Annotated in this window: 55 protein-coding genes, 1 pseudogene and 2 riboswitches (1 of these 58 running past the window's edge); of the genes and pseudogenes, 30 read left to right on the top strand and 26 right to left on the bottom strand. The window is 67.2% G+C overall.

The window, feature by feature from the left end:
- On the bottom strand, positions 1-267 hold a 267-nt coding region (locus G341_RS0103145), incomplete at its 3' end, for an IS5 family transposase (RefSeq protein WP_018177652.1).
- 59 nt (positions 268-326) lie between these two features.
- Between G341_RS0103145 and G341_RS20815 the strand changes: the two are divergent.
- The 6 genes and pseudogenes from G341_RS20815 to G341_RS0103175 form a co-directional block, all read left to right on the top strand.
- Positions 327-2,096, top strand: a pseudogene (locus tag G341_RS20815) (carboxyl transferase domain-containing protein); the annotation flags it as partial.
- A gap of 9 nt (positions 2,097-2,105) precedes the next feature.
- A complete protein-coding gene (locus tag G341_RS0103155) occupies positions 2,106-2,564 on the top strand; it encodes an SRPBCC family protein (protein ID WP_018177654.1) in 459 nt (152 codons plus the stop codon).
- 23 nt (positions 2,565-2,587) lie between these two features.
- Positions 2,588-3,946: a M20/M25/M40 family metallo-hydrolase gene (locus G341_RS0103160; protein WP_018177655.1), complete on the top strand. Its 1,359-nt coding sequence runs from the start codon at positions 2,588-2,590 to the stop codon at positions 3,944-3,946.
- An 18-nt stretch (positions 3,947-3,964) separates the two neighbouring features.
- On the top strand, positions 3,965-5,179 hold the full coding sequence (moeA, locus tag G341_RS0103165) for a molybdopterin molybdotransferase MoeA (RefSeq protein WP_018177656.1): 1,215 nt from the start codon (positions 3,965-3,967) through the stop codon (positions 5,177-5,179).
- Positions 5,180-5,275: 96 nt separating this feature from the next.
- Positions 5,276-5,977: a phosphatidylserine decarboxylase gene (locus tag G341_RS0103170; RefSeq protein WP_026303192.1), complete on the top strand. Its 702-nt coding sequence runs from the start codon at positions 5,276-5,278 to the stop codon at positions 5,975-5,977.
- Complete coding sequence (locus G341_RS0103175; protein ID WP_018177658.1) at positions 5,974-6,981, top strand: CDP-alcohol phosphatidyltransferase family protein; 1,008 nt, start codon at positions 5,974-5,976, stop codon at positions 6,979-6,981. Before G341_RS0103170 ends, G341_RS0103175 begins: the two co-directional genes overlap by 4 nt.
- Positions 6,982-7,043: 62 nt before the next feature.
- Here the strand turns inward: G341_RS0103175 and G341_RS22870 are convergent, their stop codons facing one another.
- Positions 7,044-7,595, bottom strand: coding sequence for a RodZ family helix-turn-helix domain-containing protein (locus tag G341_RS22870; protein ID WP_018177659.1), 552 nt, complete (start codon positions 7,593-7,595; stop codon positions 7,044-7,046).
- A 128-nt stretch (positions 7,596-7,723) separates the two neighbouring features.
- Positions 7,724-8,149, bottom strand: a complete 426-nt coding sequence (locus G341_RS20825) for a hypothetical protein (RefSeq protein WP_018177660.1) — start codon at positions 8,147-8,149, stop codon at positions 7,724-7,726.
- A 135-nt stretch (positions 8,150-8,284) separates the two neighbouring features.
- Between G341_RS20825 and G341_RS0103190 the strand changes: the two genes are divergently transcribed.
- The 6 genes from G341_RS0103190 to mnhG all read left to right on the top strand — a co-directional run bounded on the left by G341_RS0103190 (position 8,285) and on the right by mnhG (position 14,890).
- A complete protein-coding gene (locus G341_RS0103190; protein WP_043450458.1) occupies positions 8,285-11,197 on the top strand; it encodes a Na+/H+ antiporter subunit A in 2,913 nt (970 codons plus the stop codon).
- Entirely contained in the window at positions 11,194-11,790 is a 597-nt protein-coding gene (locus G341_RS0103195) for a Na(+)/H(+) antiporter subunit C (protein ID WP_018177662.1), read from the top strand. Before G341_RS0103190 ends, G341_RS0103195 begins: the two co-directional genes overlap by 4 nt.
- A complete protein-coding gene (locus G341_RS0103200; RefSeq protein WP_018177663.1) occupies positions 11,787-13,397 on the top strand; it encodes a Na+/H+ antiporter subunit D in 1,611 nt (536 codons plus the stop codon). Before G341_RS0103195 ends, G341_RS0103200 begins: the two co-directional genes overlap by 4 nt.
- Positions 13,394-14,161 (top strand): Na+/H+ antiporter subunit E, encoded by a 768-nt coding sequence (locus G341_RS0103205; RefSeq protein WP_018177664.1) that lies wholly within the window; start codon positions 13,394-13,396, stop codon positions 14,159-14,161. Before G341_RS0103200 ends, G341_RS0103205 begins: the two co-directional genes overlap by 4 nt.
- 79 nt (positions 14,162-14,240) lie before the next feature.
- Positions 14,241-14,558 (top strand): monovalent cation/H+ antiporter complex subunit F, encoded by a 318-nt coding sequence (locus G341_RS20830; RefSeq protein WP_018177665.1) that lies wholly within the window; start codon positions 14,241-14,243, stop codon positions 14,556-14,558.
- Complete coding sequence (gene mnhG / locus G341_RS0103215) at positions 14,558-14,890, top strand: monovalent cation/H(+) antiporter subunit G (protein ID WP_018177666.1); 333 nt, start codon at positions 14,558-14,560, stop codon at positions 14,888-14,890. The genes G341_RS20830 and mnhG overlap by 1 nt, the downstream gene beginning before the upstream one ends.
- A gap of 20 nt (positions 14,891-14,910) precedes the next feature.
- On the opposite strand, the gene G341_RS24110 is transcribed toward mnhG, so the two are convergent.
- Together G341_RS24110 and G341_RS24115 are read right to left on the bottom strand one after the other, a co-directional pair.
- Positions 14,911-15,771, bottom strand: a complete 861-nt coding sequence (locus tag G341_RS24110; protein ID WP_342664824.1) for an alkyl sulfatase dimerization domain-containing protein — start codon at positions 15,769-15,771, stop codon at positions 14,911-14,913.
- Between the two features lies 1 nt (position 15,772).
- Positions 15,773-16,819: an MBL fold metallo-hydrolase gene (locus tag G341_RS24115; protein WP_245556899.1), complete on the bottom strand. Its 1,047-nt coding sequence runs from the start codon at positions 16,817-16,819 to the stop codon at positions 15,773-15,775.
- Between the two features lie 255 nt (positions 16,820-17,074).
- Here G341_RS24115 and G341_RS0103225 point away from each other — a divergent pair, with 255 nt between their 5' ends.
- A complete protein-coding gene (locus tag G341_RS0103225; RefSeq protein ID WP_018177668.1) occupies positions 17,075-17,995 on the top strand; it encodes a carboxymuconolactone decarboxylase family protein in 921 nt (306 codons plus the stop codon).
- Positions 17,996-18,025: 30 nt separating this feature from the next.
- Here G341_RS0103225 and G341_RS0103230 read toward each other — a convergent pair whose 3' ends face one another.
- From G341_RS0103230 to napA, 4 genes are all read right to left on the bottom strand, one after another.
- Complete coding sequence (locus tag G341_RS0103230; RefSeq protein WP_018177669.1) at positions 18,026-19,180, bottom strand: glutamate--cysteine ligase; 1,155 nt, start codon at positions 19,178-19,180, stop codon at positions 18,026-18,028.
- Positions 19,181-19,215: 35 nt separating this feature from the next.
- A complete protein-coding gene (locus G341_RS20840) occupies positions 19,216-19,818 on the bottom strand; it encodes a superoxide dismutase family protein (RefSeq protein ID WP_081622401.1) in 603 nt (200 codons plus the stop codon).
- A gap of 76 nt (positions 19,819-19,894) precedes the next feature.
- Positions 19,895-20,440 carry a LytR C-terminal domain-containing protein gene (locus tag G341_RS0103240; protein ID WP_155826751.1) on the bottom strand — a complete coding sequence of 182 codons (546 nt, stop codon included), beginning with the start codon at positions 20,438-20,440 and terminating at the stop codon, positions 19,895-19,897.
- Positions 20,441-20,493: 53 nt separating this feature from the next.
- Positions 20,494-20,841 (bottom strand): nucleoid-associated protein NapA, encoded by a 348-nt coding sequence (gene napA / locus G341_RS0103245; protein WP_018177672.1) that lies wholly within the window; start codon positions 20,839-20,841, stop codon positions 20,494-20,496.
- A gap of 140 nt (positions 20,842-20,981) precedes the next feature.
- Between napA and G341_RS0103250 the strand changes: the two genes are divergently transcribed.
- From G341_RS0103250 to G341_RS0103265, 4 genes are read left to right on the top strand one after another with little or no spacing between them, the layout of a single operon-like run.
- Positions 20,982-21,587: a peptide deformylase gene (locus G341_RS0103250; protein WP_018177673.1), complete on the top strand. Its 606-nt coding sequence runs from the start codon at positions 20,982-20,984 to the stop codon at positions 21,585-21,587.
- A gap of 3 nt (positions 21,588-21,590) precedes the next feature.
- Entirely contained in the window at positions 21,591-22,535 is a 945-nt protein-coding gene (locus G341_RS0103255; protein WP_018177674.1) for a GNAT family N-acetyltransferase, read from the top strand.
- A gap of 58 nt (positions 22,536-22,593) precedes the next feature.
- Positions 22,594-24,360 carry an ArnT family glycosyltransferase gene (locus G341_RS22875; protein WP_155826752.1) on the top strand — a complete coding sequence of 589 codons (1,767 nt, stop codon included), beginning with the start codon at positions 22,594-22,596 and terminating at the stop codon, positions 24,358-24,360.
- A 54-nt stretch (positions 24,361-24,414) separates the two neighbouring features.
- Positions 24,415-25,200, top strand: coding sequence for an exodeoxyribonuclease III (locus tag G341_RS0103265; RefSeq protein WP_026303195.1), 786 nt, complete (start codon positions 24,415-24,417; stop codon positions 25,198-25,200).
- A 98-nt stretch (positions 25,201-25,298) separates the two neighbouring features.
- On the opposite strand, the gene G341_RS0103270 is transcribed toward G341_RS0103265, so the two are convergent.
- The 3 genes from G341_RS0103270 to G341_RS0103280 all read right to left on the bottom strand — a co-directional run bounded on the left by G341_RS0103270 (position 25,299) and on the right by G341_RS0103280 (position 27,988).
- A complete protein-coding gene (locus G341_RS0103270; RefSeq protein ID WP_018177677.1) occupies positions 25,299-25,745 on the bottom strand; it encodes a MarR family winged helix-turn-helix transcriptional regulator in 447 nt (148 codons plus the stop codon).
- Complete coding sequence (locus G341_RS0103275) at positions 25,742-27,541, bottom strand: MFS transporter (RefSeq protein ID WP_018177678.1); 1,800 nt, start codon at positions 27,539-27,541, stop codon at positions 25,742-25,744. The genes G341_RS0103270 and G341_RS0103275 overlap by 4 nt, the downstream gene beginning before the upstream one ends.
- Positions 27,542-27,640: 99 nt before the next feature.
- Positions 27,641-27,988, bottom strand: coding sequence for a GNAT family N-acetyltransferase (locus G341_RS0103280; RefSeq protein ID WP_018177679.1), 348 nt, complete (start codon positions 27,986-27,988; stop codon positions 27,641-27,643).
- A gap of 151 nt (positions 27,989-28,139) precedes the next feature.
- Positions 28,140-28,252, top strand: a riboswitch (TPP riboswitch).
- Here G341_RS0103280 and thiC point away from each other — a divergent pair.
- The 4 genes from thiC (at position 28,244) to G341_RS0103300 (ending at position 32,872) form a co-directional block, all read left to right on the top strand.
- A complete protein-coding gene (thiC, locus tag G341_RS0103285; RefSeq protein WP_018177680.1) occupies positions 28,244-29,905 on the top strand; it encodes a phosphomethylpyrimidine synthase ThiC in 1,662 nt (553 codons plus the stop codon). Its footprint overlaps the riboswitch before it by 9 nt.
- Positions 29,902-30,750 (top strand): bifunctional hydroxymethylpyrimidine kinase/phosphomethylpyrimidine kinase, encoded by an 849-nt coding sequence (gene thiD / locus G341_RS0103290; RefSeq protein ID WP_018177681.1) that lies wholly within the window; start codon positions 29,902-29,904, stop codon positions 30,748-30,750. Before thiC ends, thiD begins: the two co-directional genes overlap by 4 nt.
- Positions 30,751-30,815: 65 nt before the next feature.
- Entirely contained in the window at positions 30,816-31,703 is an 888-nt protein-coding gene (locus G341_RS0103295; protein WP_018177682.1) for an ABC transporter ATP-binding protein, read from the top strand.
- Entirely contained in the window at positions 31,700-32,872 is a 1,173-nt protein-coding gene (locus tag G341_RS0103300; RefSeq protein WP_018177683.1) for an ABC transporter permease, read from the top strand. The genes G341_RS0103295 and G341_RS0103300 overlap by 4 nt, the downstream gene beginning before the upstream one ends.
- Positions 32,873-32,896: 24 nt before the next feature.
- On the opposite strand, the gene G341_RS0103305 is transcribed toward G341_RS0103300, so the two are convergent.
- The 10 genes from G341_RS0103305 to G341_RS0103350 form a co-directional block, all read right to left on the bottom strand.
- Positions 32,897-33,649, bottom strand: a complete 753-nt coding sequence (locus tag G341_RS0103305) for an ABC transporter permease (RefSeq protein WP_018177684.1) — start codon at positions 33,647-33,649, stop codon at positions 32,897-32,899.
- Positions 33,649-34,593 carry an ABC transporter ATP-binding protein gene (locus G341_RS0103310; protein ID WP_018177685.1) on the bottom strand — a complete coding sequence of 315 codons (945 nt, stop codon included), beginning with the start codon at positions 34,591-34,593 and terminating at the stop codon, positions 33,649-33,651. The genes G341_RS0103305 and G341_RS0103310 overlap by 1 nt, the downstream gene beginning before the upstream one ends.
- 76 nt (positions 34,594-34,669) lie before the next feature.
- The gene (thiG, locus tag G341_RS0103315) at positions 34,670-35,440 is read right to left on the bottom strand and encodes a thiazole synthase (RefSeq protein ID WP_018177686.1); all 771 of its coding nucleotides are present in this window, start codon (positions 35,438-35,440) and stop codon (positions 34,670-34,672) included.
- Positions 35,433-35,636 carry a sulfur carrier protein ThiS gene (thiS, locus tag G341_RS0103320; protein ID WP_018177687.1) on the bottom strand — a complete coding sequence of 68 codons (204 nt, stop codon included), beginning with the start codon at positions 35,634-35,636 and terminating at the stop codon, positions 35,433-35,435. Before thiS ends, thiG begins: the two co-directional genes overlap by 8 nt.
- On the bottom strand, positions 35,633-36,718 hold the full coding sequence (locus G341_RS0103325; RefSeq protein WP_043450437.1) for an FAD-dependent oxidoreductase: 1,086 nt from the start codon (positions 36,716-36,718) through the stop codon (positions 35,633-35,635). The genes thiS and G341_RS0103325 overlap by 4 nt, the downstream gene beginning before the upstream one ends.
- A riboswitch (TPP riboswitch) is annotated at positions 36,686-36,836 on the bottom strand. Its footprint overlaps the gene before it by 33 nt.
- 5 nt (positions 36,837-36,841) lie before the next feature.
- Entirely contained in the window at positions 36,842-38,653 is a 1,812-nt protein-coding gene (locus G341_RS0103330) for an MFS transporter (protein ID WP_018177689.1), read from the bottom strand.
- A 235-nt stretch (positions 38,654-38,888) separates the two neighbouring features.
- Positions 38,889-40,085 (bottom strand): alkane 1-monooxygenase, encoded by a 1,197-nt coding sequence (locus G341_RS20850; protein WP_081622403.1) that lies wholly within the window; start codon positions 40,083-40,085, stop codon positions 38,889-38,891.
- A 268-nt stretch (positions 40,086-40,353) separates the two neighbouring features.
- Positions 40,354-41,694 (bottom strand): lipase family protein, encoded by a 1,341-nt coding sequence (locus G341_RS0103340; protein ID WP_026303198.1) that lies wholly within the window; start codon positions 41,692-41,694, stop codon positions 40,354-40,356.
- A gap of 10 nt (positions 41,695-41,704) precedes the next feature.
- Positions 41,705-43,501 (bottom strand): AMP-binding protein, encoded by a 1,797-nt coding sequence (locus tag G341_RS20855; protein ID WP_018177692.1) that lies wholly within the window; start codon positions 43,499-43,501, stop codon positions 41,705-41,707.
- Complete coding sequence (locus tag G341_RS0103350) at positions 43,408-44,745, bottom strand: lipase family protein (RefSeq protein WP_043450440.1); 1,338 nt, start codon at positions 44,743-44,745, stop codon at positions 43,408-43,410. Before G341_RS0103350 ends, G341_RS20855 begins: the two co-directional genes overlap by 94 nt.
- Before the next feature lie 97 nt (positions 44,746-44,842).
- Between G341_RS0103350 and G341_RS0103355 the strand changes: the two genes are divergently transcribed.
- Positions 44,843-45,505, top strand: a complete 663-nt coding sequence (locus tag G341_RS0103355; protein WP_026303200.1) for a TetR/AcrR family transcriptional regulator — start codon at positions 44,843-44,845, stop codon at positions 45,503-45,505.
- 18 nt (positions 45,506-45,523) lie between these two features.
- Here the strand turns inward: G341_RS0103355 and G341_RS0103360 are convergent, their stop codons facing one another.
- Together G341_RS0103360 and G341_RS0103365 are read right to left on the bottom strand one after the other, a co-directional pair.
- Positions 45,524-46,078 (bottom strand): peroxiredoxin-like family protein, encoded by a 555-nt coding sequence (locus G341_RS0103360; RefSeq protein WP_018177695.1) that lies wholly within the window; start codon positions 46,076-46,078, stop codon positions 45,524-45,526.
- Complete coding sequence (locus G341_RS0103365; protein WP_018177696.1) at positions 46,075-47,211, bottom strand: oxygenase MpaB family protein; 1,137 nt, start codon at positions 47,209-47,211, stop codon at positions 46,075-46,077. The genes G341_RS0103360 and G341_RS0103365 overlap by 4 nt, the downstream gene beginning before the upstream one ends.
- A 67-nt stretch (positions 47,212-47,278) precedes the next feature.
- Here G341_RS0103365 and G341_RS0103370 point away from each other — a divergent pair, with 67 nt between their 5' ends.
- From G341_RS0103370 to G341_RS0103380, 3 genes are all read left to right on the top strand, one after another.
- On the top strand, positions 47,279-47,920 hold the full coding sequence (locus G341_RS0103370; RefSeq protein WP_018177697.1) for a TetR/AcrR family transcriptional regulator: 642 nt from the start codon (positions 47,279-47,281) through the stop codon (positions 47,918-47,920).
- Positions 47,921-47,930: 10 nt separating this feature from the next.
- Positions 47,931-48,611, top strand: coding sequence for a thiamine phosphate synthase (gene thiE, locus G341_RS0103375; protein ID WP_018177698.1), 681 nt, complete (start codon positions 47,931-47,933; stop codon positions 48,609-48,611).
- Positions 48,612-48,757: 146 nt separating this feature from the next.
- Complete coding sequence (locus tag G341_RS0103380) at positions 48,758-49,231, top strand: hypothetical protein (RefSeq protein WP_018177699.1); 474 nt, start codon at positions 48,758-48,760, stop codon at positions 49,229-49,231.
- A 109-nt stretch (positions 49,232-49,340) separates the two neighbouring features.
- Here G341_RS0103380 and G341_RS0103385 read toward each other — a convergent pair whose 3' ends face one another.
- The gene (locus G341_RS0103385; protein ID WP_026303201.1) at positions 49,341-49,811 is read right to left on the bottom strand and encodes an NUDIX hydrolase; all 471 of its coding nucleotides are present in this window, start codon (positions 49,809-49,811) and stop codon (positions 49,341-49,343) included.
- Between the two features lie 188 nt (positions 49,812-49,999).
- Between G341_RS0103385 and G341_RS0103390 the strand changes: the two genes are divergently transcribed.
- From G341_RS0103390 to G341_RS0103410, 5 genes are all read left to right on the top strand, one after another.
- Positions 50,000-51,466: a hypothetical protein gene (locus G341_RS0103390; protein ID WP_043450443.1), complete on the top strand. Its 1,467-nt coding sequence runs from the start codon at positions 50,000-50,002 to the stop codon at positions 51,464-51,466.
- Positions 51,463-52,470 (top strand): glutamate ABC transporter substrate-binding protein, encoded by a 1,008-nt coding sequence (locus G341_RS0103395; protein WP_026303202.1) that lies wholly within the window; start codon positions 51,463-51,465, stop codon positions 52,468-52,470. The genes G341_RS0103390 and G341_RS0103395 overlap by 4 nt, the downstream gene beginning before the upstream one ends.
- Positions 52,471-52,484: 14 nt before the next feature.
- The gene (locus G341_RS0103400; protein ID WP_155826754.1) at positions 52,485-55,019 is read left to right on the top strand and encodes a tetratricopeptide repeat protein; all 2,535 of its coding nucleotides are present in this window, start codon (positions 52,485-52,487) and stop codon (positions 55,017-55,019) included.
- Between the two features lie 103 nt (positions 55,020-55,122).
- Positions 55,123-56,541 (top strand): lipase family protein, encoded by a 1,419-nt coding sequence (locus tag G341_RS0103405; protein WP_018177704.1) that lies wholly within the window; start codon positions 55,123-55,125, stop codon positions 56,539-56,541.
- Positions 56,542-56,564: 23 nt separating this feature from the next.
- Positions 56,565-57,200, top strand: a complete 636-nt coding sequence (locus G341_RS0103410; protein WP_018177705.1) for a TetR/AcrR family transcriptional regulator — start codon at positions 56,565-56,567, stop codon at positions 57,198-57,200.
- A gap of 37 nt (positions 57,201-57,237) precedes the next feature.
- Here G341_RS0103410 and G341_RS0103415 read toward each other — a convergent pair whose 3' ends face one another.
- Positions 57,238-57,671 carry the end of an acetate kinase gene (locus G341_RS0103415; protein ID WP_018177706.1) on the bottom strand. 706 nt of this gene lie beyond the right edge of the window, so only the last 434 of its 1,140 coding nucleotides appear in the window; its start codon lies off the right edge, out of view; the stop codon is at positions 57,238-57,240.

The following is a 57,671-nucleotide window of genomic DNA, read 5'->3' on the forward strand; positions in this document are numbered from 1 at the left end:
AGCATCGGCCAGTACCTCGGCAAGAACGATGTCCCAGGTGCCGTCCTCGGCGTAACGGCGGTGCCGTTTCCACACCGTCTGCCATGGCCCGAACACCTCCGACGGCAGGTCACGCCACGGAATCCCGGTCCGGTATCGATAGATGATCGCTTCGACAACCTGCCGGTTGTTGCAGAACGGACGCCCTTGCCGCCCAACGTTTGACGGCAACAACGGCTCGATCCGCTCCCACTGCGCATCACTGAGCGACTCACACCTAGAACTCATCCACCGATCATCAGCGACCGATCACCCAATCATTAGGAGACACGCCCTAGCCGACACACGTGAATCCGTCGGAAGCGGCCACGACCAGCCCGCTGCGCGGCACCGTCGTCGCGATCCCGGTACAGGTGGGTGACACGGTCAGCACCACCACGGGGGTCGCGGTCGTCGAGTCGATGAAGATGGAGCACATCGTCCGGGCCGAGTCCGCCGGTCACGTCACCGCGATCGCCGTGAATATCGGTGACACCGTCGATGTTTCGCAACCGCTGGTATACATCGACCCGCGCGCCGACACCGGACCGGCCACGGCCGCCGACGCCGGACCTGACCTGGACCGCATCCGGCCGGAGCTGGCCGAGGCCCTCGCCCGCATCGCCGGCACCCTGGACGCCGGTCGTCCCGACGCGGTCGCCAAGCGCCATGCGCAGGGCCGCCTGACCATCCGCGAATCGCTCGATCGGCTGCTCGACGACGGCAGCTTCGTCGAATACGGCGGGCTCACCATCGCGGCCCAGCGACTGCGGCGCCAGGTGGACGATCTGATCGCCAAGACACCGGCCGACGGGTTGCTCACCGGGACCGGAACGGTCGACGGCCTGCCGGTGGCGGTCCTGGCCTATGACTACACGGTGCTCGCCGGCACCCAGGGCCTGCACAACCATCAGAAGACCGATCGCCTGCTGGAACTGGCTGCCCGGCAACGACTCCCCCTCGTTCTGTTCGCCGAGGGCGGCGGCGGACGACCCGGCGACACCGACACCTCGGCCGTCGCACTGCTCACCGTGACGTCCTTCCGGATGATGGCGAAGCTGTCCGGCACCGTGCCGACGGTCGCGGTCGTCGCGGGCTACTGCTTCGCCGGCAACGCTGCGCTCGCGGGCAGCTGTGACGTGATCATCGGGACCGAGGGATCGAGCCTGGGCATGGGCGGCCCGGCGATGATCGAGGGCGGCGGCCTCGGGACCGTGGCCCCGCAGGACGTCGGGCCGATGGACGTGCAGTGGGCCAACGGCGTCCTGGGGCGGCTGGCGGCCGACGATGCCGCCGCGATCGACGATGCGCGGCACTACCTTTCGTTCTTCAACCCGGCGGTCGCTGCCGCGCAGCCCCCGGCCGACCAACGACTGCTGCGGCATCTGGTGCCGGAGAATCGGCTGCGCGTCTACGACGTGCGGCCGATCATCGAGACGCTCGCCGACCCGGGATCGGTTCTTGAGTTGCGGGGCGGCTTCGGTGCCGGCGTGATCACCGCCCTGGCGCGCATCGAGGGCACGGCGGTCGGGCTGCTGGCCAACAACTCGCAGCATCTCGGCGGGGCCATCGACGCCGACGCGGCCGACAAGGCGACCGACTTCCTCGCACTGTGCGACGCGCACCGCCTGCCGGTGGTCAGCCTCTGCGACACCCCCGGCTTCATGGTCGGGCCGGATGCCGAGAAGACCGCCACCGTGCGCCGCTTCGGCGCGATGTTCCGAGCCGGTGCCACCCTCTCGGTGCCGATGGTGCTGGTGGTGCTCCGCAAGGCCTACGGGCTCGGCGCGATGGCGATGGCCGGCGGCGACATGCACGCGCCGATCGCCACGCTGTCCTGGCCGACCGGCGAGTTCGGCGGCATGGGGCTCGAGGGCGCGGTGCGGCTGGGCTTCCGCAAGGAACTGGACGCGATCGCCGACCCCGCCGAACGCGAGCAGGCCTACCAGAACCTGGTCGCCGCGGCCTACGAGCAGGGTAAGGCCCTCAACATCGCCAGCGTCTTCGAGATCGATGCGGTGATCGATCCGGCGACCACGCGTGCAACGATCACTGCAGCGCTCAACCACCACTGCTAAGGAGCCCTCATGGCAACCCCGCTGATCGAAGATTCCATCGATATCGACGCCACCCCGGAGACGGTCTGGGCACTGGTGTCCGACCTGCAGCGCATGGGCGACTGGAGCCCGCAGGCCCGCAAGGTCTTCGTGCGCGGCCCCATCCGGCTGGGCGCGACGACGGTCAACGTGAACCGCGCCGGCTGGAAGGTGTGGCCCACGCGCTCCAAGGTGATCCAGCTCGAGGCCAACAAGGAGATCGCCTTCAAGGTGCTCGACAACGGCACGGTCTGGAGCTATCACCTCGAGCCGACCGCAACCGGCACGAAGCTGACCGAACGCCGCGTCGCCAAGGACGGCAAGACCACGCCGATCTCCGCCTTCCTGGTCGACAAGATGCTCGGCGGCAACGACAGCTTCGAGGACGACCTGCGCGCCGGCATCCGACAGACGCTGCAGGGCATCAAGGCCGCCGCCGAGCGCGGCTGACCCGCCCCTGGCAGGCTGGGATCATGAGCGGCGATCCGGCAGCACGCATCGACATGGCCCGGGTCCGGGCCGACCTCGCCGAACTGGTGTCGTATCCGTCGATCCATCTCGACCCGGATCGCCGCGATGCCTGCCGCGCGAGTGCCGAATGGGTAGCGAAAGCCTTTGCCGCCGAAGGCATCCCCACCGAGATCCACGAAACCGTCGACGGCAGCTTCGCCGTCACGGGCCACCGGCCGGGTCCAGACGGCGCGCCCACGGTACTGCTCTACTCGCACCACGACGTGCAGCCGGCCGGCCCGATCGAGCAGTGGGGGTCGGATCCGTTCATCCTCACCGAACGCGACGGTCGCCCCGGTCAGCCGACGCGCTGGTATGGCCGGGGCAGTGCCGACTGCAAGGGCAATCTCGTGGCGCATCTGGCGGCGCTGCGGGCGGTCGACCTGGACGCGGTTCCGTTCGGGCTGCGGATCGTCATCGAGGGTTCGGAGGAGGCCGGCGGCGAAGGCCTGGACCACCTGGTGCAGACCCGGCCCGACCTGTTCGCCGCCGACATCATCCTGATCGGCGACACCGGGAATGTCGCGGCCGGCGTCCCGACGCTCACCACCAGCCTGCGCGGGGTCGCCAACCTCAAGGTCTCGGTGGAAACCCTTGACGCCGAGGTGCATTCGGGACAGTTCGGCGGCGCCGCGGCCGATGCCCTGGCCGCCCTGATCGCCGGGCTGGCCTCGCTGCGCGGACCCGACGGCGAGACCACCATCGACGGACTCACCGCCGACCAGAGCTGGTCGGGCGCGACCTATTCCGTCGACCAGTTCCGCGCCGATTCCACCACCCGCGACGGCGTCGATGTACTCGGCGTGCCGGCCGACCGGGTCTGGGCGCAGCCCGCCGCCACGGTGATCGGCATCGACGCCCCGCCGACCGCCCAGGCCGCCAACGCGATCGTGCCGCGCGCGTCGGCGATGCTGAACCTGCGCGTCCCGCCCGGTCAGGACGCCGACGAGGCCCAGCGCCTGCTCGCCGCGCATCTGCGCGCGCACATCCCGTGGCACGCGCAGGTCATCATCGAACCCGGCGCCATCGGAAAACCCTTCTCCGCCAACACCTCCGGTCCCGGATACCGCGCGCTGACGGCGGCCCTGGAGGCCGCCTACGACGCCCCCGTGGTGCATTCCGGGCAGGGCGGCTCGATTCCGCTGTGCACCGTGCTGCAGGAAACCTTCCCGGCTGCCGAGATCGCACTACTCGGAGTCGAGGAACCGCTGTGCAGAATCCATGCGGTGGACGAGAGCGTCGATCCCGCCGAGATCCACCGGATCGCCCTGGCCGAGGCCCGCTTCCTGACGAACGGCCTGCTCGAGGAAAGGCCTGTTTGATGAAAGGAACTGTGAGCGATGCGTAGCGTCGAGGCGCACCAGATGATCGTCGCGGACCTGTTTCCCCGACCGTCGAGCGACATGGTCACCGTCGAGCGGGCCCTGGGCCGGGTGCTCGCCAGCCGCGTATCGGCGCCGGCCCGGCTGCCGGGCTTCGACAATTCGGCGATGGACGGCTACGCGATCCGGGTCGCCGACATCGCGGACGTCCCCACGAGTCTTCCGGTGACCGAAGACATTCCGGCCGGACGTACCGATCGGCTGACCCTGGAGCCCGGCACCGCCCATCGCATCATGACGGGTGCCCCGCTGCCCGCGGGAGCGGACGCGGTCGTGCCCGTCGAGCAGACCGACGGCGGCACCGACCGGGTGACGATCCACCAGATCCCCGCCCCCGACGCCAACATCCGCCGGGCCGGCTCCGACATCACGGTCGGCGACACCGCCCTGCCCACCGGCCAGCTGATCGGTCCGGCGCAACTGGGACTGATTGCCGCACTGGGCCTTCCGACGGTGACCGTCACCCGGCGGCTCAATGTGCTCGTCGTCTCCACCGGCTCCGAACTCGTCGAGCCCGGTCGCGCGCTGCAGTACGGCCAGATCTACGAATCCAACGGGCCGATGCTGGCCGCGGCGCTCACCGCCGCCGGCGCCACCGCCCATCGCATCCATTTCGTGCCCGACGACACCTCCGAGTTCCTGGACCGCATCAGCGAATTCGTCGACAACGCCGCCGACCGGGTGGACCTCATCCTGACCTCCGGCGGGGTCAGCGCCGGCGCCTACGAGGTGGTCAAGGAGGCCCTCGCCGACCAGGACGTCGAGTTCGTGAAGGTGGCGATGCAGCCGGGGATGCCGCAGGGGGCCGGACGATTCCGCTCACACGGCGGCCGAGTGGTACCCATCGTCACCGTGCCCGGCAACCCGGTCAGCGCGCAGGTCTCGTTCGAGGTCTTCGTGCGGCCGCCGCTGCGCCGGGCGATGGGACTGCCCGCCGAGCGCACCCGGGTCGCCGCCCGCATCACCGAGTCGGTGCGGTCGACCGCAGGCAAGCGCCAGTTCCGCCGCGGCATCCTGACCATGGACGGCGCCTCCTGGGTGGTCCGGCCGATCGGCCCGCCGTCGTCGCATCATCTGCGCTTCCTGGCGTCCGCGAATGCCCTGCTCGACATCCCCGCCGACGTCGAGTCGGTCGACTCCGGCACCTTGGTTTCCGCGCTCCTCATCGACTAACCGCCGAACGGAGTATTTGTCCCCACTGGGGTTTGTAACCGGCCACGCAGCTGAGAGAATGTGCTGTCTCTTATCCGCTGAATGGAAAGGCACTCCGTGGCCCGCCGCCCCGACTCTCCCGACGGACCCGTCGCCCACCTCGTCGACCTGGTGAAACACACCGTTCCGCCGCTTCATCCCGCCGGCGTGCCGTTCGTCGCGGTACCCGCCGCGGTCGCAGTGCTGGCGCGACGCCGCCGGTGGCTGCGCACCCCCGCGGGCGCCCTCGCGCTCGCCTCGGCCGCATTCTTCCGGCACCCGTCGCGGGTTCCGCCGACCCAACCCGGTGCCGTGGTGGCCCCGGCCGATGGCGAGGTCACGCTCGTCGACACCGCCGTGCCGCCCGCCGAGCTCGGGCTGGGCAGCGAGCCGCTGCCGCGCATCTCCACCTTCCTGTCGGTGTTCGACGTTCACGTGCAGCGCGTACCGGTCGCGGGCACCGTCGAGGTCGTCCAGCACTCGCCGGGCAAGTTCCTCTCCGCCGATCTGCCCGAGGCCAGCACCGACAACGAGCGCACCTCGATGCGCATCCGGACGGCCGACGGCCATGCGGTCGGCGTGGTTCAGATCGCCGGCCTGGTGGCCCGTCGCATCGTCTGCGACGCCAAGGTCGGCGATCAGCTGACGCTCGGCGACACCTACGGCCTCATCCGCTTCGGATCGCGCGTCGACGTGTATCTGCCTGCGGGATCGCAGCAGTGCGTCGCGGTCGGCCAGCGCGCCATCGGCGCGGAGACCGTGGTGGCCACGCTGCCGTGAAGACACCGACCAGGATCCGAACGCGAGCGCGACCGCGCCTGCGTCGCCCCCGGGTCACCGGGCGCAGCGGCAGTCAGGCGCGGGGTCAGGCGGCGCGCGCACAGGTCCGCGCCCGGGTCGCGGATACAAAGCTGCTGGTCCCCTCGTCGCTGACGATCCTTGCGATCTGCGCCGGCCTGTCGGCGGTGAAGTTCGGCATGGACGGCAAGGTCGATCTGGCCGTCGCGATGATCGCGGCGTCGGCGCTGCTGGACGGAGTGGACGGCCGGGTGGCCCGACTACTCGGCGCGACGACCAAGATCGGCGCCGAGCTGGATTCGCTCGCCGACGCGATCAACTTCGGCGTCGCCCCGGCGCTGACGCTGTACACCGTGAGCCTGCACTACGGCGACCGGGGCTGGATCTTCGCGCTGATCTATTGCATCGCCATCGTTCTGCGCCTGGCCCGGTTCAACACCCTGATCGACGACGACAACGCGCCCGGCTACACCAAGGACTACTTCGTCGGCGTGCCCGCGCCGGCCGCCGCGCTGATTGCATTGCTGCCGATCGGGCTGGAGCAGGAGTTCGGCCGCGGCTGGTGGACGTCGCTGGGTGCCGTCGGCTGCTGGATGCTGTTCAGCGCCTTCCTGGCCGTGAGCCGCATCCCCACCGCATCGCTGAAGTCGTACCGGATCCCGCCGAACGCGATGGTGCTGCTGCTCATCGCCTTCGCCGGTGCCGCGGCCCTGCTGCTGACGTTCCCCTACGTGTTGATGATGGGCGCCATCGCGGTCTACCTGGTGCATATCCCGTTCGCCTGGCGCACGCAGCGCTGGGTGCGCCAACGCCCGGAGACCTGGGACAGCCATCCGCGCGAGCGACGCGCCGAACGCCGGGCCACCCGCGAGGTGCGACGCGCCAGGCGGCCGCAGCGTTCGGTCGCCCGACTCGGACTCCGGCGGCCGGGCCGCGGCATCGCACTGGCCGACGCCGCCCACGAAAGCGACGGCGAGGCCTCGTAATCTCTGACGACAATCGGGCCTGACTCCGCGGAGTCAGGCCCGATTGTTGTTCTCTGCGTCGACTACGCCGACGGCGTCGGTGTCGGAGTCGCGTTGGCTCCGTTGCCATTCGGCTGCTGCTGCCCGTTGCCCGGATTCTGCTGTTGTCCGTTGCCGGGCGCCTGCATGCCCGGCGGCATCGGCATGTCCTCGTTGCCGCGCATGCGGTGCTGCCACATCCGCGGCCCACCGGGGCCGTACCCATCGTGCTGGCGCCACTCATGCGACATCCGCCGATGGTTGTCGTGATGATCGCTGTTGGTGGCGTCGCCGGTCCAGTAGCCGAGACCGAAGAACACCCCGGCGACGACGATCGCCCCGCCGGCCGCGCCCGCGATCAATTTCGTCTTGGTGCTCGGGCCGCTGGACCCGGGCCCGGCCGGAGCGGCGGCGACCGGAGCGGTCGGGCCAGTCGGCGCGCTCGGGTCAGTCTGGGCAGTCGGCACAGTCGGGGCCGACTCGATCGGTGTGGTGCCGGGCGTCGCGGCGACGGCCTCGGTGGGCTGGTCGGCGGGGGCCGGCTGCGGGGTGTCGGCGGAGGAGTCGTCCCCCGGTGTGTTGGCGTCGGATGCCACGGTCGTGCCTTTCCTCGGGAATGCTCGGTTAATACCGTTGTTGCGGTATTTCCACGGTTCCCGTCATTTCACAGAATGCACGTCGACAACGCTGTGAATCACCTGTCAGTTGCTGATGCAGGTGTCGATTACTGCTTGGTGACCAGGTAGTTGACGCTGTACGGGCCTGAGCCGACCGCCGGCGCCACCGTGACGGTGTACTTGGCCTTGTCCTTGGTCGCGAACAGCACCTCGCCGCCCCCGGCCATCGGCTTGTCGGTGATCTTCTCGAACCCGGCGTCCAGCAACATCGTCACCGCCTGGTCGATCGGCTTCGGTCCGGGCGCGTTGGGGGCGGTGGCCTTGGCCACGATGATGACGTTCCAATTGCCGTCGCCGCCACCGAGGTTCTGCACGCTGCCGTCGATCAACGGGACTTGCTTCTCCGGGAATCCCTTGGGCAGCCCCGACCGGCCTTTATCGCTCGAGCATCCGGCGACCAGCCCGACCGTCGCGCAGAGCGCGATCAACAGGATCGCCGACCGACGCAGGTATGCCGCAACCCGGGTATTCATCGCCTGCAGCCTAATACGCCCTGCTCTATTCGGACGCTGGACGCGCGGCCGGATAGGATTGTCGCGCCCGGCCATAAACGACTGGTCAGACAATCCCGCCGCTCGAAGACCCCGCCGCTCGAAGACGAGGTGCCCTTGATAGCCACCCTGCTTGCGCTGACGATCAGCGCGCTGGTGGCTCCGGTCATCCTGCTTTATCTCGGTCGCCGCGGCTTCTATGTGCTGGCGCTGGCCCCGCTCGGCGCCCTGATCTGGGTGGCGACGCATTGGCCGGACTCCTCGGGACACAACGTCCGCACCGAGACCGTGACCTGGCTGCCCGAACTGCACATGGACATCGAGCTGCGGTTCACCACGCTGTCGGCGATCATGTCCGTCCTGATCCTCGGGGTCGGGGCGCTGGTGCTCTGCTACTGCGCCGAATACTTCGACCACATGCGCCGCCGCATCGCCGGCTTCGGCGGCGAGCTGGTGGCCTTCGCGACTGCGATGTTCGGGCTGGTCATCTCCGACAACATGCTGGTGGCGTTCACCTTCTGGGAAGCCACGACCGTGCTGTCGTTCCTGCTCGTCGGCTTCTACTCGTTCCGCGCGACCAGCCGCCGCGCCGCCACCCAGGCCCTGCTCGTGACGACGGCGGGCGGCCTGGCAATGCTGGTCGGCCTGATCCTGCTCGGCGAGCGCACGGGCAGCTACCGCTTCTCGGACGTGCTGGCCAACCCGCCGCACGGCACCGCGATCACCGTGGCGGTGGTGCTGATCCTGGTCGGCGCGCTGAGCAAGTCGGCGATCGTCCCGATGCATTTCTGGCTGCCAGGCGCGATGGCCGCACCCACGCCGGTCAGCGCCTACCTGCACGCCGCGGCGATGGTGAAGGCCGGCATCTTCCTGGTGGCGCTGTTGGCTCCGGCGTTCGCGGGGCTGATCGCCTGGCAGGTCGCCGTGATCGGCCTCGGCTGCGTGACGATGCTGCTCGGCGGGTGGCGATCGCTGCGGCAGAGCGACCTGAAGCTGATCCTGGCCTACGGCACCGTCTCGCAGCTCGGCTTCCTCATGGTGCTGGTCGGCGTGGGCGATCAGGCCGTGGCCTTGGCCGGCATGGACATGCTCGTGGCGCACGCGATGTTCAAGGCCGCCCTGTTCATGGTCGTCGGCATCATCGACCACGCGACCGGTACCCGCGACATCCGGCGGCTCGCCCGCCTCGGCGCCGCCGCGCCGGTGCTGGCCACGATCGCCGCGCTGGCCGCCCTCTCGATGGCCGGCGTCATTCCGACGATCGGATTCGTCGGCAAGGAGGCGGCATTCACCGCGCTGCCCCTCACCGATCGGCTCACCGAGTGGCAGTCGATCACCGTCACGGTCGCGATCGTCGTCGGCTCGGTCCTGACCTTTGCGTACACGATCCGATTCCTGTGGGGCGCGTTCGGCCGCAAGCTGCGGCAGACGCCCAGCTCCGCCGTCGCCGCGATGGACCGGCCGAGTGCGGCCTTCCAGTTCGCGCCCGCCGTGCTCGCGGTCGGCGGCATCGTCGCGGCCTTCAGCGCCGGACCCATCAGCGACCTGCTCGAGCCGTACGCGCGCTCGCTGCCGAGCGGGTCGCATCCGCTGGAGCATCTGGCTCTGTGGCACGGCTTCACCTGGGCGCTGGGCGCCACGGTCGGCGTTGTCGTCGCGGGCATCGGCGTCTTCCTGGCCATGCGCACCTGGGGGCCGCGGCTCCCCGAGGCGTTCACCCGACTGAGCGCCGAACGCGCCTACGACGCGGCCCTGCGCACCGCCGACATCGTCTCGCTGCGGATGACCCAGACCACCCAACGTGGTTCGCTCCCGCAGACGCAGGCGACGATCATGGCCACGGTCGTGATCCTGCCGACCGTGCTGCTGTGGATCGGCAACCGGAATCGCTTGCATATCACCGGATTCGACAACGCCGTTCAGTTGGTCATCGGGTTCGTGATCGTCTGCGGTGCGGCGGCGGCCACGGTGCTGCGCAACCGGTTGGCCGCCACCCTGGTCGTCGGCATCACCGGCTATGGCTCGGCCGTGATCTTCGGCCTGTACGGCGCACCGGATCTCGCGCTGACCCAGGTGCTGGTCGAAACCCTGATGCTGGTCATCTTCGTCCTGGTGCTGCGCAAGCTGCCGGCCGAGGCCGAGACGCGGCATCGCACCGGCTTCCGGCCGGCCCGCGCTCTGATCGGCGTAGCGTTCGGCATGCTGCTCGTCGGTATCGGCCTGTTCGCCGCGGCGGCCCGCAGCTCCGAGCCGCTGCATGTCGAACTCCCCTCGGCCGCACTGCATTTCGGCAACGGCTCGAATGCGGTCAACGTTCTGCTGGTGGACATCCGCGCCTGGGACACGATGGGCGAGGTGTCGGTGCTGCTGGTCGCCGCGACCGGCGTCGCCTCCATGGTGTTCCGCAATCGCCGGTTCGGCGCCGCGCCGCGGGTGTCGGATGCGCAGGCCGCGGGCGATCGGACCAGGCCCGGCACGTCGCTGCCGTTCGACGACATCGACGATCTGCCCGACCGCCCGACCTGGTTGGCGGGCAGCTCATACCGCGATCCGCGGCATCGCTCGATGGTCCTGGAGGTCACCACACGGCTGGTCTTCCCGACGATGGTGGTGCTCTCGGTCTACTTCTTCTACGCGGGCCACAACGCTCCGGGCGGCGGATTCGCCGGCGGTCTGACGATGGGCCTGGCGCTGGTCCTGCGCTACCTGGCCGGCGGTCGCTACGAACTCGGCGAGGCGCTGCCGATCGATGCCGGCCGCATCCTCGGCGCCGGCCTGGCATTGACGACGGGGACCGCCATCACCTCGCTGTTCCTCGGCGCGCCCGCGCTGTCGTCGGCGGTCCTCAAATTCCATCTGCCGATCTTCGGTGACGTGAAAATGGTGACCGCCCTGTTCTTCGACCTCGGCGTCTACCTCATCGTCGTCGGCCTGGTGCTCGATGTCCTGCGCAGCCTGGGCGCGCGACTCGATGCCGTGCCGTCGGCCGTGACCCCGTCCCGGACCTCGGCGTCGGGAGGCTCCCGATGACCGTCAATCTCGGACTGCTCGTCGTCGTGGGCATCACCGCCGCCTGCGGCGTCTATCTGCTGCTCGAACGCAGCCTGATCCGGATGCTGCTGGGCATGCTGCTGGTGGGCAACGCCATCAACCTGATGATCCTGGTGATCAGCGGCGGCACCGGCAATCCGCCGATCTTCTACCGCACGTCCGCCGGTCGAAAACACGACGCCGACCCGCTGGCCCAGGGCATGGTGCTGACGGCGATCGTCATCTCGATGGGTGTCGCCGCGTTCATTCTGGCGCTGGCCTACCGATCCTTCGTCCTCAACCGCGAGGACGAGGTCGCCGACGATCCCGAGGACGTGAAGATCACCGAGCAGTCGCTGTCGAACGCCCCCGACCGCGACCGCAGCGACGACCCGGTCACGCTGTCGGACACCGCGCAGGGCGACGCGTTCGACGCCTCCGGAAAGCCGTTGTCGCCGGCGGAGATCCAGCACCTGCACGAGCTGCACGAGATGGACATCATCGGCGACGAGCCGGACGCGGCCGAGATCGACCCGGACGATCCCGACCTGCCCTCGCGCGCCGACGCCTCGACGGACGGGGCGGACCGATGATCGATCGCGGATGGTTCGGACCGGTGATGGTCCTGCCGGTGCTGGTCCCGATGGCGGCGGCCGCCATGGCGCTCGCCATGGGCCGGCATCCCCGGTTCCAGCGCATCGTGACGCTGACCGCGATGGCGACGGCGTTCGTGGCGTCGTGTCTGCTGCTCTATCTGACCAATCGCTATGGCACCTACGCGCTGCATGTCGGCGGCTGGGACGCCAAGGGCGGCAACGACGGACCGCTCGGCATCACGCTGGTCGCCGACCAGCTGTCGGCGCTGATGCTGGTGGTGTCGACGGCCGTGCTGTTGTGCGTCGTCTTCTACGCCGTCGGCCAGGGCATCCGCGACGGCACCGAGGGTCAGCCGGTGTCGATCTTCCTGCCCACCTACCTGATCCTGTGCGTCGGAGTCTGCAACGCCTTCATCGCCGGCGACCTGTTCAACCTGTACGTGTCGTTCGAGGTGCTGCTGGCCGCCAGCTTCGTGCTGCTGACCATCGGTGCCAGTCGCGACCGCGTGCGCGCCGGCGTCTCGTACGTGATGGTGTCGATGGTGTCGTCGCTGATCTTCCTGGCGGGCATCGCCTTTGCGTACGCCGCGACCGGCACCCTGAATCTGGCAGAGATGGCGATCCGGCTGCAGGACGTGCCGTCGGGCACCCGCGGCGCCCTGTACGCCGTGCTGCTCGTCGCCTTCGGCATCAAGGCCGCCGTCTTCCCACTGTCGACCTGGCTGCCCGACTCCTACCCGACCGCCCCCGCGCCGGTCACCGCCGTCTTCGCCGGTTTGCTGACGAAAGTCGGTGTGTACGCGATCATCCGGGCGCACACGCTGCTGTTCCCGGGCGGCCAGATGGACAACATCCTGATGGTGGCCGGGCTGTTGACGATGCTCGTCGGCATCCTGGGCGCGATCGCCCAATCGGACATCAAACGTCTGCTGTCGTTCACTCTGGTGAGCCACATCGGCTACATGATCTTCGGGATCTCGCTGTCGTCGAAGATCGGCCTGTCCGCTGCGATCTTCTATGTGGCGCACCACATTCTGGTGCAGACCACCCTGTTCCTGGTGGTCGGACTCATCGAGCGGCAGGCCGGGTCGGCCTCGCTGCGCCGTCTCGGCGGACTGGCCGCCGCAAGTCCCCTGCTGGCCGGCCTCTTCCTGATCCCGGCGCTGAATCTCGGTGGCATCCCGCCATTCTCGGGCTTCCTCGGCAAGGTCGCACTCATCCAGGCCGGCGTCATCGACGGGTCGGTGCTGTCGTGGATCCTGGTCGCCGGGTCCGTGATCACCAGCCTGCTCACCCTCTATGTGATGGCGCGCGTATGGACCAAGGCGTTCTGGCGCCCGCGTGCCGATGCTCCCGAGGGCGAGCTCGCCGATTCGGGTCCGGCGGTGCTGCTCGATGTGACCGACGACGACGTGCAGTTCGACGAGCGCGCCGACGTCGGCCGGATGCCGGTGGCGATGGTGCTGCCGACCGCGCTGATGGTCGCGGCCGGGCTGGCCCTGACCATCTGGGCCGGACCGATCTTCCGCTACACCGACTCGGCCGCCGCCGATCTCACCGACAGCTCGGTCTACCTGCACGCCGTGTTGGGAGGTGACCGGTGACGACCGACAACGGCCCGGGAACCCCCGAGAACCCCGACGATCGCCCCACCCGCCGACGCACCGTCGGCAGTGTCCTGCATGCGATCTGGCGCTACGGCTTCATCACCTGGGCGTGGTACTTCACCCGATTGATCGTATGGCTGCGGTTCCATCTGAAACTGCCGCGCTGGCTGCGCAAGTGGCTGGGCAGGGACGGCCGCGAGGTCGCGATGCGGCTGTGGAACATCACCTGGCTGACCTTTGTGTGGGTGCTGCTCTGGGGCAACATCACCTGGGGCAACATCTGCGCCGGGATCGTCATCGGGATCCTGGTCGTCACCCTGCTGCCGCTGCCGCGGGTCCCGGTCGAGGGCCGGGTGCACCTGCTGCCGCTGCTGAACCTGACCGCCCGGCTGGTGATCGACCTGTTCCGGTCGAGCATTCAGGTGGCGTGGTTGGCGATTCGGCCGGCCCGACCGCCGATGACGGCCGTGCTGCGGGCCCGCCTGGCGCTCAAGAGCGATCTGTCGCTCACCTTCGCGATCGACTATCTCAACCTGGTGCCGGGCACGATCGTCGTCGACTTCGATCACGAGCGCCGGGTGGTCTACGTGCACCTGGTCGATGTCAGCTCGGAACGCTCGGTGAGCAGCTTCTACAAGCAGATGGCCACGATCGAGCGCCTGTTCAACCGCGCCTTCGAGCGGGAGAGTGAATGGCATGCCAGCCCGTACCACGGCATCGACGAAGAGTACGAGCTGCGACGCGAGGGGACGGTGAACTAGCTCCGATGGAACGTACCCGGAATGCGGTACCAGGAACCGCCACCCGCGAGGCCCTCCAGAACACCGCGTGGAGGGTCCCATGAACACCGTGTGGATCATCGCCTCGGCCCTGCTGTGCGCCGCCGCCCTGATCTGTCTCGCGCGACTGCTGATGGGCCCCAACACCCTTGACCGACTGATCTCGGTCGACGCGATGGTGGCGACCTCGATGTGCGGCCTGGGTGTCTGGGCCGCGTACAGCCATGACACCACCGTCGTTCCCGTGATCGTGGCGCTGGCGCTGGTCGGCTTCGTCGGGTCCCTCGCCGTGGCGCGCTTCCGCGTCCGCGACGACGACAACGGCCCGATCACCACTCCCGGCCACGACGCCGATCCGACGCGGCCCGAGGAGTTCTGATGGTCAAGGACATCTTCGTCGCCGCCTTCATCCTGACCGGCTCCGGGCTCGCGTTCACGGCCGCAATCGGCCTGCTGCGCTTCCCCGACACCCTGACGCGCATGCACGCGACCACCAAACCGCAGACCCTTGGCCTGGTGCTGGTGATGGTCGGCGCCATCATCGAACTCAACGACAACATCGACGTCGGCATGCTCGTGCTCACCGCGCTCTTCGCCTTCATCACCGCCCCGGTGGTCGGCCATCGGCTGGGCCGGGTCGCGTATCAGGAGCAGCGCCACCTCGATTCCCTGATCGGCGACGACGACCTCGAGAAGCCCGACACCGACTGAGTCGTCGCGCCGTCGCAGGCTCAGGACGTCACGATGTCGAAGCTCGTGTCGAATTCATCGAGGACACTTGCGAACTCCTGCAGCAGGCCGAGATCCCCGGTGGTCGGCAGACCGTACTTGGCGACGATTCCCTCCGCCTGTGCCGGCTGAAGCAGCACCCCGGCGAGGGCGATCTTGGGCCCGGAGATCGTCAGGCCCGCACCGTCTTCATGTGCGGGTCGCGCATTGAGCACGCCATGGCGGACCCACATCGTCCAGTCCTCGCCCACATCGGTGAACGAGAAGTTGATCCGCAGGTCGGTGCCGGTCGCCTTCTGCCCGTTGAGGCGGACGCCGGCGAAGTCGAACATCAGCCCGATCGGCATCGCGAGGATCGTGTCCTCGCTCGCCGTCGTGACGGAACCTTCGGTGGCGATCCCCTCTCGCAGTTCCAGTGCCGCGGTCAGGAAGATCGCCCGGTACTGGGTGTTCTCCTGCTGATAGCCGAGCTGCTCATAGGCATCGGCCTGCAGCTCCTTGGCTTCGGAGTCGTCCGGATCGGCGAACACGAGATGGTGCAGGACCTGGATCGCCCATCGATAATCACCGTCATCGATGGCCTGGCGCCCGGTGGCGAGGATCTTGTCGCGGCCGATCAGGTCGGTGTGCCGCTTGGCGTGGTCGGCCGGGAGCAGCGGCAGGATCGTGGCGGGGTCACCATCCCAGAAGCCGAGCTCCTTGTGGAAGACCGCGCGGATGTTGTGGTGCAGTCCGCCGTGGTAGTAGCGGTTGTACCACTTCTGTCCGAAGGCATTCGGCATCTCGACGATCTCCGCGGCCTCCAGCGGAGTGAGGCCCTGATTCGCCAGCCGCAACGCCTGATCGTGAATGAATTTGTACATGTCACGCTGATTCGCCAGGAACGCCTTCACCGTCTCGTTGCCCCAGACCGGCCAGGTGTGCGGTCCGAAATGAACCTCCGCCTGATCGCCCCAGCGCACGAGCGTCTCGTCCAGGTAGCGAGCGAAATTGCGAGCGTCCCCGGGTGCGCGCACCCCGGATGGTCTGGATGTTGTGCATCGTGTGATTCGCGTTCTCGGCGCAGGTCAGCGCGCTGATCGCCGGAATCCAGATATGCATCTCCTCCGGCGCTTCGGTGTCCGGGGCGTAGAGGAACTCGAACTCCCAACCACCGAGGGTGCGCTTTTCACCGGTCTTGGTGATCGGATCCGTCGGCGAGATGTAGCTGAAACTGGGATTCATCCCGTCGTTGTTGGCACCGATGCCACCGCTGATCAGACCGCATTCGCAGCGCGGCAGCATCAGTCCGAACGTGTAGCCCATTCGTCGCGACATCGCGTTCCCGGTGATCACGTTCTCGCCGATGGCATGCGTATCGAAGGACTCGATCGTGCCCGGGGCGACGATCGGAATCTTCCCTGATTTCACGTCCGCCTCATCGACGAGACCTTTGACCCCGCCGTAGTGATCGAAGTGGGTGTGCGTGTAGATCACCGCCGCAACCGGCTTGTCGTTGCCGGTCTCCTTCCGAAAGAGCGCGAGCCCTTCCTTCGCGTGCACGGTGCTCAGGCCGCAGTCGATGAAGACCAGCCCGTCCGGCGCATCCACGATCGTGATGTTCGCGCTCAGTCGGATCTGGTACAGGCCGTCGACGACTTTGAAAAGCCCTGCCCGCTTGATCAATTGGGACTGGCGCCACAGACTCGGATTGACCTCGTCCGGGCAGGGTGTCTCATCGGTGATCCAGTCCATGGCCGGGCCGTCGATGACGACGTCGCCGGCGTCGTTCTTCACCACGGGCGGGAAGCCGGCGAGGAAGCCACGGTCGATGTCGTGAAAGTCTTCTCGGTCGGTCATCGCGTATCGAGTGAGCGCTTCCTTGTTCACCTGCGCGGTGAACGAGGTCGCCGGCTTCCCTTGGTCTGCCACGACATCCCCTTTAGCTTGTCGGACCAGCTGATTCGCACACTACGACGCGATACCCGGGGACCTGAACCTCTCGCCACAAGATCATCCTGAGCGGGTGACACCGGCCGTCGGTCCCGGCCATCGACGACGGTGGGCCCCCGCCGGCACGATGGCACCTGCGCGACAACGTGTTCAGCTCAGCGAAACAACTCCTTCCCTGACCCATCGGCACGTGCCACACTCCGGACAGGCGATCGATGTCACTCGGAGGTAGTCATGAGCACCACGGATCCCGCTTGGTCCACCGACAACGGGGCACAGGCGCTGCTCCGATACGCACCCGAACCGGCCGCGGCGCTGGACCGGCTGGCCGGGCTCCGTCCCGACTTCGGCGAGCACGACCTGACCGCCCTCGTCCGAACCGTCAGTGCGGACACGCTGTCGCTGCCGGCGCTGCCCGGGGCCGGGCGGCCGACCGCTGATGACCCGACCACCCGCGTCGTCGCGGACTTCGCCGAACAGTTCAGCGTGGACGTGTCGGCCATCGACGACACCCAGCGCGGCGACCTGGCCGACGCACTCGGCGATCGGGTCGGCGCACTGGTGCCGGTGCTCTACTTCGCGGACTGGATCCCGCGTGTCCGGGCCGGCCTGGACACAGTGTTCGGGCAGTCAGCCGCGTGGCCCGCGCCGGCCGATCGGCGCGACGACGAGTCCAAGACCTGGCCGCTGATCAACAAGTTCATGGTGGCCACCGCGCAGCTGCATGAGCTCGACCCGGTGACCACCGAGCTGGTCCGCATCCGGCAAGCGCGCCAGCACAATTGCCGGTTGTGCAAGTCGCTGCGCAACCGCACCGCGCTGCAGGCCGGGGCATCCGAGGACGAGTTCGACAAGGTCGACGACTACCGCAACAGCGATCTGTCGGCCCGCCACAAGGCGGCGCTGGCCTACGCCGATGCGCTCGTCTGGGAGCCGGCGCACATCTCCGAGGCGACGGCTGCCGAACTGCGGCAGCACTTCTCGCCCGCCGAGGTGGTCGAGCTGACCCTCGATCTGATGCGCAACGCCTGCAACAAGGTGGCGGTCTCGACCGGCACCGACGGCGCGAACGTGCAATCCGGAGTCGAGATCTACGACGTCAGCCCCGAGGGCGAGGTCGAATTCGGGCTCGAGCAGCCCGCCGGCTATCGCTGAGCCCGAGCCGCTTCACCCAGCCCGGGCCGTTCAGCCCAATCCGGCCGTCGAGCCCAGTTCGGCGACCAGCGCGGCGACGACATCCTTCGCCGACCCCGTGCTCGCAAACACCTTGCGCTGCCGCTGATATGACGCGCCGCGGCGCGGGATGTCGGCCACCCGGGCCAGCTCGTCGACGCAGCCGAGCTCGACGGCGATCGGCGCCAGCCGCTCCAGGATGTCCGCGAGATCGTCGGTGACCAGCCTCTCGTTGGCGGCCGAGTCCTGAATGATGATGGCGTCCAGGCCGTATCGCGCCGCTCGCCACTTGTTCTCCTGCACCAGCCAGGGTGCGAGATGCGGCAACTGCTCGCCGGCCTCGAGCCGCCGATCCAGATCGACGACCAGGCAGTGCGTCAGCGCCACCAGCGCCGACAACTCGGTCAGGTTCGACACCCCGTCGCAGATACGTACCTCGATGGTGCCGTGCTGCGGCGCGGGACGCACATCCCAGCGGATCTCGTTGAGCTGGTCGATGATTCCGGTCTTGAACTGATCACCGGCGAACGCCTCGAACTCCGACCATCGCTCGAACTGGAAGGGCAGCCCGGCCGTCGGCAGCTGCTGGAACATCATCGCCCGGTTGCTCGCATACCCGGTGTCCTGCCCGGACCACATCGGCGACGACGCCGACAACGCCAGCAGATGCGGGTAGTACGTGAGCAGCGCCGTCAGGATCGGGAACACCTTGTCCCGGTGGGTGATTCCGACGTGCACGTGCACGCCCCAGATCAGCATCTGCCGGCCCCACCACTGGGTGCGTTCCATCAGTTCTTCGTACCGATGGCCTTCGGTCAGCCGCTGGGCGGACCACTGCGCGAACGGATGCGTCCCCGCACCGAACAGGTCGACCCCGATCTCATCACCGATGCCGCGCACCAGTGTCAGGGCGTCGGCGAGATCGGCCATCGCCTCCCCGGTCGTCTGGCAGATGCCAGTGACCAGCTCGATGGTGTTGCGCAGCAGCTCTTTGTGCACGCGATGCCGGTCCGCGGGATCGACGTGCGCGAAGAATTCGGCAGCCGAGTTCGACAGGTCACGAGTCTGCTTGTCCACCAACGCCAGTTCCCACTCGACACCGAGTGAGGGGCCGGCGGACGCGACGAAGTCGATGGGGTACCTGTTGGGCGGCTCGCCCCCGAACACGGTCGGCTCGCTCTTGCCGGCAGCCGTTGGCGGTATCAGTCGCCGATGACGCCGCAGGCGACGCGCGCCTCCGAACTGCCGGGCATGCCGTCGCCGGCGTGGATCATGATCGACTTGCCGTTGATCTGATCAACGGTGAAGGCGTCCGTCGTGGTGACGGTCTGGCCCTTGCCGTTCGCGTCCACGAAGATCGGCACCAGGATGCCGCTCTCGGGCATTCCGGTGTGGCCCTCGACCTGGAAATGGCCTCCGGCAGAAGTGAAGTCGCCCTCGCACTTGCCCACCTGGTGGATGTGCTCGGCATGGAAGCCGGGGGTCAGTGACTTGTCGTCGACCGTGACGGTGATCTTCACGTCGGAGCCGTCGGCGGCGAAGACGGCCGTTCCGGCCTTGGTGCCGTCGGTGGTCTTCAGCTCGGCCGACACCGAGGTCGCCGAAGGCGTGTCGGACTCCTCTTCGCTGCCCGCGCTGTGCGCGCCGGGCGGAGCCGGGTTGCCGGTCACCACGGACGGCTGCGTGCCCGGGTTGCTGGTGGATTCCTCGCCATTGGAGCAGCCCGCAACGATCAGCGCGGCGGCGCCCAGCGATGCGGCCAGAGCCACAACTCGACGACCGTTCCGGTTTGTTGCCACCTTCATGGGCTGCTCTCCTGCCTGGTCCACTACTAGGGAGTTCGGTTCGGACGAATCATATCGGTGCCCCCGATCGACTCGACTACTGCACTACGACTAGCGCGATCGCGGTATCCGGACAGCTGGACAGCGTCGCGGTGCGCTCGTCCATTTCCTGCTTGGACGCCGTCACCGTACTCACCAGATCGTCGATGTACTGCGTCTGCTTCCGGTTGTAGAACACCGTGTTGTCCGTGATCGAACTGGTCTGCAGATTGCTGACTTCCTGGATCTTCCAGCCGCCGGCCTCCAGCTCATCGGCGACCTTGCGGGCCAGGCCCTTGACCGTCCCCGCGTTGAACACGCACACCGCCGGACGGTTCGCAGCAGCCGCCGAGGTCGTGGTGGTGGCCGGGGCCGTGGTCGACGGAGCGGTGGTCAGCGTGTCGGTCGAGGCCGTGGTCACCGGGTTGGAGTCCTTGCTGGCCGCGGAATGCCAGCCCAGCCCGATACAGACGACTGCCACCGCGAGCAGCAGCATCGCTCCCGCCCGCAGCGGCAACCGGTTCGGTTCGCGCTGGGCGGCCTCGGATTTGACGGAGGCGCGGCGCCTGGTCGGCCGACCGCGTCCGGATGGTTGGTCGCTCACCGTGCCCACCTTACGGCCCCACGGGTCTGCGGCCGGATCGCATGCACGTCGATCTAGGTGACCTCGAACCCGAGCCGGCGGGCCGCGCGTGCCTTCTGCCGGCTGGCGCGCAGTCGCCGCAGGCGCTTGACCAGCATCGGGTCGGCGGCCAGCGCTTCGGGACGATCCACCAACGCGTTCAGCACCTGGTAATAGCGGGTCGCGGACATGTCGAAGAGCTCTTTGATGGCTTCTTCTTTGGCGCCCGCGTACTTCCACCACTGGCGCTCGAACGACAGCACATCGTGCTCGCGGCGGGTCAGACCGTCGGCACCCTTCTCATGAAGTCCAAGCTCCCCGCTTCCGGCCCCGTCGGCCGTCTGCCCGGTTTGCTTCTGGCTACGCGCAGCTGCGCCGTCCATCTCGCTCCCTATGACTTCGGTCCGTGAATACTGTCTCCCGACCAACTATGTTGCACCCGAATTACAACAGTGTGGTTCTTAAGCATCTAACCACGCAGACGAAGAATCTTCGGCGAGACGTGCCGAGTAATCTGTGCCGCATGGCAATTCTCCCGATTTGCATCGTCGGCGAACCGGTCCTGCATCAGCCCACCGAACCGGTCGCGCTCGACGCCGACGGCAAGCCGCCCGCCGATGTCGTCGCGCTGCTGGACGACATGTACGAAACGATGGACGCCGCACACGGTGTCGGGCTCGCCGCGAATCAGGTCGGGGTCGGCCGCCGCTTCTTCGTCTACGACTGCCCGGACGACGCGCTGGGCGAAAAGCGTCGCGGCGAGGTGATCAACCCGGTACTCGAGACCTCCGAGATTCCGGAGACGATGCCCGACCCCGACGACAACGATGAGGGCTGCCTGTCGGTGCCCGGCGAGCAGTTCGCCACCGGCCGCGCCACCTGGGCCCGGGTGACCGGCGTCGATCGCAATGGCACTCCGGTCGACATCTCCGGCAACGGTTTCTTCGCCCGGATGCTGCAGCACGAGACCGGCCATCTGGATGGCTTCTTGTATGTCGACGTGCTGGTCGGCCGCAATGCGCGCGCCGCCAAGAAGGCGATCAAGAAGAACGGATGGGGCGTGCCTGGCCTGAGCTGGTTGCCCGGCAGCGTGGCGGATCCGTTCGGGCACTTGGAGATCGATCACTGAGACATGGCGTCACAGCTGCCGCCGACGCGCGGCGATCGGGTCGTGGTGCGCTTCGCGCTCAACGAGCACACCGCCCACATCAGCGACCGCACAAGGGATCCGGCGGCGACGCTGTCCGACATCACCGGTCGACTGATCGCATCCACCGATGCCGCACTCACCGTGCAGCGCGGCGACGACGAGGTCGTCGTGCCCACCGAGTTCATCGTGTCGGTGCGCACGCTGTCCACGCGAACGGTGCGCAACTCGGATATCCGCTCGGTCGAACTGGCCGCCGCGCGCGGCTGGCCCGGGCGCGAACACGAGATCGCCGACGGTTGGATGCTGCGGGCCAGCTCCGGATTCACCGTCCGCGGCAGCTCGGCTGTGCCGGTGGGATCCGAGGCGCGCCTTGATGATTCCTCCGTCGCGGCCATCCGCTCCTGGTACGCCGAGCGTGATCTGCCGCCGTGGTTGATCGAGGTCGAGCGCCTGCTGCCGGTCACCGGTGCCGCGGTCTCGGAAATGCTCACCGCGTCGATCGACGAGCTGACATCGGGCCACGATCACACCGAGGTGACCATCTCCGCGCAACCCGACGAGCGCTGGCTCACCGCGCAACTGCGGGCGCGGCCCGGCGAATCGTCTCTCGCTGCGGCGCAGGACGAGGTCGAATCGGTCATCGGCACAGCATGTTTCGCCGCCCTCGGGGATTCGATCGGCCGCGGCACGATCACGGAGGACGCCCACGGCCGACCGTGGTTCGGCATCACCTCGCTGTGGACCGATGAACATGCCCGCGGCACCGGAGCCGGCCGCGCCATCGTGTCCGCGCTGACCGCCTGGGCCCGTGAGCAGGGCGCCGAGCACGCCTACATCCAGCTCGACGGCAAGAAGACGACGCAGCGCGACTGGTACCGCGGCCTCGGCTACGGCCTGCATCACCGCTTCGGCTACCGCCGGCTGTAGCCGTCGGCAGCGCCTGAATGGCTGGCGCGCCGGTCTCACGACGTGAAAGGATCTCTCCGTGAGACGACTCGGGTCGGCGCCGGCAGTAGTCGGCGTTGCGGCAGTCGTGTCCGGGATAGCTGTTTTCTGGCATATCAACCGCGCCCCGGTCGAGCCCTACTACGCCGCTGCGGCACACTCGATGGCTCGCAATTGGCACAACTTCTTCTTCGCCGCGGCCGACTGGAATGCGACGGTCTCCATCGACAAGCTGCCGGGTGGAGTGTGGCCGTCGGCCATCTGCTGCGCGATCTTCGGTACCCACACCTGGGCGATCGTGCTGCCGAATGCGCTGGCAGCGGTCGCCGCGGTCATCGCCATCTATTTTCCGATCCGCCGGATGGCAGGTCCGGCGGCAGGCGCAGTCGCCGCCGTGACTCTCGCGCTGATGCCGGTGCTGATCGCATTGGGCCGCGGCAACATTCCCGACATGCTGATGATCCTGCTGCTGATCCTCGCGCTCGGCGAAGTCACCGCCGCGGCGGAGGGGATGCGCATGCGCCTGCTGACGGCGGCAGTCCTCGTGGGACTGGCGTTCGAGGTCAAGATGCTGGCGGCCTGGCTGGTCCTGCCCGCGCTGGCGCTCGGTTACATGCTCCGCTCCGAACGCGGCTGGCGTGTCAAGATCGCCGATCTGGCGGCCGCGGGCGCCGTGACGGCGGTGGTCTCACTGATCTGGCCGGTGGTCGTAGGGCTGTTCCCGGCTGCGCACCGACCGCACGTGGACGGTACGAGTGACAACTCCGTGCTGTCACAGACCTTCTCCTACAACGGATTCAGCCGAACGGGTCACGACACACCGAATCACCTCCTCCAGCAACAGGGCCTTCCGCTCAACGTTCCGGCCGGCGCGCCAGGACTCGGCCGGTTGCTGCACGACGGCATGGGCCGGGAAGGCGCCTGGCTGCTGCCCCTCTGCGTACTCGTCGCGGTCGCCGGTGTCGCCGCCCGACGCGGCAGACCGCCGCACGATCCGTTGCGCGCCGGCTACCTCATGCTGTTGTCCTGGCTACTGATCTACTTCTTCGCCTTCAGCTTCCTGACCGAGATCAATCCGTACTACGTTGTGGCGCTGGCGCCGCCCGTCGCCGGCATCGTCGCGCTCGGCGCAGTCCAGCTATGGCAGATGCCGATGGGTCGACCGTTCGCGATCGCCGCCGTCGCTGTGATCGTGACGGCCGGATACGGAACCTGGCTGGCGTACTCGGGTCCGACCTGGACCCCTGTCGCCCTGACCGTGCTCAGCCTGGCGGCGATCGTCGCGCTCGGGCTGATCGTGCTGCGGTGGCGCCGCGCGACCCCGGTGGTGGTCGCCATGCTCGCGGTCGCGATGATGCCGTCGACCGTCGCCGCGGCAACACTCCCCGTCCGCGACGAGGGCGCGACCGACATCCCGCTGGAATCGCAGCAGCTGCGCCGTGAATTGACGTGGACCTTCCGAACCTCGGTGACCGACGCAGCGAAGTCGATTCCGGCATTGCGCAGGGCACAGCGTGGGGCGCCCTATTTGATGGCCAGCCAGTCGGCCGCGCTCGGGTCGGTGTTCGCGATCAATACCGATGCCGAGGTCTATCCGATCGGCGGTTACGACGGGCGCGGGGCCTCGCCGACGATGGATCAACTGAGAAGAGCCGTGGCCCAAGGAGAGTTCCACTTCGTGGTCGGCCTCAAGAACACCACCGATCCGCGCATGCTGTGGATCGACCGGGCCTGTCGACCCGAGCCGTCCACCGCCACCTGGGTCTCGATCCATGTGTGCACGAGCGCCTCAGCCCGAGTGCGCTGAGGACCGGATCGGGGCAGCCACCGGTTGGACGCGGACGTCCACTACGGTGGCTGCGTGCGAATCGCGACCTGGAACGTCAACTCCATCCGAGCCCGCGCCGAACGCGTGGTCGACTGGCTCGAGCGCGCCGATGTCGATGTGCTCGCCATCCAGGAGACCAAGTGCTCCGTCGACCAATTCCCCGAAATGGGGTTCGCCGCAGCAGGTTACGACGTCGAGCGGATCGGCTACAACCAGTGGAACGGAGTCGCGATCGTCTCTCGCGTGGGGATCGAGGATCTGCAGACCGGCTTCCCCGATCAACCGCGGTGGAACGACGCCGTCGAGGCCCGCGCGATCTCGGCGATCTGCGGCGGGGTCCGGGTCTGGAGTCTGTACGTGCCGAACGGCCGCGGGCTCGACGATCCGCACATGAGCTACAAGCTCGACTGGCTGGGGACGCTCAACGGCCATGCGCGACAATGGCTCGCCGATGATCCGTCCGCCCAGATCGTGTTGGCCGGCGACTGGAACATCGCGCCGACCGACGACGACGTCTGGAGCGTCGATTACTACGCCGACAAGTCGCATATCTCGGCGCCCGAGCGCGCCGCCTTCACCGATTTCCTCGATGCCGGCTATGCCGACGTGGTCCGCCCGCACGCCCCGGGACCGGGCGTCTACACCTACTGGGACTACACCCAGCTGCGCTTCCCGCGCAAAGAGGGCATGCGGATCGATTTCACGCTCTGCTCCCCCGCGCTCGCCGAGCGGGTGAGCGGCGCGCATATCGATCGCGAGGAGCGAAAAGGCAAGGGCGCCAGCGACCATGCCCCCGTCGTGATCGATATCGGTCCGTAGCGCCGTAGACGGCGATCAGATGGACGATCCGGCAAGGTTGGCGAAGTCTCGCCATGCCGGGCTTGTATGCGGGACTTCGCCATAACGCCGCCGGTCGTTCATCTGGCGCCGTCTACCGCCAGCGCGTCGGCGAGGAACTTTAGTCCGGCAACGACTTTCGCCCGCTCGGCGTCGTCTTCGATCGCCTCGAGCGCCTGCTCCAGCGTCTTGATCCGCCGCGAGGTGTTGCCGTTGATCATGTCGATACCGGTCTGGGTCGGGCTGAGCAGATACGCGCGTCCGTCCTCGGGATCGGCCGTCCGGACGACGTATCCCTCACGTTCCAGCGCTGCGACGACGCGGGACATCGTCGGCACCGCAACGTTTTCCTGCTCAGCCAGCTCGGACAGCCGCAGCGGAGCCCGTTGTACGAGCATCCACAGCGCCGACATCGAGCTCTGTGCCAGCGAACCGGAGCTGGTCAGCTGGCGCAGCGTTCGTTGAATGCGCACCAGGTTGTGGTACACATTCGCGGCCTGCGTGAGTTCCGTCGACGACGTCGTCACAGCCGTGCCCCGGTCGGGCCCGCCGCCGCGGCGACCTCACCCTGGACGTCCGGGCTGACATCGACCGTCTCCTCGACGATCTCGACGTCCGCGGCGTCGGCGGCGTCGGCGGTGGTCTCATCCGGGGTGTACGACTTCGGCGAGAAGTAGGACGCCAGCGCGGCGACCAGCATCATGACGCCGGCGGTGACGAACACGACCACGAGTCCGCTATGGAACGGGCCGGACATCAGGTGCGGGAAGAATTCCTGACCGGTCAGCGTGTGCGCGTCGACGCCCGGCTTGTTCAGCTCCGACGCCGGGATCAGCTGCTGCATCGGGTTGTAGCCAAGGAACGCGGCGAACAGCATGCCGACCGGCGGCAGGTTCGAGACGTTGTCGGCGACGCCGGCCGAGACACCATGCGAGACGAGCCCGTGATGCATCGCCGACGGCAGCGTGTTGGCCAGGCCGACCACCATGAGCGAGAAGAACAGGCCGATGGAGATGGCCGAACCCGAGTTGAAGAAGGTCGCCCGCATGCCGGACGCCGCGCCGCGCTGCTGCGCCGGCACGCTCGACATGATCATCGCCGTGTTGGGCGACGAGAACAGGCCCGAGCCGACGCCGCTGAGCAGGATCAGCAGCGCGAACAGCCAGTACGGGAAGTTCACCGGGATCAGCACCAGCGCGATGAAGGTCGCACCGACCAGCAGCGCACCGCCGGTGGCGAACCACCGGGCGCCGTAGTGATCCGAGAGCCAGCCGGCGATGGGGCCGGCGACCAGGAAGCCGATGGTCAGCGGCACCAGGAAGATGCCCGCCCACAGCGGCGTGGACTCGTAGCTGTAGCCGTGCAGCGGCAGCCAGATTCCCTGCAGCCAGATGATCAGCATGAACTGCATGCCGCCGCGGCCGATCGAGGCCATCCAGCTGGCCAGGTTGCCCAGGCCGAAGGCGCGGTTCTTGAACAGTTCGAGGTGGAAGATCGGGTCCTTCACCTTGGTCTCGACGATGCAGAAGGCGATCAGCAGGACGAAGCCGCCGATCAGGCCGGACAGCACCCAGGGGTTGGTCCAGCCGGTGTTCGATCCGCCGTAGGGCTGGATGCCGTAGGTGACGGCGGTGAGCAGCACGATGAGGCCGACCGCGAATGTCAGGGTGCCGATCCAGTCGATCTTGCCGGGGACCTTCTCGCCGGTCTCCTTGAGCGAGGTGATCGACCAGATGGCGCCGACGATGCCGAACGGAACGCTGACCCAGAAGACCGCGCGCCAGTCCCACTCGGAGAGCACGCCGCCCAGGACCAGACCCAGGAACGATCCGGCGATCGCCGCAACCATGTTGACGCCCAACGCCATACCGCGCTGCTTGACGGGGAAGGCGTCGGTCAGGATCGCGGTCGAGTTGGCCATCAGCATCGCGCCGCCGACGCCCTGCACCACGCGCAACGCGATCATGTAGATCGCGCCCGGGCCGCCCTGGAACGGGTCGAACGACAGCAGCACCGCGGCGACGGTGAACACCACGAATCCGAGGTTGTAGGTGCGGACGCGGCCGATCATGTCGCCGAGCCGGCCGAACGGCACCACCAGCACCGCGCTGACCAGCATGAAGCCCATCAGCATCCACAGCAGGTAGCTGACATTGCCCGGCGACAGCGGGTTGAGGTCGATCCCTTTGAAGATCGCGGGCAGGGAGATCAACACGATCGACGAGTTGATCGTCACCAGCAGCATGCCGAGCGTGGTGTTGGACAACGCCAACCACTTGTACTTGGGATGCTCGACCCCGATCTGCACCCGGGAGGACATCATGCGCGTGAACCGCCTTAGGAATTAGTTAGCAACTAGCAACCAAAACCTTAGTTGCCTGCTGTTAACTAATCAATCCGGCATCCCGCCTAGCGAGCCATCTCACACCGCGAGGGCCGCATACCTCGGGTTCGCTCGTAGAAACTGCTGCGTGAACGTGCAGACGGGGTCGACCTTGCGACCCGAGCCTGCGGCGAAGTCGAGCGCACCCTGGACCAGGCGACCGGCCAACCCGTGCCCGGTGTACTCGTCGTACAGCACGGTATGCAGCACGGTCATCACCGGTTCACCGCCGGCCTCACCGAGCTGATAGCCCAGGACACCGACGAGGTCACCCGCCACATACAGCTCGAATCGGTCGCGCTCACCGTTGTGCACGACCTCCGACAACTGCTGCAACAACGAGTCCGCAGAACGCGGCGGCGCCGCCTTCTTCCGCCGAACCTGCACTACGAACTCCCGAGGTATCTCAATGTGACCTCCCTCACAGTACCCAAGGCTAAACATCTCCTCGACTGGATTCGCCAAGTCGTCACCCGGACTCCCCCGAGTCGTCACTCGCGGGACTACTCTTGGAGGCGCCCGATCGGCGGGCAAAAATTTCACATCCAACGGGGGCTCTCACGATCCGAGGGCTGAGATGGCGGCTGGCGGCCGGCGACCGTATGAACCTGACCGGGTAATTCCGGCGTAGGGAGGAAAATCATGAGCACACGTGCGTCCGCAGCAACCCGGGTCGAGGGTGTCACCACCGGACCCATCCAGGGCAGCCACAAGGTCTACGTCGACGGCGTTCCGTTCCGCCGCGTCGAGCTCACCAACGGCGAACACCTCGACCTCTACGACACGTCCGGTGTGTACACCGACTCCGAGGCCACGATCGATCTCGACGCAGGTCTCGCGAAGACCCGGGCCGAATGGCACAAACCCGACCCGATCGACGGCGCCAGCACTCAATTGGCTTGGGCGCGAGCGGGAATCATCACCGACGAGATGAAGTACATCGCGATCCGCGAGGGTGTATCGCCGGAGCTGGTGCGCGACGAGGTCGCCGCCGGTCGCGCGGTCATCCCGGCCAACCACAACCATCCCGAATCCGAGCCGATGATCATCGGCAAGGCGTTCGCCGTGAAGGTCAACGCCAACATCGGCAACTCAGCGGTGACCTCGTCGATCGCCGAAGAGGTCGAAAAGATGGTCTGGGCCACCCGCTGGGGCGCCGACACCATCATGGATCTGTCCACCGGCAAGGACATTCACGAGACACGCGAATGGATCATGCGCAACTCGCCGGTGCCCGTCGGCACGGTGCCGATGTATCAGGCGCTCGAGAAGGTCAACGGCGACCCGACCAGGCTGACGTGGGAGATCTACCGCGACACCGTGATCGAGCAGGCCGAACAGGGCGTCGACTACATGACCGTGCACGCCGGCGTGCTGCTGCGCTATGTGCCGCTCACCGCCAAGCGGGTCACCGGCATCGTCTCGCGCGGCGGCTCGATCATGGCCGCATGGTGCCTGGCTCATCACCAGGAATCGTTCCTGTACACCAACTTCCGCGAACTCTGCGAGATCTTCCGCAAGTACGACATCACCTTCTCCCTCGGCGACGGCCTGCGTCCGGGCTCGATCGCCGACGCCAACGACGAGGCGCAGTTCGCCGAGCTGACCACCCTCGGCGAGCTGACGAAGATCGCGAAATCCTATGGCGTGCAGGTGATGATCGAGGGCCCCGGCCACGTGCCGATGCACAAGATCGTCGAGAACGTGCGGCTCGAGGAAGAGCTGTGCGAGGAGGCGCCGTTCTACACGCTCGGCCCGCTGGCCACCGATATCGCGCCCGCCTACGACCACATCACCTCGGCGATCGGCGCCGCGATGATCGCGCAGGCCGGTACCGCAATGCTCTGCTACGTCACCCCGAAAGAGCATCTCGGCCTGCCCAACCGCGACGACGTGAAGGTCGGCGTGATCACCTACAAGATCGCCGCCCACTCGGCCGACCTCGCCAAGGGACATCCGCACGCCCAGGATCGCGACAACGCATTGTCCAAGGCGCGCTTCGAGTTCCGCTGGGTCGACCAGTTCAATCTGGCGCTCGATCCGGACACCGCCCGGGAGTACCACGACGAGACGATGCCCGCCGAGCCGGCGAAGACCGCACACTTCTGCTCGATGTGCGGACCGAAGTTCTGCTCGATGCGGATCTCCGCCGACGTCCGCCAGTACGCCGAGGAGAACGACCTGGTCACCCAGGCGGATATCGACCGCAAGATCGAGGCCGAGATGGCCGAGAAGTCGGCCGAATTCGTCGCCGCCGGAAAGAACGTCTACCTGTCACTGACCGAAGTATCGGCCCACTCGTGAGGCCGCTGCCGGCACCCGCACCGGGAATCGCCCCGGCGCGGGTGCTGACGATCGCGGGGTCCGACTCTGGCGGCGGTGCCGGCATTCAGGCCGACCTGCGCACCTTTGCGCTGGCCGGGGTGCACGGCTGCGTGGCGGTGACGGCGGTGACCGTGCAGAACTCGGTGGGGGTCAGCGGTTTTCACGAGGTCCCGGCCGAGACGGTCGCCGCGCAGATGCACAGCGTCGTCGGCGACATCGGGGTCGGCGCGGCGAAGACCGGCATGCTGGCGTCGGCCGCGATCATCACCTCGGTCGCGGACGCGTGCACCGAACTCGGCATCGGCGATCGCATTCCGCTGGTCGTCGACCCGGTCGCCGCGTCGATGCACGGCGACCCGCTGATGACCGAAGACGCCATGGACGCGTTGCGGCAACGATTGATTCCGCTGGCCACCGTCGTCACGCCGAATCTCGACGAGGTGCGCCTGCTCACCGGCATCGACGTGGTCGACGAGGCCACCCAGCGCGACGCGGCCAAGGCCCTGCACGCAATGGGCGCGCGGTGGGCGCTGGTCAAGGGCGGGCACCTGCGATCGAGCGCACAGAGTCCGGACCTGCTCCACGACGGCACCGATTTCCTCGAGTATCGGACCGAACGCATTCCGACCGGCCACGACCATGGCGCCGGTGACACCCTCGCGGCCGCCATGGTTTCGGCCTTGGCGCATGGCTATTCGGTTCCCGAGGCTGTCGCGTTCGCGAAGGATTGGGTCACACGCTGCGTGGCCGCGGCGTATCCGCTGGGTGCCGGTCACGGACCGGTCAGCGCCTTCTGGCGGCTATCGACCGCGACTGATTCTTAATTTGACTCTTGCGAACGATCCCGCACAATCGAACTCTCGGGGGTCGCAATATCGACGGAGTTCACTTGCTGCAGATCGACAATCTGACAAAGCGTTACGGCCAGCTCACGGCGCTGGATGATGTCTCGTTCTCCGTCGGCGACGGGGAGATCTTCGGTTTCGTGGGCGCCAACGGCGCCGGCAAGACCACCACCATGCGCATCATCCTGGGGGTGCTGGCACCCGATTCCGGACGCGTCACCGTCGACTATGTGCCGATCGATCTGACCATGCGCCGGCGCATCGGTTACATGCCGGAGGAACGCGGGCTGTACCCGAAGATGAAGGTCGGCGAGCAGCTGCGTTATCTCGCCCGGCTGCACGGACTCTCGAGTGCCGAGGCCGAGGCGTCGGTGACGCGGTGGTGCTCCCGGCTGCAGATCTCGGAGCGGCTGAACGACCCGGTATCGGACCTGTCGCTCGGCAATCAGCAACGCGTTCAGCTGGCCGCCGCGCTCGTGCCCGATCCCGCGATCCTGGTCCTCGACGAGCCCTTCTCCGGTCTCGACCCGCTTGCCGTCGACGTGATGAGCACCGTGCTGCGCGACAAGGCCCGGACGGGGACTCCGGTGATCTTCTCCAGCCATCAGCTCGAACTCGTCGAACGACTCAGCGACCGCGTCGGCATCATCGCCGGCGGCCGGATGCGCGCCGTCGGCACCGTCGCGGAGCTGCAGGCGCTGGGCCGGCGACGAATCACGATCACGGCCCCGCATGTGCCACCCGGTTGGCTCTCGACGCTGCCCGGTGTCCACGAGCTCAGCGTGGACGGCGACACCCGGGTGCTGGAGCTCAGCGACGATGCCGATAGTCAGAAGATCCTGAGCCGGGCGATCGGCTTCGGCCCGGTCACCGAGTTCACGCCGAGCCGGCCGTCACTCGCCGAACTGTTCAAAGAGGTGGTCTCCCAATGAATTCCGTCTGGCTCATCGCCTGGCGCGAGATCACCACGCGATCGCGCACCCGCGCCTTCCTGATCAGCAATGCGATCATGCTCATCGTGCTGGTCGCCGGCCTGATCGTGGTATCGATCTTCGTCGGCCGCTCGAGCACGTCGACCGACAAGATCGGCCTCGTCGGCACGGCCAGCAGCTACAGCGCCGCCATCACCTCGACGGCCGCCGCGGCCGGCGACCACGTGCGGACCGAGCAGGTGCCGGACGTGGCAACCGCCCGCGACCTGGTCACGCACGGGAAGCTAGACGCCGCCCTGACCGCCGACCGGCAGGTGATCGTCAAGAACGACCTCTCCGACTCGCTGCGCCAGGTCCTCACCTCGGCGGTGTCGCAGAAGGCATTGGCCGACAATCTTCGGTCGCACCGGCTGACGCTGCAGCAGGTCGCGCCGCGTGCCGACCAGGTGTCGCTGACGGTCACCGAGACCAAGCCCAAGGACGATGAGTACTGGCAGCGCTTTGTTCTCGCGCTCGCCGGATCGGTGCTGCTGTTCATCGGTGTCACCCAGTTCGCCGCGGCGGTCGGCGTCGGCGTCGTGGAGGAGAAGGCGACCCGCGTCGTCGAGATCCTGCTCGCCGCGGTCAAGCCGCTGCATCTGTTGTGGGGCAAGATCCTCGGCGTCGGGCTGTTGGGGCTGGCGCAGGTGACGGTGATGGCGGCGGCCGGGCTGATCACCGCGTCGGCGACCGGCCTGCTCACGCTGCCCTGGACGGCCGGCGGCATGCTCGCGGCCACCCTGGTGTGGTTCCTGCTCGGCTACACGTTCTTCTCGACGCTCTATGCCGCGGGCGGCTCGATGGTGTCGCGGCAGGAGGAGATCAACTCCACCACCACACCGATTCTGGTGCTGCTGATGGCCACCGGCTACCTCGCCTTCTTCGGCACCAGCAACCTCGACAGCTCGTTCTACAAAACGATGAGCTGGATCCCGCCGTTCTCGTCGACGCTGATGCCGATGCAGATCGCGGCCGGGAACGTGTCGATCCTGCAAGTGATCGGCAGCGCGCTCGTCATGGCGGCGGCGTGCGCGATCGCCGCCTGGGTGGCCGCGCGGATCTACGCGCATTCGGTGCTGCGCGTCGGCGCCCGGGTGTCCTGGGGCGAGGCCCTGCGGCTGCGCCGCTAGCCTCGACGGCCGGCGGACGCCCTGTCAGGCATCCCGCCGGTCGGTGACGACGACCGCGACGACCAGCAGCACCACCGCGACGCCCGCGAAATAGGCCAGCGACACATAGGGATTCCAATGGAACCGGTCGTTGCCCGCGGTGCCGACGAAATGCGATCCGTTGGCGAACGGCAGGAACGGATAGATCTTGTCGCCGACCTTCGGGATGATCTGCACGATCGACTCGAAGACCAACGACCAGACCAGGACGATCACGATCGCACCGGCGGTCTGCCGCACCAGCGCCCCGACGGCGATGCCGATGACCATCGTGATGAAGCTGTATACCGGTACGCCCCAATACAATCGGATCGCATCGCTGCCGCCGAGCGCGACGGCCGGCCGGTTGTGACCGGCGAGCGCATAGCCGATCACCAACGACAGCGTCACCAGCACCGCGGACACCACGAACGCCACCCCGCCGTAGACCAGTGTCTTGGCGGTCAGCACACGCCCGCGGCGCGGCACCGCCTGGAATGTCGTCCGGATGGTCCCGAAGCGGTACTCACTGGTGACGGCGAGAACCGCCATCACCATCAGCACGATCGAGCCGAAACCCGTGAGCCCGAGGGCGATCGTGAAGGCGTCCAGGCCGTCGTCCGAGGTCCCCGGCCGTCCGGCCACCACGCCGATCAGCACCGCGAGCCCGATCGAGAACACCGCGACGATGCCGAGGCACCAGTACGGCGACCGGGTCGACGTCAGCTTGATCCATTCCGAATGCACGGCCCGCAGCATCACCGCATACCTCCCGGCATTCCGGCCGGCACCGCGGCGGCGCCGCCCTGATATTCCACCGAACCGGCGGTCATGGCCATGAACGCTTCCTCCAAGGACGCCTGTTTGCTGGACAATTCGTGCAGGGTGATCGAGTTCTTGGCGGCGATCTCGCCGATCGGTGCCGACTCGGCATCGTCGACAACCAGGACCGGCTCGGGTCCCGGTTCGATCCGCGTCTGGAACCCGGCGCGCTGCACCGCATCGGAGAGCGCCTGCAGCTGCGGACTGCGCGCCCGCACCGACCTGCGGGCGCTCGACGTGATCTGGTCGACCGTCGCGTCGGCGATCAACCGTCCCTGCCCGATCACCACCAGATGATCCGCGGTCAAAGCCATTTCGGAGAGCAGATGCGAGGACACGAGCACCGTTCGCCCCTGCGCCGCCAGCGCCCGGATGAAGTTACGGGCCCAGACGATGCCCTCGGGATCGAGCCCGTTCACCGGCTCGTCGAACAGCAGTACCCCCGGATCGCCGAGCAGCGCGCCGGCGATGCCCAGCCGCTGCGACATGCCGAGCGAGAACTGTCCGGCGCGCTTGCCGGCCACGGAGGACAGGCCGACCATCGCCAGCACCTCGTCGACCCGCCGGGCAGGAATGCCGTTGGACGCCGCCATCCAGCGCAGATGCGAACGCGCGCTGCGATTGGGGTGCACCCACTTGGCATCCAGCAACCCGCCGACCTGCCGCAGTGGATCCTGCAGCTGCACGTACGGCACGCCGTTCACGGTCGCCACGCCGGACGTCGGATTATCCAGTCCCAGAATCATTCTCATCGTGGTCGACTTACCCGCGCCGTTCGGTCCGAGGAAGCCGGTCACAATTCCCGGCCGGACGGTGAACGTCAGATTGTCGACGGCACGCGTCGGCCCGTACACCTTGGTGAGGCCCTGCACAGTGATCACGTCGGCCAGTGTGCCAGGAATCGGACACCGCGGTCGGATGACGTCCGTCGAACGCAGGAATCGGCGAGTGCCGGAATCAGGCGATCGGCGGCGACGACGCCTGGCCCCAGAACCGCCTCGGGATGCGTCCGGCCAGGTAGGCCTGACGACCCGCGGTCACCGCCGACGCCATCGCCGACGCCATCAGCTCGGGATCGTCGGCCCGGGTCATCGCCGATGCCAGCAGCACCCCGGCGCAGCCCAGCTCCATGGCCAATGCCGCATCGCTGGCGGTGCCGATGCCGGCATCCAGGATCACCGGCACGCCCGCGGCCGACACGATCATCTCGATGTTGTGCGGGTTGCAGATGCCCAGACCGGTGCCGATCGGCGCACCCAACGGCATCACCGCGGCGCATCCGGCGTCCTCCAGCCGACGCGCGAGGATCGGGTCGTCCGAGGTGTACGGCAGCACCGTGAACCCGTCGTCCACCAGTTGTATTGCCGCATCGAGCAATTCGACCGGATCCGGCAGCAAGGTGCGGTCGTCGCCGATCACCTCGAGCTTGATCAGACTGGTGCCCAAGGCCTCCCGCGCCAGCTGCGCGGTCAGCACAGCCTCCGCCGCGCCATGGCAGCCGGCGGTGTTGGGCAGCACCGCGATCTCCAACCGCCGCAGCACATCCAGCACGCCGGTCCCCGCGGTCGCGTCGACCCGGCGCATCGCGACCGTGGTGAGCTCGGTCCCGGACGCGACGAGCGCGCGCTCGAGAACCGCGAGGTTGCTGAAGCCGCCGGTACCCGCGATCAGCCGGGACGTCAGGTCGACGTCCCCGATCTGCAGGGCGTCGTCGTGCCCGTCAGCCACCCTGCACCGCCGTCAGCACCTCGATCTCGGCGCCGGCCGGCAGCGGCGAATCCCATTGCGACCGTGGGTGAACCATGTTGTCGACGGCGACGGCGATCCCGTCTTCGCCGAGCCCAAGGTCGGCCAGCAACGCCGAGGTCGTGTAGCCCTGCGGCACGGCGCGATCCTCGCCGTTGACGGTCACTTCGATGGTCATGCTGTCCCTCCTTGATATCGACGCCGCGGGTCCAGCTCCGGCGCGGCCTCGGCGCCGTCAAACAGTTCTCGTATCAGCTCGCCGGTGAGCGCGGCGAGCGCGAATCCGTTGCGGCCATGCCCGGTTGCGGCCACCACTCGATCGTCGAGCGCGCCGATCAACGGCAGCCCGTCCGCGGTGCCGGGACGGAAACCGGCCTGGATGCCGGCCAGTCGATATTCGCGCAGACCGGGCAGCACCGTCATCGCGTCGGTCAGCAGATCGACGACGCCGCCGACCTGCGGCTGCGGATCGCCGGCGTCCCCGTCGTACGAGGTGGCCCCGACGACGACCCCGTCCGCACGCGGCACCAGGTACACCGGCCGGCCGTTCACGAGCGCCCGCACCACGCAGGTCGGCGGCGGCAACGCGTACCGGCCGCGCGACAGGCGCAGCACCTCGCCCTTCACCGGGTGGATCCCCAGCCCTGGCCAGAGCGCCTCGGACCCGCAGCCCGCCGCCAGGACGACCCGATCGGCATCGACGGCCCCGAGATCGTCGACCCGTCGCCGCACGATCGGCACCGCGGCTTCTTCGAGACACCGCCGCAGGGCGTCGATGACCAGCGAATTATCTACCGCTCGTTCGCCTTTGACGACGACTCCACCACGGATCCGCGGCCCGGCGCCGGGGACCAGGCGACGAGCGGCGGCAGCGCCGACGACCTCGAGCGTCCCGCTCCGCTCGGCGACCCAGTCGGCGACCGTCCCGAGGTGCTCGATATCGGCCGTGTCGGTGCCGACCAGCACCGTGTCGTCGGCGGTCACCACCTCCGAGCCGAGCCGCCGCAGCTGACGATCCCAGGCGTCGGCACCCCGGCGCAGCAGACTCCACAGGGCGTCTTCGCCCGTGCGTGCCTCGCCCACCGCGGCCAGCATGCCCCCGGCCACCGACGATGCCGGCGGCATCGGGTCACCCGTCGCGTCATCGAAAACCGTGACCCGCCTACCGGATTCGGACAGGGCGAGAGCACAGCTGAGTCCGATGACTCCCCCACCGACAACGGCGACGTGCACTCGCAGCACTCCTTCCTTCGCCGGCATGACCCGGATCAGGTATTGGCGGTCAGGACGTTCTGCCTCGACTCTCGTGCAGCGCCGGTGCATCCTCGCTTGAGGCGTCCACTCTCAGCCCGGCCTCCGGGCTCCCGCGTGTGTCTGTTCAGTCTACTGCCGCAGCTTGGCGAGCTCGGCCTCGACCATGGCTTCGTGTTCTTCCTCGGCACGCTTGGCCCGACGCGGGCTCCAGTAGCCGGTGAGCAGCCAGATCAGTGGGATGAACACGATCTGTCCGCCGACGGCCACCCAGTAGTAGCTTTGCCACTGCTTGGGTGAATCCTTCTTGGCCTGCTGGGCATCCTTGAGGATCTTCATATCCGATGCCGGGATCTGGCCCAGGGCCTTGAGGTCATCGGCGGCAGCTGTCACCGCCTTGCCGTTCTGCTGGATCGCGGCCATGTCCGCGGGCGGGATCGTGGCCAGATCACGCAGGCGTGCCGTGGCATCCTCGGGAGAGATCCCCAGCTTGGCGACGGCCTGCTGCACCGCGCGCATGCCGGCGGCCGGATCACCGGTGCCCGCCGCGGCGAGTGTGGCCGGGTCGACCGCCTGTGCGACTGCGAGGGCGGGTGCGTGCGCGGTGCCGACGGTCATCACGACGGTCACCGCCGCCGGTGCGACGCCGCTGACCTCGCTGATCGCCTTCACCTGGGTGGCCGGATCATTCGGGTTCGTCGTCAGCGCTGCGGTGGTCGCCGGGTCCATCTTCGCGGCCGCCGCTAACGGTGCGGCGTACTGCTGCGCGAGTTCCTGGGCCGCCGGGCCTTTCTCGACCAGTGTCGAGACGGTGCTCACGATGTGCGGGGCGATGAACACCGATACCGCGATGACGATCCGGATCACCAGTCCCCAGATCGCCAGGCCCGTCGCGGTCAGTGCCGGGTTCCGCTTCTCCACGGTCTCGGTGAAGCTCGCCATCCACGGCGCGTACGCGATGCCCAGGAAGATGGCCAGCAGCACCAGCAGCACCACGAAGTGGTTGTAGCTGGTCTCGGGATGGGTGGCGCGCGTGAGGAACAGGATCGTCATCACGATCGCGCCGATCGCGCCGACCACCATGAACGGTTTGCGCACCCGCAGCTTGTCCGACAAGAACCCGATCAGCAGCAGCGCCGCGGCATCGAACGCCCATACCCAGTTACCCAACGCGTTCGCCTTGGACTGGCTGAACCCGAAGATCGTCTGGAAGTAGACCGGGAAAAAGCCCACCGCGATGTAGTAGATGATCAAGAACACGCTGATCGCGAACGCCGACAGCACGATATCGGCCTTGAGCATCTGCCGGAACGGATGCTTGAGCGTCGCCTCGACATCGATACCGGCCGCACGCGCCTCGATCAACGCCCGGTCACGTTCGCTGACCTGCAACTGGTCGCGCAACTCGGGGGCGAGTTCACGCAGGAACACCGCAGACAGTGCGGCGATCACCAGGCCCACGATGCCGGCGGCGACGTAGTGGTTATGCCACGGCGTGGAATTGCCGGTGCTACTGATCTGGATGCTCACCACCAACGACCCGAGCACGGGACCCAACGTCCAAAACCCCATCGCCGATGCCCGGCCCAGCTGCGGGCTGAAGTCACGGATCAACGCCGGCGTCGCGACCAGGATGATGCCCTCCACCAAACCGATCGCGGCGAACAGGACCGCGAACCCGATCTTGGTGTCCCACACCGGGATCAACAAACACATCACCCCGACCAGGACCAACCCGATCGTGATGATGTTGACCCGGCCGACTTTGTCGGCGACCCCGGTCACGAACGAGGCCACCGCACCCAGGATGTACCCGACGACCGCGATATTGACGTAATAGACGAACGACATGTTGTAGTCGACGAGAATGCCGTTCGTGCCATGCGTACCCGCGGCGACCGCACCAGCCAGATAGAACTGGTAATACAGAACGATCGTGGCCACAACCACGATCCCCAGACAAAGATATCGGCGACCGGTATTCGGAAACGCGGTCAACTCGGTACGCCGAGGCGCACGAGAAACGGCTGCAGTTGTCATGGTGGGGCCCCCTTGAGTGTTACCGAAATCACATCGATATTCGTAGGCTAACCCCAGGTGAGACACACTAAGTAACTGTTTCACCAAATTGAGACCGGGTCCCGTAATCGGGACCCGGTCTCAATGAAAAAGCTACTGATCAGGCGGCGACTGCGACGTCAGAGTCATCCGAATCCAGCTCGGGCTCGACGACGTAACCATGCTTGGCGCGCAGCTTGTCGGTCAGATTCACCCGGCGGATGTCGTTGTCGTACAGGGCCAGGACGCACGGGTTCATCACCCGGAACCACAGCGGCGGCATGAGCGCCAGCAGCACCATCTGCGCATAGCCGCCCGGGAGGATCGACGCCTCGTCGGTGAGCTCGAGCGCCTGGTAGCGGCGGCCCGGATGGACGTGATGATCGCTGTGCCGCTGCAGGTTGAAGATGCCCAGGCCGGTGACGATCTTGCCGGCATTCCAGGCGTGCTTCTGGGTGCAGCGTTCATAGCGGCCGTCCGGCCGGCGATCGCGCAGCTGGCCGTAGTGCTCGATGTAGTTGATGCACTCGAGGAAGGCGACGGCGATGAACGCCTGGCCCAGCATGTACGGCAGCAACTGCCAGCCGAACACCGCGATCAGGGCGCCGTAGATCACCAGACTCAGCAGCCAGCCCTGCACGATGTCGTTGCGCAGGCCCCAGGTCCGCTTGCCCTTGCGGCCCAGACGCTCGCGCTCGGCTTCGGCGGCGAACTTGAATTCGCCGATCGCCGCGCGCCAGAAGAAGCGGTAGTAGCTCTCGCCGTAACGGGCGCTGACCGGGTCGGCCGGCGTCGCGACCTTCACGTGATGACCCCAGTTGTGCTCGGAGTAGAAGTGCGAATACAGCACGACCGACAGCGCGAGCTTGGCCATGAAGCTCTCGAACTTGCCGGGCCGATGCCGCAACTCGTGCGCGACATTGATGGCGAATCCGCCCATGATGCCGATCGTGACCATCAGGCCGAGCTTGTCGGCCAGGCTCAGCGCCGACTGGCCCCACATGAATCCGGCGACCGCGAAGGTGATGATCTGCAGCGGCACGAATCCACAGGTGAAGACGCGATAGATGTTGCGCTTGGACAGCGCCTTGATCTCTTCCTTGGTGTACGTGTCGGCCCACTCACCCGAGATCGACTCGATTCCGGCAGCCACGATCACCAGCATCACGCCGGCCCACCAGAAGATGTGCATTCCCGTCACCGCGACGAGCGCCGAAGGCAGCATGCCGAACAGAGCGGTCAGCATCCCCAGCCCTGACAGCATCGCCGCATACGCGCCCCGTGGCGTCGACCTGCGCCGCTTATTAAGGGTGAACATTCAAAAATCCTAAGCTTGTGTCGCAACACCAGTCACAGCAGTAACAAAGGTTGTCATTCAAAGACACGTGTAACCGTGACCTCGCTGAGATGGATCAACCCCCGAAAACTTAGGCAATGCTAATTCAGTTGACCCACTTCTGGGTAGCCCCTACGAAGACTTTGAGATTGCCAATGGTATGCACAAAACCGCAAGGCGCATGTACCGCTGGTCGGGACGTTTTTTCGGACCGCTTCGAGCGGTCACGTCGCCGGAAGCGTGGGCGGAATCACGTCCCTGGGAAGCCGGCCGGCAACGGTGCCGGATAGTCGACAGTGAACGTGGGCCCGGGATCAAGGCCGCGCAGGACGGCACTGAGCCACGCCACCGCCGGCGGCCACGACGCGATCGCGTTCGCTACGTGCTCGACCATCGGAATCGTGTAGTAGCGCAGATCGGCGCCCGCTCGCTGATACTTATGCACCACCGGAAGGATCGTCGAGGTCGGGATCAGTTCATCCCAGAGCCCGTTTGCCCACAGCAGCGGGATGTCAGGGATCTTCTGACCGAAAGAATTCTCCGCCATCACCTTTCGCACCTGAGGATCGTTGACCCCCAGCGAGCCCTGGGCGTAGTAGGCGCTGATCGGGCGGTACATACCGGTCAGCGCCTCGCTGTAGACACAACGGTGCTGCATGTCCGCCACGATCTGTTGGCCGGCGCTGTTCAGCAATCGCCTCGGGTCCAACTCCTGGGGGTATTCCCGGCCCATTGCCGTGATCGCCGGCCAGAGGACGAAGCTACTGATTCCCGTTACACCCGGCTCGGGCCTTGCCGCGTAGTCCACCAGTGCCGGCAGGTTCGCCGGCACCCCACCGAACGCCGCCGCCCGGATCTGGACATCCGGCGCATACGTCTTGCGTTCTTCGGCGGTATGCAGTGTTCCCGCTCCCCCGCCGGAGAACCCGTACAGCCCGATTCCGGAGTCGGTGAGGCCGAGTGATCGGTCGTTCTTCATCGCGCGCAGGCTGTCGAGAACCATGTAGCCCTCGTCCTTCGTGATCCACGTATTGAACTTGCCGTCGAAGTCCGGGACGTTGATCGCGAAGCCCTGCTCGAGCCAGTACTGAAGCTCCGCAATCTCTTTGAAGGTTCCCGCCTGCAACGTATGCGACGGGTTGCAGGACGAGTCGGTGGAGTCGATCGCCTCTTGATAGGAGATCACCGGGCGCGGGCTCCCGATCCACGGAATCCCCGGGACGATGACCGTCGTCGCAGTCGCGATCGGCTGCATGTGGACGTTGTTCGACCGATACAACAGCTGCTTGCTGAACACCGGCACCGGGATGCCCAGCAGTCGAGTCTGCACGACCCGAGTGCGAATGATCGTGCCGGGCTTCAGTTTCGCCAGATTCGGCGGATCGGCATACCACGGATCGCGGTCGGGTGAGGGCACCGGCAGCGCATGGTAGATGTCGGGCTCGCTCGGCAACTGCGGGAGCTGATTCTGATCGGACGGGAATGTCGGCGGAAACCCTGGCTGGGCTTCTGCCAGAGCCGGATTGGCCACGATCAGGATCGCGCACAGGGTCACGACCACCCCAGCGGCCCAGCGTTTCAGGTGACTCATATCAGCTCTCCTAGATGGATCGTGCTCGAAGCACTACGGCCGGTACAGCGGGACGAGTCGGCACCGCGGCCACACCGATGACGGCACGAGCCAGGGTTCCCGGCAGGCGGCGATGGTCAGACATTGTCGGCTCCGGACGCGGCCAGTTCGGCCAGTCCTGGCCGCGAGATCTTCCGGTGGTGGTGCGAGGCAGCTCGTCGACGAAATGGACGTCGCGCGGAACTTTGTATCGTGCAAGATGTTCGCGGACATACTGTTTCACGTCATCGACCGAGATGTCGGCGGCCTCCGGCACCACGAACGCGGCCAGTCGCTGCCCGAAGTCGTCATCCGGAACTCCGATAACCGCCGCCTCGGCAATGGCGTCGTGTGTATAGAGCAGGTCCTCGATTTCGCCGGGAAACACGTTCTCACCGCCGGACACGATCATGTCGTCGTCGCGGCCGTCGATGAACAGCCGGCCGCCGTCGTCCCAGTGGCCGATATCGCCGGTACTCATCAACCCGTCGATCATCTTCTTGCCACCGCCGCCCGAGTAGCCCTGGAATGCAATGGAATTCCCGACATACACCGTGCCCTTCCGGCCCGGCCGGGAGACGAGGTGGCGGTTGTCGGCGTAGAGGCGCACGGTGATGCCGATCGGCGGACGGCCCACTGTCCCGGGCGCGGCGATCCAATCCTCCGGCGTCGCGATGGTCGCGGTGCCGGTCTCGGTGCACCCGTAGAAGTTGTACAGAACCGGCCCGAATTGCTCGATGACGGCGGTCCCGAGTGCGGGCGGCAACGCCGCGCCCGCCGAGAAGACGATGCGCAGACTGCTGGTGCGATACCGCGCAATCTCCTCGGAGCCGAGGCCGATGATGCGCCGCAGCATGGTCGGCACGACGACCATCGCCGTGACGCCGTGCTCCTCGATCTGCGCCAGCGCCCGTGGCGCATCGAAGCGACCGTGGAGGATATTGGTGCAGCCGAGCGTGAGAGACAGAATGAACTGGGAGAGCGCGGTCCCGTGGAACAGCGGCGCACAGAGCAGGGTCGTCCCTCCGGGACGGAGCGGAACTCGGTCGAAGAACTGCGCGGCGGCGAGGGGCGACTGCACTCGCCGGGGCACTCCCTTGGGCGTGCCGGTGGTTCCGCCGGTCAGGATCACGAAGCCACCCTGGCGGGGCGGGATCACCGAACCGGTCCACTGCAACGTCGAGGTATCGATGCTCAGTCGCCGGACTGAGCCCGGGAGCCTTCTTGCCGCAGAGCGGAACTCGTCATCGGCCACAATCGCGTCGAGGCCCTCGCGTGCCGCGACGTCCGCCAGCTGGGCGCCGGCGAACCCGGTGTTCATCAGCACCAACCGGGCGCCCATTTTGGCCACGGCCACCATCGCCTCGACCAATCCCACGTGGTCGCGACACAGCACCCCGATCGTGGAATCAGCGGTGAGACCGAGGTCCATCCAGGACCGCGCCAACGCATCGGTCGAGCGGTGCAGTTCCCGATACGTCAGCAATCGCTCGTCGTCCACGACTGCGAGACGGTCCGGAAAACGCTTGGCCGACAGTCGGACCGACCCGGCGATCGGGCCGAACCGGCGGGTGCTGCGAGCGGCGTACCAGAGCAGATCCGGGCGCCGCAGATCGATCAGACCGGCGTCGTGGAGAACCCCGACTTGGCGCACAGTGGTGACGGCCGCGGCCGCGATCTGACTCAGCGACACGATCAGGTCCCCGGGAAGCCGGCCGGCAGCGGCGCGGGGTAGTCGAGCATGAATCTCGGACCGGGCGGCAGACCGCGCAGCACGGCGCTGATCCATGCCTGGGCAGGCAGCCAGTCGACCGCCGCGTTCGTCACATGCTCGGGCAGCGGCGCGGTGATGAAGCGTAGATCCGCGCCCGCATCCCGGTACTTGTGCGCGGTCGGGACGACCACCGACGGCGGGATCAGTTCGTCCCAGATCCCGTGGAACCACAGCAGCGGCGAGTCGGGAATGTGGTTGTACAGACTGATCTCTCGCAAGACCTTCATCACCGATGGGGTCTTCTCCAGGCTCATGCCCGGCTTGTAGTACTCATCGATCGGCCGCCACATGCCGGTCATCGCGGCGGTGTACACACACCGACTCTGCAGGTCCGCGACGATCTGCTGCCCCGCCGGCGTCAGCAGCTTCTTCGGATCGAATGCGTCCGGGTACTCCCGGGACAGGCCGGCGAAGCCCAACCACATGGTGAAGTTGCTGATCCCTGTCACGCCCGGCTGCTGCGTCGTCGCGTACTTCGCCTCGGCGACCAGGTCGGCCGGCGTGCCACCGAATGCGGTGCCCAACAAGCGAATGTCCGGCGCGTAGCTCTTGCGCAGTCCGGCCGCCCGGATCGAACCGGATCCACCGCCGGAGTAGCCGTAGAGCGCGAACCCGGAATCATGCATGCCCAGGGACCTGTCGTTCTTGATCGCTCGCAGGCTGTCGAGGACCATCTTGCCCTCGTCCCAGGTGTTGAACGTGTTGAACTCACCGTCGAAGTCGGGAACGTTGACCGCGAAACCCTGTGCCAGCCAATAGATCGCGAGCGATGCCTCTTTGAACGTGCCCACCTGCAGGGTATGCGACGGGTTGCAGGCCGAGTTGGTGGAATCGATCGCCTCCTGGAACGAGACCACCGGCCGCGGGCTGCCGGACCAGGGAATGCCGGGCACCACAACCGATGTCGCGGTCGCGATCGGTTGTCCGTGCACGTTCTCCGACCGATACAGCAACTGCTTGGTGTACACCGGGAACGGGATCCCGACGATCCGCGTCTGCACCTCACGGCTGCGGATGATCTGGCCCGGTTTGTATGCGGCCACGTTCGCCGGCGCCCGGTACCACTGGTCCTGATCGGGAGTCGGAATCGGCAACATCCGATAGATGTCGGGTTCGCGCGGCAATTGCGGCAGCTGATTCTGATTCGGCGGGAATCCCGGCGGAAACCCAGGATCGGCCCACGCCGCAGTCGGATTGATCGCGATGAGCACGCTGCACACCGCCAGCACCAGCCCAGCCAGAGCCCGCTTCGTCGTCATTCCCAGCCTTCCGCGTTTTAAGTGGTACCGGGAGTACAGCACAAGCTCTTGTTTTGAACAAGAGCTCTTTTTCTAAACCGGACGTAGACTTCTGCCCGTGACGGCAAAACGTGTGGCACCTGCCCCCAAGGGGCGCCGCATACGCGGGCTGGACGCGGAACAACGCGCGGAGCAGCGCCGCGATCTGCTGCTGGACGCCGCCCTGGACTGCTTTGCCCGCGACGGCTACGCAGGAACTTCGATCGAAGGTCTATGCCAGGCCGCGTACGTCGGCAACAAGGCGTTCTACGAACACTTCTCGACCAAAGAGGCCTGCTACCTCGAACTGCTGCAACGCAATACGCACACCATTGTGCAGCGGGTCACCGCGATGCTCGACGAGATCGCCGACGACGAAGCGACAGCAACACACCAGCTCCTCAGCGCATTCGCCGGCGCGATACTCGACGATCCGCGAATCGCGGTCGTGACCTTCGGTCAGTCCGGGGGCATTTCCCCGACCATCGAACGACAACGACGGGCGAACCGACGCGAGGCGGCGGGGATCGTGCGCGCCGCATGGCTTCGATTCGACGACCCGCCGTCGGACGCGCGCGGCGCGCCGATGGCTATCGCGACGATCGGCGGGCTTTTCGACCTGGTCAGCGACGCCCTCGACCGCACCGACTACGCGCCGACCGATCGCGACATCGACATGCTGATCGCGCACATGACCGATTTCGCTCTGACCGTTCGCGCCGGAATGCAGTCCGACCGGTAGCACTCATCCGGCGGGCGGTCACGCCGCCCGTTCGGTCTCCGCGGCACAGACCAGTGCCCGCGCGATCTCGCCTGCCGAAGCGATGTCAGACGCCTTGTGCGCCCGGTAATCCCACACGACCTCGGCGCCGCCGGCGGTGGCGACAAAGACCCCGCCGAGCTGGTACGGGTCACCCGTCCGCTGATACGGATACACGCCGGCGCGGATGAGCTTCGCCCAGGTTCCGAGATTCGCCGGTCCGAGCGTGCCAACGCGATACCGCCACAGCCCCATCGTGCGATAGAGCGTCTGGTCGTGCGTTGCCAGCACCATAAACCGGGTCTCGGCACGCTTGCGGAACGTGAACGCCTCGATCGGCGTACCCAGTCCGATGAAGACGACTCTCGCTCCGGCACCAGCGATTTCGTCGTAGTAGGCGTTCAGGGAGCGCGCCTGTTCCAGAGCGAAGGCGCTGCCGAACTGCCGGAGAAAGACGAACGCCACCGGGCCATCGGCCCACAGCTCGCGGAACTCGTGCAGATGATGGCGGTCATCGAGCAGCCGCTCGTTCGCCATGATGTCGATACGGCTCATACCGTCGCCCCCTCCGCGGCCGTCGCGTCGGCAGACTGGGCATCAGCAGACTGGGCGGCCAGCAACGCATGCATCGGACAGGCGTTGTCTCCCAACGTTCCGCCCTTGCCCTCCTGCAGCCGCATTCCCACACCATGGTCGAACGGCACCGGCCCGGTGTCCGGCGCGTGCCGGATCGCGTTGTGCATGTAGCCCCACATCTCATACCCGAACCACGGCAGAATCAGCCGGTCCACCAACGGATTTCGCAGCGCTCGAACCGCACCCTTGATGGCGATGGTCCCGACGGCGGGGCGGATCCGCATGGTCTCGAGATCGCAGATCTCCCGGACGTACGGCGTGAGCAGCGGGATCGAGGCCCAGATCGCCAGCTTGATTCCCGGGCCCATCACGGCGTTCGGATACAGCGGCGTCAGCGGATTGTGGAGCAGGAAGTCATAGAGCTCCTGGGCCGGCCGGGTGACGGCCATGATGTTCTTCTCCGCGTTCTGTACCCACGCCTCCACGGCCTCGGGGGTATCCGGCAGCTCGCCGGCCGGCATTCCCATCAGTTCACAGACGCGGACCTGCTCCTTGTAGAACTGGCACTCGTCCTCGTAGGTCGCACTCGGGTCGCCGAACTTCTTGTAGGCGCGCCACAGATGCGGCCAGCCGACGACATACGTGAACTTCATCGTCTCGACATGATTCGCGCGATACGACTCGCCCGTCGACGGCACCTCGCCATTCACGTGCGCGTGCTTGCGGAACAGGTCACGCCCCACCTTGTGCGCCGACTCCGTATCGCCGGCGACCGCTCCGGCGAAGAACAACAGGCTCCGCCGGATCCGGCCCACCGTGTCGTAGTAGTAGGTCGTGTGCTGCCCGACCCCGTACGCGCCGTCGGGATCGATCGTGGAAATGAACAGGCCGGATAGCGCGCCGAGGCCTGCGATCAGCACGTTCTCGTAGACCTTGAAGCTGATCGAATCCAGCCCGAAGTAGCCGTCGTCCCGGCGCGGCGCCTCCGCGATCGCGAGCGCCCTCTGTCCGTTCTTGCCATGCAGCTTCAGCAGAAAGTCGTATCGCCGGTCGCGCTTGCGGCGCTCCTCGACCGTTCCCGCATATCTCGGATCGTCCCGCAGACTGGCCATCCTCAGCTCCTCATATTGCGTTGTAATCTGAATTGGAACGTTATATGAACCAGATCACGCTGACAAGGTGCGTGCCGATACGGTGGTGATCGTGAAGGCGAAGACCCGCGACGAGCTGCAGGCTGAGACCCGCGAGCTGATCTTCGCCGCGGCTGAAACGGTCTTTCTCGATCGCGGATACAACGCCACGACCGTCGCGCAGATAGCCGCCGAGGCCGGGCGCACCCACGGCTCGATCTACGGCAACTTCGCAGGCAAGGAAGACCTGTGCCGCCAGCTCGTGCTCAAACATTTCGGCGAAGTGATGACCGCATTGGCACGAGATGTGTCAGCCGCTGCCGACGATGACGCCAAACAGACTGCCATCCAGCGGCATTGGGACAAGGTGCTCGATCGGCCCGAATGGATCCGGCTGACATCGGACTTCGTCCTGGCGACCCGCGAGACCAGCATCGCGTCGAACAAGCAGACCATCGACTACTTCCGCGGCGCGGTCGCCGCCCTGATCGTCAGCGAATCCCACACCTCCGGATCCGCCGCACTCGAGCCCCGCGAGCTCGATGCAATGGTGGCCGCCCTGTTCGGCTCCGGGATCGGATTGGCCATCGGCTTCTCGCTCGGAGCGATCGACCGCGATATAGCGACGGCCGGGTTTCTGGGAACGATGGAGCGCTGGCTCCGGCTGAGCACCGACCGCGACGCCCAGTAGCGTTTGCCGAATGACCGCACGCGTCGACCGCCTCCGGGCAGCCCGGCTGTACCTCTGCACCGATGCCCGCCGCGAACGCGGTGACCTGGTGGAATTCGCCGACGCGGCGCTCGCCGGCGGGGTCGACATCATTCAGCTCCGCGACAAGGGGTCGGCCGGCGAACGCGAATTCGGCGCGCTGGAGGCCGCCCACGAGGTCGACCTGCTCGGCCGGCTCGCGGAGCTGACCGCGAAGCATGGCGCGCTGCTCGCCGTCAACGATCGCGCCGACATCGCCGCCACCGTCGGCGCGGACGTGCTCCATCTCGGCCAGGACGATCTGCCCGTGCCGGCCGCCCGGGCGATCGTCGGGGACGACATGATCATCGGCCGCTCCACCCATGCCGACGACGAAGCATTCGCGGCCGCCGAGGCGCCCGGCGTCGACTACTTCTGCACCGGACCGTGCTGGCCGACCCCGACCAAGCCCGGCCGTCCCGCGCCCGGACTCGACCTCGTCCGGCAGGTCGCCGCGGCCGCACCGGCCCGCCCGTGGTTCGCCATCGGCGGCATCGACGAGGAGCGATTGCCGCAGGTCATCGCCGCAGGCGCGAGTCGGATCGTCGTCGTGCGGGCCATCACGGCCGCCGCCGACCCGGCCGCCGCGGCCCGTCGTCTCCGCGATGTCCTAGTTGCATCGGGTGTCCAGTAGCCGCTACTGTCGACGGCACTATGCGTAACGCACTTCTCGTAGCCAGCCGCCGCAGCGGGGTCTGATTCGACCGACCCCCCGCTGCGGGGTTCGGTTGCGCGTACGCATTCTCGTCGGTCACCTCCGATCTCTTGGTAGGACCGACCATGAACTCCCTGGCACACCGCACACCTGCTTCGTCTTCCACTGATGCGCACGCGTTCACCGCGCGCTTCGGCAAGCCGGTGCCCGCCGCTCTCCGCGCCGCGTCGGCCGGCATGTCCTGGACCGAGTTCGAGCGCGCCTACACCGAGTCGGCGACCATCCGGCTCGGCGGCTGGCGGATCGCCGATCGAGCCGACGATCAGGTCGAGCTGACCGCCACCATCGCCACCGGTGATCGCATCACACCGATGTCGATCACCGCGACGGGTCCGCTGGCCGCGCTCACCGGGATGCTGTACGAGATCGGTGCGCCGGTCGAAATCGTTGCGCTGCACCAGCAATCGACGTCCGACGGGTATTTCACCTTCATCCATGCCGATCGCGACGATCGCCGGACCTGGGCGATGGGCCGCGGCGACGACGCCACCGAGTCGGCCATGCAGGCGCTGATCGCCGCCGCGAACATGCTGGGCTGATCGCCCGACACAGGGAATCCAAAACGGGGAATCCGCGCCGCTTTCGTGGATCCGCGCCGACTACAACCGGCGCGGATGTACACAATCGGCGCGGATTTCGCGCCTCGGCTCAGCCGAGTTCGGCGAGGCGTTCGCGCAGACCGGGCCAGGCCGCGGCAAACGCCGGGTGCAGTCGCAGGTCGTCCACCAGATTCTCCGGCACCCAACGCAATTCGACGGACTCGCCGTTCGCCTGAGTCGCCACCGGCTCCTGAGCTCGGGCGATCACCGTGGTGTAGGTCCAGCCGACCTCGGTGCTATGGGTGACGATCTCATCGCAGACGGTCAGATGCTCGTCGCGGATGCCGGCTTCCTCACTGGCCTCTCGGACGGCGGTATCCGCGGCGGACTCATGCGAGTCACGGGCGCCGCCCGGCAGGGCCCACGTGCCACCCTGGTGCGACCAGAACGCACGATGCTGCAGCAGCACGACGCGGCCGTCCGTGGTCTCGGCGGTCAACAGCAGTCCCGCGGCTCCGTGCCGACCCCAATAGCGGTTGCCCGCAGCGTCGAATACCCAACCGTCACCATCGCCGTGCATGCCCACACGCTATCCCCGATCACGATCGATCGACACCTCAAGCGTCGTACCGGAAACATCCGCGGCAGCGGTGCCGATACATTGTGCGGACGGTCGTGGCGTTCAGCGTGCCCGCGGGCCAACCGTTATATGGTCGAAGACAGAACCACTCCTGCCAGCCTGCAGGGTGGTGACCCGAAGGGAATGGCGTGACCGGGGCAAAGGCTTCGCAACAGAAGTCTGCTGGACGCCGCTCGATGCGCGTCCGGCGCCCAACCGGCCCACCGGGCCGAGCCGCCCGAATCCGTGCTGCCACCGCCGATCCGCGACTCACCGTCGCCGCCGGCCGGGCGGCCGTCCTCAATCAGCGCGAGTTGCTTCTGCTCGCGCGCGAACGCAGCCAGTCGCCGCTGGTGTCGATGCGACAGTTCGCCACCACCACGCCGGGCAAGCTCATCATCATCTGCCTGCTGCTGGTGATCTCGTGCATCACGTTCGGCTGGTACAGCTCTTACTCCCTGGACCATCGCACGAAGCTGCTGCAGGACACCATCAACAGCGCCGAGCCGATCGCCGAATCCTCGCAAGTGCTCTACAGCTCGCTGTCGATCGCCGATGCCGCCGCGAATTCCTCGTTCATCTCCGGCGGCCTGGCACCGCAGGATCTGCGCGATCGCTACTCGACGGCCATCGCCACCGCCGCGCAGGCGCTGGTCCATTCGGCCAGCGGCACCATCGAGAATCCCCAGACGCAGAGCGACCTCAACGTGCTGGCCGCGCAGCTGCCGGTCTACACCGGCCTGGTCGAGACGGCCCGCACCAACAACCGGTTGGCGAATCCGGTCGGCTCGGCTTACCTCGGCGAGGCATCCAATCTGATGCAGTCGGTGATCCTGCCCGCGGCCGAACGCGTCTACGAACAACGGTCGGCCGCCATCAGCGATACCAAGAACAACTTCACCCGGCCGCTGTGGGGCGTCTATATCTCGGTGACGCTGCTGCTGCTCGCATTGCTCGCGACGCACCGCTACGTCGCCCGCCGCAGTCGCCGGCTCATCAACATCGGCCTGCTGGTCGCGATCGTGGCGATCGTGGTGAGCCTGCTGTGGGTGCTGATCGGGGGCGTGCTGTCAGTGTCGTCGACATCCGAAGCCGAGAACTCCGGCGCGCGGCCGCTGCACGACCTGACGACGATCCGCAACCTGACGCAGCAGGCCCGCTCGGACGAGACGCTGGCGCTGGCCCGTCTCGGCGACGAGGGTTCGCTCGACTCGAGCTATACCCAGGCCACCTCGCAGATCAACGAACTGCTAAAGGCGTACCACGACAATCGGTCTCAGACCGAGGGACAGGACGCCGTCGACAATGCGATCAGCGCGCTCACCCGCTGGCAGAACGCGCACGGCCAGATGGTCGAGCGGTCCAACGTGGGCGACTTCGTCGGCGCGATCTCCTGGGCGGTGGGAGATCGCCCGGACGGCAGCGCGGCGGCCTATTCCGATGTGGACGAGGCCCTCACGCAGGGCATCGCCGAAACCCGATCGGCATTCCGCGACGACGTGAACACCGCGCGCGTGGTGTTGGGCTTCGCCGGCACCGGCGTGCTGGTGCTGGGCATCCTCGCCGCGCTCGCCACCGCGGTCGGGTTCTATCCCCGCATCCGGGAGTACCGATGACCACCACACTCAGACGACGAGATCGCTTGCGCCGGTATGCCATTGCGGCCGCCGTCGTCTGCGCGACGGTGGCCACCGCGGCATGCAGCGACATTCATGCGCCCGACAGCCCGCCGCCCACGGCCACCGCGACCGATCCGCTGCCACCCGGTGTCGACTGGACCCCGGCGAAAGAGCCTGCGCCCGCGGTGGATTCCTGCAACGCCACCGCCAGCCTGCCCCCGGATCCCATGCCGCCACGCAGCCAGATGCCTCCGGGCAGTTCGATGGACGCGATCGCCCGGCAGGGTGTGTTGACGGTGGGGCTCGACATCGGCAGCAACCTGTTCAGCTTCCGGGACCCCATCACCGGCAACGTCGAGGGATTCGACGTCGACATCGCCCGCGAGGTGGCCCGCGACATCTTCGGCGATCCCAATCGGGTGGCCTTCCGGATCCTGACGGCCGACGAGCGCTTCACCGCATTGGAGAATCGGCAGGTCGATCTGGTGGTCAATACCCTGAGCATCACCTGCGACCGGCTCGCCGACGTCGCCTTCTCGACGGTGTATTACGAAGCCTCCCAACGTATCCTGGCGCTGCGGGGCTCCCCCATCGAATCGATCGAGGACCTCTCCGGCAAGCGGGTCTGCGTCGCCCGCGGCACCACCTCGATCGGCCGGCTGCAGCGGCAGGTTCCCGCCGCCAAGCTGGTCTCGGTCACCACCTGGGCCGACTGCCTGGTCCTGATGCAACAGGGCCAGGTGGATGCCACCTCGACCGACGACGCGATCCTGGCCGGGCTGGCATCCCAGGATCCGTACGTGCACATCGTCGGCGAATCGCTGAGCACCGAGCCGTACGGAATCGGCATCAACAGGGACGAACCCGACCTGGTGCGGTTCGTCAACGGCACCCTGGCCCGCATCCGAGCGGACGGCACCTGGTTCTCCATCTACAACCGCTGGCTGTCGAATCCGCTTGGCCAGGCCCCATATCCACCACCGGCGACGTATCGGCAATGACGGCAGGCGACGACATGCGAGCAGAACGAGCGGCCGACGAGGCCGATCTCGATGACAGCCCGACCGCCGCCGACGCCACCGACACCGGCGGCGACGGCACTGGCGACGACGGCTCGACGCCGGCCGAGGATGAGCCGACGACCAGCGCGGCGGCATCGACCGGGCAGGCGACTCCGGTCGATGAAACCCAAGGTACCCAACGCGGTTCGATGATGATGACCGCGGCGACGACCCGTGGTGGCGGCGGCACTGTCGGAATCGGCACAGTGGCAAACGAATTCACCGCACCCACGGTCGGTACCGAACGCGGGCCCATGCCCACGCCGCCGTTGCCGCCGCATACCCGCGCGCCCGGACCCCGGCCGCGGATCGGCGGCGGCCTGGTCGCGCTCCCGCATGTCAAGGCGATCGCCCCAGCCGACGCGGTGATGACCGATCCGGTCGTCTCCGAGTCCAAACGCAACTGCTGGAACTGCGGAAAACCGGTGGGCCGCAGCAGCGGCAAGGGCAAAGGCCCGCTCTTCGGCGACTGCTGGAACTGCGGTTCGCCGTACTCGTTCGTCCCGGGTCTGGCCCGCGGAACCATGGTCGCCGACCAGTACGAGATCCAGGGCGCGATCGCGCACGGCGGGCTGGGGTGGATCTACCTGGCGACCGACCGCAACGTCTCCGACCGCGCGGTCGTGCTCAAGGGCCTGCTCAATTCGCGGGACGCCCAGGCGCAGGCGGTGGCGCTCGCCGAGCGGCAGTTCCTGGCCTCGGTGTCGCATCCGGGCATCGTGGAGATCTACAACTTCGTCGAGCATCACACCGATACCGGCCGCACCTACGGCTACATCGTGATGGAGTACATCGGCGGTAGCACGCTCAAGGACGTCATCGCCGAACAGAGCGAGATCAACGGGCCGGATTCGTTGCTGTCCATCGAGCAGGCCATCGCCTACGTGCTCGAGGTGCTGCCGGCGGTGAGCTATCTGCACTCGATCGGCCTGGTGTACAACGACATCAAGCCCGAGAACATCATGGTCGGCGCCGAAGAGGTCAAGCTGATCGACCTGGGCGCGGTGTCCCCCATCAACGGCTACGGGCATCTCTACGGCACCCCGGGCTTCCAGGCCCCCGAGATCGTGAAGACCGGACCACAGGTCGCCACCGACATCTACAGCCTCGGCCGGACCCTCGCGGTCCTCACCCTCGACATGCCGATGCAGAACGGCCGCTACGTCGACGGGCTGCCGGACCCGGTGGAGAACGACATCCTCGCGGCCAACCCGTCGTTCTATCGGCTGCTGCAGACCGCGACCAACGCCGATCCCGCACATCGCTTCGCCAGCGCCGACGAGATGGCCGACCAGCTGCTCAACGTGCTGCGCGAGACCGTGGCACACGACACCGGCGTGCCGCGGCCGGCGATGTCGACCGTATTCACGCCGCAGCGAACAACTTTCGGCACCGAGCTGCAGCTCGGCCCGGTGGACGACTTCTTCGACCAGACCACGGCCAGCGACCTCGACCCCGACGACGTGGTGGCCGCGCTACCGGTTCCGCTGATCGACCCGAACGATCCGGCCGCCGAGCTGCTGTCCACCACGGTGCTGTCCGAGCCGCAGCAGACCATCGACTCGATCCAATCGGCGCGCGCCGCCGGCTGGCCGACATTCGACGGTCCGGTATCGGGCGACCATCCCTCCCTCGAGATCGATCTCGCCGAGGCCCGCGCCTACATCGATCTCCGCGAGGTCGACACCGCGCTGGCGCTGATCCACGCCGCCGAGGAAGCGCACGGACGCAGTTGGCGCACAGAGTGGTTCGCCGGGATCTGCGCCGTACTCGACAACGAGCCATCGACCGCCAACCGGCACTTCTCCGCGGTGCTCGAGGCGATGCCCGGCGAGGTCGCGCCGAAGCTTGCGGTGGCCGCGACGGCCGAACTGGTGGCGCGCCGCATCCTCGGCAGTCAGGCCCCGTCCCCGGAACGCACGAACGTGATCGCCAGCTGGAACGCGATGGCCGCACACCACTACGAGCGGCTGTGGGAGACCGACCGCGCGATCATCACCGCCGCATTCGGCCTGGCGCGCATGCGATTCAGCGAACAGGACATCGACGGCGCCGTCCGTGCCCTGGACGAAGTGCCGCCGAGCAGCCGGCACTACAACGCGGCCCGATGTACCGCGGTGCTGTCGCTGGTCACCGGCCGCGCCGCCGAGAGCGTCGAACGCGATCAGCTGATCGAGGCCGCGCTGCGGGTCGAGGACATGCCCGAGTCGGAGCCGCGGCGCGCTCGTCTGGCGATCATGGTGCTCGGCGTGGGTCTCGGCTATGTGCTGGAGCATCCCGAGCAGGAAGCGAATGCGACGCCGTCGCAGGACGCCTCGGGACGGGAGATCACCAAGACGGTGCTGCTGGGCTACCCGTTCACCGAACTCGGCCTGCGGGCCGGCACCGAACGCTCGCTGCGGCGGCTGGCGCGCTCCACCGTGGATCGGCGGATCCGCTTCAATCTGGTCGACCTGGCGAACATGGTCCGGCCGCACACCCTGATCTAGAAACCCTGACACCGGATCCCGCGAAACGTGTTCCCTTCGGATCGTCGTGCTGGTAGCTTGCCTCGTTAAGTGAAACAGTGACGTTTCACATTGAGAGGAATCCATGCGTTCAGCCCCCACTCTGCGCTCGGCGGCCGCCGTCGTCGTCGTCGCGCTCGCCGCGTTCCTGACCGCCGCCACTGCCGCAGCTGCGCCACCCGCCGGCCCGCCCGCGAACAGTTCACCGACGCGCATCGCTCCCCCACCGACGATCCCGCTGCCGCCGGAACTCGACCCCGGCTTCTACCACCCGGCGGCGCAGACGTACGCGGACAAACAACCCGGAGACATCATCGCCGCCCGCCGGATCGCCGCGTCGACGCTCGGTCTGGTGCCCATCAACGTCGACGCCTGGCAGGTCTCGTACCGCTCGACGAACTCCCGCGGCGAGCCGATCGCCGCGGTCACCACGCTGCTCAAGCCGCGAGGCACGGCGACCGCGCCGCGCAAGCTGGTATCGATGCAGATCGCCGAGGATTCCACGGGCGAGTACTGCGCGCCGTCGTACGCCATTCAGCAGTTCTCGGCCTCGCAGCTGGTCGGCCAGGTGGTCTTCCCCCTGGAAATGCTTGTCGCCGAGGGCTTTCTGAGCCAGGGCTGGGCCCTCTCGATCCCCGACCACGAAGGGCCGAACTCCGCGTACGCCGCGGGACCGCTGGCCGGGCGGATCGTTCTCGACGGCATCCGGGCCGCCAAGAACTTCAGCCCGCTCGGCGTCACCTCGGCGTCGCGGGTCGGCATGTACGGCTACTCCGGCGGCGCGATCGCCACCGGGCATGCGGCCGAACTCAAACGGGCCTACGCACCTGAGCTGAACATCGTCGGCGCCGCCGAAGGCGGGGTCCCGGCCGACCTCGGCGTCGTCCTCCAGGCCGCCAACAACAACGTCACCAGCGGCCTGATCCTCGGAGCGATCGTCGGCCTCGCGCGCGAGTATCCGGACTTCCAGAAGTTCCTCACCCGTCAGGTCAATCCGCTCGGACAGGCACTGATGGCCGGCAAATCCGGGCTCTGCGTGCAGTACCAGTCGTCGACCTTCCCCTTCCTCAACAACATCGGGCTCGTCAACTGGCCGGGAAACCCGCTCAACGCCGGACCGGTGCGGGCCGTGCTGGACGCGACTCGCCTCGGCAAGTCCACCCCGGCGATGCCGATGTACATCTGGAACTCCGCGCTCGACGAGATCGTCCCGGTCTCCCAGGTCGATCGACTCGTCAGCGGCTACTGTCGCGATCCGCACGCCCAGGTCACCTACACCCGCGACCATCTGTCCGAGCATGTCATCGCCGAAATCGCCGGCGCCCCACGAGCATTCCTGTGGCTCAAAGACCGTCTCGACGGCGTTCCGGCCGGCCGGGGATGCACGACGAGCGACCAGCTGAGCATGACGGTGAACGAGAAGTGGTGGCCGGTGTTCTCCTCGACCGTCGGCACCGCCCTGAGCGGGTTGTTCGGACAAGCGATCGGGCAGGGGCATCTCTGATCGACTGGACTAGCCTGGCCGATATGAGCCAGGCCCGCCGCTACGCCGGTCGCGACGTCGACGAACGACGTCGCGACCGACGCGCGCGGTTCCTGGACGCGGCCCTGGAGCTGTTCGGCACCGACGGCTATGCATCGACATCGGTGGCGGCCGTCTGCAAGACCGCCGGGCTGTCATCGCGCCAGTTCTACGCCGAATTCTCCGATCGCGAGCATCTGCTCCGCGAGCTGTACGACCAGCTCCAGGACCAGGCACAGACCGCCGTGGCCGAGGCGTTCGCGGCCAGCGTCGGCAATGGCGACCTGAACGTCTGGATCGACAGCGCGGTACGGGCTTTCGTCGATGTGTACCAACATGATTCGCGGTTGGTGCGGGTCTCGTTCGTCGAGGTGGTCGGCGTGAGTCCGGAGTTCGAGATACATCGGCACGCACAGCGCGCGCGGTGGGCGGATCTGCTCGCGGCCGCGGTGGAGTCCGGGCAGACCCATGGTCTGTCGGTCACCGCCGCCAGCCCGTTGGCCTGGGCCGCCTACATCGGCGCCGTCAACGCGGTGTTGGTGCTGGCGGTCACCGACGACACGATCACGATCGACGCGGTCATCGACACCATGCGACTACTGCTCGCGCCGGGCATCCTGGGCATCCCACCGGCCGAGTGACGGCGCCGACGCGCCAGCGTTCAGCGTTATCGAACGTTCAGAGCAGCGCGGCCGACTGCCGGGCGATCGCCAGTTCCTCGTTCGTGGGCACGACGAACACCGTCACGGCGCTCTCGTCGGTCGAAATAATCCGCGCCTCACCGCTTCTCACCGCGTTACGCTCCGGATCTATCTCGATGCCCAGGCGCTGCATCCCGGCGAGCGCATCCTCGCGCACGGCCGCCGCATTCTCGCCGACACCCGCCGTGAACGAGATCGCGTCCGCTCCCCCGAGCACGGCCAGATATGCGCCGACATACTTGCGCAGGCGATGGATGTAGACGTCATACGCGAGGCGCGCAGCCTCGTCGCCGTCCTCAATACGGGCGGTCACCGCCCGAAAGTCGTTGTCCCCGCATAGGCCTTTGAGTCCCGATCGCCGGTTCAACAGCTCATCGGTGTCGGCCGAGGTGTATCCGGCGACGCGGTCCA

Origin of the sequence: Jongsikchunia kroppenstedtii DSM 45133 (assembly GCF_000380485.1) — a bacterium.
Classification (GTDB): domain Bacteria; phylum Actinomycetota; class Actinomycetes; order Mycobacteriales; family Mycobacteriaceae; genus Jongsikchunia; species Jongsikchunia kroppenstedtii.

Bases quoted from the DNA above. Each gene is read 5' to 3' on its own strand.
- G341_RS0103155 (WP_018177654.1), top strand. From the start codon at position 2,106: ATGGCAACCCCGCTGATCGAAGATTCCATCGATATCGACGCCACCCCG.
- G341_RS0103160 (WP_018177655.1), top strand. From the start codon at position 2,588: ATGAGCGGCGATCCGGCAGCACGCATCGACATGGCCCGGGTCCGGGCC.
- moeA (WP_018177656.1), top strand. From the start codon at position 3,965: ATGCGTAGCGTCGAGGCGCACCAGATGATCGTCGCGGACCTGTTTCCC.
- G341_RS20825 (WP_018177660.1), bottom strand. From the start codon at position 8,149: ATGAATACCCGGGTTGCGGCATACCTGCGTCGGTCGGCGATCCTGTTG.
- G341_RS0103195 (WP_018177662.1), top strand. From the start codon at position 11,194: ATGACCGTCAATCTCGGACTGCTCGTCGTCGTGGGCATCACCGCCGCC.
- G341_RS0103200 (WP_018177663.1), top strand. From the start codon at position 11,787: ATGATCGATCGCGGATGGTTCGGACCGGTGATGGTCCTGCCGGTGCTG.
- G341_RS20830 (WP_018177665.1), top strand. From the start codon at position 14,241: ATGAACACCGTGTGGATCATCGCCTCGGCCCTGCTGTGCGCCGCCGCC.
- mnhG (WP_018177666.1), top strand. From the start codon at position 14,558: ATGGTCAAGGACATCTTCGTCGCCGCCTTCATCCTGACCGGCTCCGGG.
- G341_RS24110 (WP_342664824.1), bottom strand. From the start codon at position 15,771: ATGTACAAATTCATTCACGATCAGGCGTTGCGGCTGGCGAATCAGGGC.
- G341_RS0103225 (WP_018177668.1), top strand. From the start codon at position 17,075: ATGAGCACCACGGATCCCGCTTGGTCCACCGACAACGGGGCACAGGCG.
- G341_RS20840 (WP_081622401.1), bottom strand. From the start codon at position 19,818: ATGAAGGTGGCAACAAACCGGAACGGTCGTCGAGTTGTGGCTCTGGCC.
- napA (WP_018177672.1), bottom strand. From the start codon at position 20,841: ATGGACGGCGCAGCTGCGCGTAGCCAGAAGCAAACCGGGCAGACGGCC.
- G341_RS0103250 (WP_018177673.1), top strand. From the start codon at position 20,982: ATGGCAATTCTCCCGATTTGCATCGTCGGCGAACCGGTCCTGCATCAG.
- G341_RS0103255 (WP_018177674.1), top strand. From the start codon at position 21,591: ATGGCGTCACAGCTGCCGCCGACGCGCGGCGATCGGGTCGTGGTGCGC.
- G341_RS0103275 (WP_018177678.1), bottom strand. From the start codon at position 27,541: ATGATGTCCTCCCGGGTGCAGATCGGGGTCGAGCATCCCAAGTACAAG.
- thiC (WP_018177680.1), top strand. From the start codon at position 28,244: ATGAGCACACGTGCGTCCGCAGCAACCCGGGTCGAGGGTGTCACCACC.
- G341_RS0103300 (WP_018177683.1), top strand. From the start codon at position 31,700: ATGAATTCCGTCTGGCTCATCGCCTGGCGCGAGATCACCACGCGATCG.
- G341_RS0103305 (WP_018177684.1), bottom strand. From the start codon at position 33,649: ATGCTGCGGGCCGTGCATTCGGAATGGATCAAGCTGACGTCGACCCGG.
- thiS (WP_018177687.1), bottom strand. From the start codon at position 35,636: ATGACCATCGAAGTGACCGTCAACGGCGAGGATCGCGCCGTGCCGCAG.
- G341_RS0103325 (WP_043450437.1), bottom strand. From the start codon at position 36,718: ATGCCGGCGAAGGAAGGAGTGCTGCGAGTGCACGTCGCCGTTGTCGGT.
- G341_RS20850 (WP_081622403.1), bottom strand. From the start codon at position 40,085: ATGTTCACCCTTAATAAGCGGCGCAGGTCGACGCCACGGGGCGCGTAT.
- G341_RS0103340 (WP_026303198.1), bottom strand. From the start codon at position 41,694: ATGAGTCACCTGAAACGCTGGGCCGCTGGGGTGGTCGTGACCCTGTGC.
- G341_RS20855 (WP_018177692.1), bottom strand. From the start codon at position 43,501: ATGGATCAGCGCCGTGCTGCGCGGTCTGCCGCCCGGTCCGAGATTCAT.
- G341_RS0103350 (WP_043450440.1), bottom strand. From the start codon at position 44,745: ATGACGACGAAGCGGGCTCTGGCTGGGCTGGTGCTGGCGGTGTGCAGC.
- G341_RS0103360 (WP_018177695.1), bottom strand. From the start codon at position 46,078: ATGAGCCGTATCGACATCATGGCGAACGAGCGGCTGCTCGATGACCGC.
- G341_RS0103365 (WP_018177696.1), bottom strand. From the start codon at position 47,211: ATGGCCAGTCTGCGGGACGATCCGAGATATGCGGGAACGGTCGAGGAG.
- thiE (WP_018177698.1), top strand. From the start codon at position 47,931: ATGACCGCACGCGTCGACCGCCTCCGGGCAGCCCGGCTGTACCTCTGC.
- G341_RS0103380 (WP_018177699.1), top strand. From the start codon at position 48,758: ATGAACTCCCTGGCACACCGCACACCTGCTTCGTCTTCCACTGATGCG.
- G341_RS0103385 (WP_026303201.1), bottom strand. From the start codon at position 49,811: ATGCACGGCGATGGTGACGGTTGGGTATTCGACGCTGCGGGCAACCGC.
- G341_RS0103395 (WP_026303202.1), top strand. From the start codon at position 51,463: ATGACCACCACACTCAGACGACGAGATCGCTTGCGCCGGTATGCCATT.
- G341_RS0103400 (WP_155826754.1), top strand. From the start codon at position 52,485: ATGCGAGCAGAACGAGCGGCCGACGAGGCCGATCTCGATGACAGCCCG.
- G341_RS0103405 (WP_018177704.1), top strand. From the start codon at position 55,123: ATGCGTTCAGCCCCCACTCTGCGCTCGGCGGCCGCCGTCGTCGTCGTC.
- G341_RS0103410 (WP_018177705.1), top strand. From the start codon at position 56,565: ATGAGCCAGGCCCGCCGCTACGCCGGTCGCGACGTCGACGAACGACGT.